54 protein-coding genes (2 of these 54 only partly in view) are annotated in these 57671 nt (G+C 72.6%); 32 read left to right on the top strand and 22 right to left on the bottom strand.

Translation table 11 applies throughout. The features are described 5' to 3' along the window. The 5 genes in view from QQX10_RS02620 to QQX10_RS02600 are tightly spaced (at most 40 nt apart) and all read right to left on the bottom strand, a layout consistent with a single transcriptional unit that may run on beyond the window. Positions 1-688 carry the 5' portion of an ABC transporter permease gene (locus tag QQX10_RS02620; protein WP_301120264.1) on the bottom strand. It extends 77 nt beyond the left edge of the window, so 688 of the gene's 765 nt are visible here — the first part of the coding sequence; its start codon is at positions 686-688; the stop codon falls past the left edge of the window. Continuing rightward, a complete protein-coding gene (gene modA / locus QQX10_RS02615; RefSeq protein WP_301120266.1) occupies positions 685-1455 on the bottom strand; it encodes a molybdate ABC transporter substrate-binding protein in 771 nt (256 codons plus the stop codon). Before modA ends, QQX10_RS02620 begins: the two co-directional genes overlap by 4 nt. Beyond that, on the bottom strand, positions 1452-1853 hold the full coding sequence (locus QQX10_RS02610; protein ID WP_301120268.1) for a TOBE domain-containing protein: 402 nt from the start codon (positions 1851-1853) through the stop codon (positions 1452-1454). The genes modA and QQX10_RS02610 overlap by 4 nt, the downstream gene beginning before the upstream one ends. A 40-nt stretch (positions 1854-1893) precedes the next feature. Beyond that, positions 1894-3486: a helicase HerA-like domain-containing protein gene (locus QQX10_RS02605; RefSeq protein ID WP_301120270.1), complete on the bottom strand. Its 1593-nt coding sequence runs from the start codon at positions 3484-3486 to the stop codon at positions 1894-1896. A 38-nt stretch (positions 3487-3524) separates the two neighbouring features. Beyond that, the gene (locus QQX10_RS02600; protein ID WP_301120272.1) at positions 3525-4145 is read right to left on the bottom strand and encodes a PH domain-containing protein; all 621 of its coding nucleotides are present in this window, start codon (positions 4143-4145) and stop codon (positions 3525-3527) included. Between the two features lie 112 nt (positions 4146-4257). Here QQX10_RS02600 and QQX10_RS02595 point away from each other — a divergent pair, with 112 nt between their 5' ends. From QQX10_RS02595 to QQX10_RS02580, 4 genes are read left to right on the top strand one after another with little or no spacing between them, the layout of a single operon-like run. After that, positions 4258-5874 (top strand): circularly permuted type 2 ATP-grasp protein, encoded by a 1617-nt coding sequence (locus QQX10_RS02595; protein ID WP_439710118.1) that lies wholly within the window; start codon positions 4258-4260, stop codon positions 5872-5874. Beyond that, positions 5868-6791 (top strand): alpha-E domain-containing protein, encoded by a 924-nt coding sequence (locus QQX10_RS02590; RefSeq protein ID WP_301120274.1) that lies wholly within the window; start codon positions 5868-5870, stop codon positions 6789-6791. Before QQX10_RS02595 ends, QQX10_RS02590 begins: the two co-directional genes overlap by 7 nt. Then, a complete protein-coding gene (locus QQX10_RS02585; protein WP_301120276.1) occupies positions 6788-7624 on the top strand; it encodes a transglutaminase family protein in 837 nt (278 codons plus the stop codon). The genes QQX10_RS02590 and QQX10_RS02585 overlap by 4 nt, the downstream gene beginning before the upstream one ends. A 35-nt stretch (positions 7625-7659) precedes the next feature. Continuing rightward, complete coding sequence (locus tag QQX10_RS02580) at positions 7660-11085, top strand: glycosyltransferase (protein ID WP_301120278.1); 3426 nt, start codon at positions 7660-7662, stop codon at positions 11083-11085. A 28-nt stretch (positions 11086-11113) separates the two neighbouring features. Here the strand turns inward: QQX10_RS02580 and QQX10_RS02575 are convergent, their stop codons facing one another. Both QQX10_RS02575 and QQX10_RS02570 read right to left on the bottom strand, forming a co-directional pair. Next, positions 11114-12820, bottom strand: coding sequence for an S-layer homology domain-containing protein (locus QQX10_RS02575; protein ID WP_301120280.1), 1707 nt, complete (start codon positions 12818-12820; stop codon positions 11114-11116). Positions 12821-12900: 80 nt separating this feature from the next. After that, entirely contained in the window at positions 12901-14292 is a 1392-nt protein-coding gene (locus tag QQX10_RS02570; protein ID WP_301120282.1) for an S-layer homology domain-containing protein, read from the bottom strand. A gap of 218 nt (positions 14293-14510) precedes the next feature. On the opposite strand from QQX10_RS02570, the gene leuS reads away from it, so the two are divergent. From leuS to holA, 5 genes are all read left to right on the top strand, one after another. Further along, positions 14511-17012 (top strand): leucine--tRNA ligase, encoded by a 2502-nt coding sequence (leuS, locus tag QQX10_RS02565; protein WP_301120284.1) that lies wholly within the window; start codon positions 14511-14513, stop codon positions 17010-17012. Positions 17013-17015: 3 nt separating this feature from the next. Next, entirely contained in the window at positions 17016-17876 is an 861-nt protein-coding gene (locus tag QQX10_RS02560) for a DegV family protein (protein ID WP_301120286.1), read from the top strand. 135 nt (positions 17877-18011) lie between these two features. Beyond that, positions 18012-18692 (top strand): ComEA family DNA-binding protein, encoded by a 681-nt coding sequence (locus QQX10_RS02555; RefSeq protein WP_301120288.1) that lies wholly within the window; start codon positions 18012-18014, stop codon positions 18690-18692. Continuing rightward, positions 18689-21013, top strand: coding sequence for a ComEC/Rec2 family competence protein (locus QQX10_RS02550; RefSeq protein ID WP_301120290.1), 2325 nt, complete (start codon positions 18689-18691; stop codon positions 21011-21013). Before QQX10_RS02555 ends, QQX10_RS02550 begins: the two co-directional genes overlap by 4 nt. 5 nt (positions 21014-21018) lie before the next feature. Continuing rightward, entirely contained in the window at positions 21019-22008 is a 990-nt protein-coding gene (gene holA / locus QQX10_RS02545) for a DNA polymerase III subunit delta (RefSeq protein ID WP_301120292.1), read from the top strand. Positions 22009-22029: 21 nt separating this feature from the next. Here the strand turns inward: holA and QQX10_RS02540 are convergent, their stop codons facing one another. The 4 genes from QQX10_RS02540 to QQX10_RS02525 all read right to left on the bottom strand — a co-directional run bounded on the left by QQX10_RS02540 (position 22030) and on the right by QQX10_RS02525 (position 25391). Further along, on the bottom strand, positions 22030-22710 hold the full coding sequence (locus QQX10_RS02540; RefSeq protein WP_301120294.1) for an EAL and HDOD domain-containing protein: 681 nt from the start codon (positions 22708-22710) through the stop codon (positions 22030-22032). A gap of 123 nt (positions 22711-22833) precedes the next feature. Next, on the bottom strand, positions 22834-23094 hold the full coding sequence (gene rpsT, locus QQX10_RS02535; protein WP_062299184.1) for a 30S ribosomal protein S20: 261 nt from the start codon (positions 23092-23094) through the stop codon (positions 22834-22836). Positions 23095-23169: 75 nt separating this feature from the next. After that, positions 23170-23694, bottom strand: coding sequence for a type II toxin-antitoxin system PemK/MazF family toxin (locus QQX10_RS02530; RefSeq protein WP_301120299.1), 525 nt, complete (start codon positions 23692-23694; stop codon positions 23170-23172). Continuing rightward, a complete protein-coding gene (locus tag QQX10_RS02525; protein ID WP_301120301.1) occupies positions 23691-25391 on the bottom strand; it encodes a putative bifunctional diguanylate cyclase/phosphodiesterase in 1701 nt (566 codons plus the stop codon). The genes QQX10_RS02530 and QQX10_RS02525 overlap by 4 nt, the downstream gene beginning before the upstream one ends. A 160-nt stretch (positions 25392-25551) precedes the next feature. Here QQX10_RS02525 and lepA point away from each other — a divergent pair, with 160 nt between their 5' ends. The 3 genes from lepA to QQX10_RS02510 all read left to right on the top strand — a co-directional run bounded on the left by lepA (position 25552) and on the right by QQX10_RS02510 (position 30785). Continuing rightward, entirely contained in the window at positions 25552-27405 is a 1854-nt protein-coding gene (gene lepA / locus QQX10_RS02520; protein ID WP_301120303.1) for a translation elongation factor 4, read from the top strand. A 40-nt stretch (positions 27406-27445) separates the two neighbouring features. After that, complete coding sequence (gene hemW / locus QQX10_RS02515) at positions 27446-28633, top strand: radical SAM family heme chaperone HemW (RefSeq protein ID WP_301120305.1); 1188 nt, start codon at positions 27446-27448, stop codon at positions 28631-28633. 133 nt (positions 28634-28766) lie between these two features. Next, a complete protein-coding gene (locus tag QQX10_RS02510; RefSeq protein WP_301120307.1) occupies positions 28767-30785 on the top strand; it encodes an acyltransferase family protein in 2019 nt (672 codons plus the stop codon). A gap of 73 nt (positions 30786-30858) precedes the next feature. Here QQX10_RS02510 and QQX10_RS02505 read toward each other — a convergent pair whose 3' ends face one another. Both QQX10_RS02505 and QQX10_RS02500 read right to left on the bottom strand, forming a co-directional pair. Beyond that, positions 30859-31314 (bottom strand): DUF4870 domain-containing protein, encoded by a 456-nt coding sequence (locus QQX10_RS02505; protein WP_301120309.1) that lies wholly within the window; start codon positions 31312-31314, stop codon positions 30859-30861. Positions 31315-31397: 83 nt separating this feature from the next. Beyond that, entirely contained in the window at positions 31398-31775 is a 378-nt protein-coding gene (locus QQX10_RS02500; protein WP_301120311.1) for a DUF4870 domain-containing protein, read from the bottom strand. Positions 31776-31981: 206 nt separating this feature from the next. Between QQX10_RS02500 and hrcA the strand changes: the two genes are divergently transcribed. Genes hrcA through era form a run of 8 tightly spaced genes read left to right on the top strand, consistent with a single transcriptional unit; the run spans position 31982 to position 38926 of the window. Then, the gene (hrcA, locus tag QQX10_RS02495; protein ID WP_301120313.1) at positions 31982-32989 is read left to right on the top strand and encodes a heat-inducible transcriptional repressor HrcA; all 1008 of its coding nucleotides are present in this window, start codon (positions 31982-31984) and stop codon (positions 32987-32989) included. Further along, positions 32990-34126 (top strand): molecular chaperone DnaJ, encoded by a 1137-nt coding sequence (gene dnaJ / locus QQX10_RS02490; protein ID WP_301120315.1) that lies wholly within the window; start codon positions 32990-32992, stop codon positions 34124-34126. A 3-nt stretch (positions 34127-34129) separates the two neighbouring features. After that, positions 34130-34891 (top strand): 16S rRNA (uracil(1498)-N(3))-methyltransferase, encoded by a 762-nt coding sequence (locus tag QQX10_RS02485; protein WP_301120317.1) that lies wholly within the window; start codon positions 34130-34132, stop codon positions 34889-34891. Then, positions 34888-35223 (top strand): HIT domain-containing protein, encoded by a 336-nt coding sequence (locus tag QQX10_RS02480; protein ID WP_301120319.1) that lies wholly within the window; start codon positions 34888-34890, stop codon positions 35221-35223. The genes QQX10_RS02485 and QQX10_RS02480 overlap by 4 nt, the downstream gene beginning before the upstream one ends. Positions 35224-35261: 38 nt before the next feature. Next, entirely contained in the window at positions 35262-36257 is a 996-nt protein-coding gene (locus tag QQX10_RS02475; protein ID WP_301120549.1) for a PhoH family protein, read from the top strand. Further along, positions 36258-36713, top strand: a complete 456-nt coding sequence (gene ybeY / locus QQX10_RS02470; RefSeq protein WP_301120321.1) for an rRNA maturation RNase YbeY — start codon at positions 36258-36260, stop codon at positions 36711-36713. 4 nt (positions 36714-36717) lie between these two features. Further along, positions 36718-38034, top strand: a complete 1317-nt coding sequence (locus QQX10_RS02465; RefSeq protein ID WP_301120323.1) for a hemolysin family protein — start codon at positions 36718-36720, stop codon at positions 38032-38034. Continuing rightward, positions 38027-38926, top strand: a complete 900-nt coding sequence (era, locus tag QQX10_RS02460; protein WP_301120325.1) for a GTPase Era — start codon at positions 38027-38029, stop codon at positions 38924-38926. The genes QQX10_RS02465 and era overlap by 8 nt, the downstream gene beginning before the upstream one ends. An 80-nt stretch (positions 38927-39006) precedes the next feature. Here the strand turns inward: era and QQX10_RS02455 are convergent, their stop codons facing one another. After that, on the bottom strand, positions 39007-39162 hold the full coding sequence (locus QQX10_RS02455; protein WP_301120327.1) for a hypothetical protein: 156 nt from the start codon (positions 39160-39162) through the stop codon (positions 39007-39009). A gap of 256 nt (positions 39163-39418) precedes the next feature. On the opposite strand from QQX10_RS02455, the gene leuA reads away from it, so the two are divergent. Together leuA and QQX10_RS02445 are read left to right on the top strand one after the other, a co-directional pair. Then, positions 39419-41182: a 2-isopropylmalate synthase gene (gene leuA / locus QQX10_RS02450; protein ID WP_301120329.1), complete on the top strand. Its 1764-nt coding sequence runs from the start codon at positions 39419-39421 to the stop codon at positions 41180-41182. After that, entirely contained in the window at positions 41179-41709 is a 531-nt protein-coding gene (locus tag QQX10_RS02445; RefSeq protein ID WP_301120331.1) for a hypothetical protein, read from the top strand. Before leuA ends, QQX10_RS02445 begins: the two co-directional genes overlap by 4 nt. Positions 41710-41764: 55 nt before the next feature. Here the strand turns inward: QQX10_RS02445 and QQX10_RS02440 are convergent, their stop codons facing one another. Continuing rightward, positions 41765-42508 (bottom strand): DUF4386 domain-containing protein, encoded by a 744-nt coding sequence (locus tag QQX10_RS02440; protein WP_301120333.1) that lies wholly within the window; start codon positions 42506-42508, stop codon positions 41765-41767. A 40-nt stretch (positions 42509-42548) separates the two neighbouring features. After that, positions 42549-43637: an NAD(P)-dependent alcohol dehydrogenase gene (locus QQX10_RS02435; protein WP_301120339.1), complete on the bottom strand. Its 1089-nt coding sequence runs from the start codon at positions 43635-43637 to the stop codon at positions 42549-42551. A gap of 111 nt (positions 43638-43748) precedes the next feature. Here QQX10_RS02435 and QQX10_RS02430 point away from each other — a divergent pair, with 111 nt between their 5' ends. The 5 genes from QQX10_RS02430 (at position 43749) to QQX10_RS02410 (ending at position 47726) form a co-directional block, all read left to right on the top strand. Next, positions 43749-44420, top strand: coding sequence for a TetR/AcrR family transcriptional regulator (locus QQX10_RS02430; RefSeq protein WP_301120341.1), 672 nt, complete (start codon positions 43749-43751; stop codon positions 44418-44420). Positions 44421-44471: 51 nt separating this feature from the next. Next, entirely contained in the window at positions 44472-45218 is a 747-nt protein-coding gene (gene recO, locus QQX10_RS02425; RefSeq protein ID WP_301120343.1) for a DNA repair protein RecO, read from the top strand. Positions 45219-45289: 71 nt separating this feature from the next. After that, on the top strand, positions 45290-45964 hold the full coding sequence (locus tag QQX10_RS02420) for an HAD family hydrolase (RefSeq protein WP_301120345.1): 675 nt from the start codon (positions 45290-45292) through the stop codon (positions 45962-45964). A gap of 10 nt (positions 45965-45974) precedes the next feature. After that, the gene (locus QQX10_RS02415; protein WP_436968547.1) at positions 45975-46733 is read left to right on the top strand and encodes an isoprenyl transferase; all 759 of its coding nucleotides are present in this window, start codon (positions 45975-45977) and stop codon (positions 46731-46733) included. Between the two features lie 105 nt (positions 46734-46838). Then, entirely contained in the window at positions 46839-47726 is an 888-nt protein-coding gene (locus tag QQX10_RS02410; protein ID WP_301120347.1) for a fructose bisphosphate aldolase, read from the top strand. Between the two features lie 154 nt (positions 47727-47880). Here the strand turns inward: QQX10_RS02410 and QQX10_RS02405 are convergent, their stop codons facing one another. The 5 genes from QQX10_RS02405 to QQX10_RS02385 are packed head-to-tail and all read right to left on the bottom strand — an operon-like array spanning position 47881 to position 51415. After that, positions 47881-48417: a DedA family protein gene (locus tag QQX10_RS02405; RefSeq protein WP_301120349.1), complete on the bottom strand. Its 537-nt coding sequence runs from the start codon at positions 48415-48417 to the stop codon at positions 47881-47883. Then, positions 48417-48833, bottom strand: coding sequence for a Fur family transcriptional regulator (locus tag QQX10_RS02400; RefSeq protein ID WP_301120351.1), 417 nt, complete (start codon positions 48831-48833; stop codon positions 48417-48419). Before QQX10_RS02400 ends, QQX10_RS02405 begins: the two co-directional genes overlap by 1 nt. Continuing rightward, positions 48830-49666 carry a metal ABC transporter permease gene (locus tag QQX10_RS02395; protein WP_301120353.1) on the bottom strand — a complete coding sequence of 279 codons (837 nt, stop codon included), beginning with the start codon at positions 49664-49666 and terminating at the stop codon, positions 48830-48832. Before QQX10_RS02395 ends, QQX10_RS02400 begins: the two co-directional genes overlap by 4 nt. Further along, positions 49663-50490: a metal ABC transporter ATP-binding protein gene (locus QQX10_RS02390; protein WP_301120355.1), complete on the bottom strand. Its 828-nt coding sequence runs from the start codon at positions 50488-50490 to the stop codon at positions 49663-49665. The genes QQX10_RS02395 and QQX10_RS02390 overlap by 4 nt, the downstream gene beginning before the upstream one ends. Further along, positions 50483-51415, bottom strand: a complete 933-nt coding sequence (locus QQX10_RS02385; protein WP_301120357.1) for a metal ABC transporter substrate-binding protein — start codon at positions 51413-51415, stop codon at positions 50483-50485. Before QQX10_RS02385 ends, QQX10_RS02390 begins: the two co-directional genes overlap by 8 nt. A 158-nt stretch (positions 51416-51573) precedes the next feature. On the opposite strand from QQX10_RS02385, the gene QQX10_RS02380 reads away from it, so the two are divergent. The 5 genes from QQX10_RS02380 to QQX10_RS02360 all read left to right on the top strand — a co-directional run bounded on the left by QQX10_RS02380 (position 51574) and on the right by QQX10_RS02360 (position 57599). Next, positions 51574-52959 carry a glycine--tRNA ligase gene (locus QQX10_RS02380; protein WP_301120359.1) on the top strand — a complete coding sequence of 462 codons (1386 nt, stop codon included), beginning with the start codon at positions 51574-51576 and terminating at the stop codon, positions 52957-52959. Between the two features lie 13 nt (positions 52960-52972). Continuing rightward, positions 52973-54160: a YibE/F family protein gene (locus QQX10_RS02375; RefSeq protein ID WP_301120365.1), complete on the top strand. Its 1188-nt coding sequence runs from the start codon at positions 52973-52975 to the stop codon at positions 54158-54160. Positions 54161-54421: 261 nt separating this feature from the next. Next, positions 54422-55585 carry a tRNA dihydrouridine synthase DusB gene (dusB, locus tag QQX10_RS02370; protein ID WP_439710119.1) on the top strand — a complete coding sequence of 388 codons (1164 nt, stop codon included), beginning with the start codon at positions 54422-54424 and terminating at the stop codon, positions 55583-55585. 160 nt (positions 55586-55745) lie between these two features. Next, a complete protein-coding gene (locus QQX10_RS02365) occupies positions 55746-56312 on the top strand; it encodes a dihydrofolate reductase family protein (RefSeq protein ID WP_301120369.1) in 567 nt (188 codons plus the stop codon). 9 nt (positions 56313-56321) lie between these two features. Then, the gene (locus QQX10_RS02360; protein ID WP_301120371.1) at positions 56322-57599 is read left to right on the top strand and encodes a deoxyguanosinetriphosphate triphosphohydrolase; all 1278 of its coding nucleotides are present in this window, start codon (positions 56322-56324) and stop codon (positions 57597-57599) included. Here QQX10_RS02360 and QQX10_RS02355 read toward each other — a convergent pair. After that, positions 57596-57671, bottom strand: the end of a protein-coding gene (locus QQX10_RS02355) for a DUF368 domain-containing protein (RefSeq protein ID WP_301120373.1). The gene runs 896 nt beyond the window's last position; the window shows 76 of its 972 coding nt (coding positions 897-972); its start codon lies beyond the right edge, outside the window — the gene reads right to left on this strand; its stop codon occupies positions 57596-57598. The genes QQX10_RS02360 and QQX10_RS02355 overlap by 4 nt on opposite strands.

The following is a 57671-nucleotide window of genomic DNA, read 5'->3' as shown; positions in this document are numbered from 1 at the left end:
CCGCGGCCGCGGCCGGGTCGGTCTCCCGCGCGAGGTAGATCTCGAGCGGCGCGGTGCGGGTCACGCCGGCGAGCGAGCCGGCGAAGGTCAGCGTGGCGCCGAACTCCCCGAGCGCCCGGGCGAAGGCCAGCACCGCGCCCGTCGCGAGCGCCGGCCCCAAAGCGGGCAGCGTGACCGCCAGCAGCGTCCGGGTGCGTGAGGCCCCGAGCGTGGCGGCCATCGCCTCGTGACGCCCCGACCGCGCATCGAGCGCCGACTCCACGCTCACGACCATGAAGGGCATCGCCACGAACGTCTGCGCGATCACCACTGCGACCGTCGAGAACGCGATCGCCCCGCCGAGCTGCTCGCCCAGAAGGCCGCGACGCCCGAACGCGTACAGCAGCGCGAGGCCGCCGACCACGGGGGGCAGCACCAGGGGCGCGAGCACCACCGCACGCACCAGTCCACGCACGGGCCCTCGCAGGCGGTGCAGCGCGAATCCGAGCGGCACCCCGAGCGCGACCACGAGCGCGGTCGCGACCGCGGCGGTGCGCAGCGAGAGCCCGAGCGCGGTCAGGGACGCGTCCGACGCCACCAGCGACCAGAAGTCCTCCCAGGGCACCCGCGAGGCGAGACCCACGAGGGGCAGCAGCACCAGCAGCCCGCCGAGCACGGCGAGGGGCGCGAGCCAGCGCGGACCCGTCACGGCAGCCCGAACCCGGCGTCCGCGAGGATCGCCCGCCCGGGGGCGCCCACGAGGTCGTCCCAGAACCGCGCGGCGAGGGAGGGATCGTGGTCGCCGGGGATCGCGACCGCGACGTACGTGTTCACCACGCGCTCCGCTCCCGCGATCGGCACCTCCTCCACGCCCGACGCCCGCGCGACGTCGGTCACGTACACCACCCCCGCATCGGCCTGGCCTGCGGCGACCTTGCTCAGCACGTCCGTGACCGACTGCTCGTCGGACGCGGGGGAGAGCGTCAGGCCCTCGAGGGACGCGAGCTCCGCCGTCGCGGCTCCGCACGGGACCTGCGGCGCGCAGATCACGCTCGTGACGTCCCCGCGCTCGAGGTCCGCGAGACCGTCCACCGCGGCCGGGTTGCCCTCCGGGACCACGATGGTGAGCGTGTTGGTCGCGAACGCGGCGGGTTCGTCCAGGCCCAAGCCGTCGGCGACGGCGTCTCCCTGGGCCTCGTCGGCGGACAGGAAGATGGTGGCCGGCGCGCCCTCGAGGATCTGCGCTGCCAGATCCGACGAGCCCCCGTAGGCCACGGTGATGTCGGCCCACGGCAGATCGGCGTGGATCTCATCGACCACCTGCTCGACCACGTCCGTGAGCGACGCCGCCGCGAACACCGTGATGCCGTCGTGCGCCGGCCCCACCTCGCCGCGGTCGATGAACGAGCCCGCCAGCACCGCACCGATGGTCGCGACGAGCAGCACCAGGACGACGATCCCGGCGACCCGCCTCACGCCTTCGCCGCCGGCGTCTCGACGATGACGGTGGTCGCCTTCACCACCGCGGTCGCCACGGAGCCGGGCTCGAGCCCCAGCTCGCGGACCGCCTCCGCGCTCATGAGGGACACCACGCGGTGCGGCCCGCACTGCATCTCCACCTGCGCCATCACGGTGTCGACCGTCACGGCGGTGACGATGCCGACGAACTGGTTGCGCGCGGACCGGCGCACTCCGGCGTCCTCGGCCACCCGCCGCGACTCGCGGGCGAGCTGGGCGACCGCGAGGCTCGGGATCACCGTCCGGTTCGACTCGTCCTTCCACGTGGGAATGCCCTGCGCCTGCACCCAGCGGCGCACCGTGTCGTCGCTCACTCCAAGCAGCTCGGCCGCCTCGGAGATCCTCATATCCGGCATGATGCGGACGTTACTGCCGCATCTGCGGCGCGGGCAAGGGTCAGCGCTTGAGGACTCCGAGGATGGACCGCATCACCGACCGCCCGATCTCCCGGCCGGCGGTGCGCGCGAAGTCGCGCACGGGCGCAGACTCGAGCACCTTCTCGACGCCCGACCTCTCCGCACGCGAGCCGGAGCGCGACCGGGACGGCGATCCCGACCCGGCCCGCGCATCGTCTCGCTGCCCGCCCTGCCCGGCGGCCTCCTCCTTCTCGGCCGCCGCGGCGGCCGCCTTCTCCGCGCGGGCGGCCAGCAGCTCGTGCGCGCTCTCGCGATCGACGTCCTGGCCGTACCGTGCGGACAGCGTGCTCGCCTTCACCGTGTCCGCGATCACCCCCGCGGGAGCCGGATCCATCAGCCCGCGCGGCGCGCACAGCCGCGTCCACGCCACGGGGGTCGGCGCGCCCCTGTCGGAGAGCACCGTCACCACGGCCTCGCCGATGCCCATGGTGGTGAGCACCTCCTCGAGGTCGTACGGGGAGTTCGGGAATGTGCGCGCGGTCGCCTTCATGGCCTTCGCGTCGTCGGGGGTGAACGCGCGCAGGGCGTGCTGGACGCGGGATCCGAGCTGCCCGAGCACGTCGGCCGGCACGTCCTTCGGGGTCTGCGTGCAGAAGAAGATGCCCACCCCCTTCGACCGGATCAGCCGCACCGTCTGGACCACCTGCTGGAGGAACTCCTTGGAGGCGTCCGCGAACAGCAGGTGCGCCTCGTCGAAGAAGAACACCAGCCGCGGGCGGTCCGCGTCGCCCACCTCCGGCAGATCCGCGAACAGGTCCGCGAGCAGCCACATGAGGAACGTCGAGAACAGCTGCGGCCTGCTGATCAGATCCGGCAGCTCGAGCGCCGAGATCACGCCGCGGCCCTCCGGCGTGGTGCGCAGCAGGTCCATGGTGTCGAAGGCGGGCTCGCCGAAGAACTCGTCGCCGCCCTGCGCCTGCAGGTTGGCGATCTCGCGCAGCAGCACGCCGGCCGTCTGCGAGGACACCCCGCCGATCCCCTTCAGCTCCGCCTTGCCCTCGTCGGAGGTGAGGTGCTGGATGACGGCGCGCAGGTCCTTGAGGTCGAGCAGCGCCAGACCGTTGGTGTCGGCCCAGTGGAACACCAGCCCGAGCGCGGACTCCTGGATGTCCGTGAGCCCCAGCACCTTCGCCATCAGCAGCGGCCCGAAGTCCGTCACCGTGGTGCGGAGCGGGATCCCCGCGCTCAGGTCGGGCGCGCCGAGCGCGTAGAACTCCATCGGGTACGCCCGCGGCTCCCACTCCTGGCCGATGTCGGCGGCGCGCGTCGCGATGAAGTCCTTCGGCTCGCCCTCGCGGGCCATGCCGGACAGGTCGCCCTTGATGTCGGTGACGAACACGGGCACGCCGGCGTCCGACAGCGCCTCCGCCATGCCCTGCAGCGTCCGGGTCTTGCCGGTGCCGGTGGCGCCCGCGATGAGCCCGTGCCGGTTCATCATCGCGAGCGGCAGACGCACCTGGGCGCTCTCGATCGCGTCCTCGCCCTGGACCAGCGCGCCCAGCGTGATCGCGGGACCGTCGAACGTGTAGCCCTCCGCGACAAGCGCGGCGTACTCGGGGGAGGAGGCGTCCATGCGCCTCAGGCTAACCAGGGACGATGCGCGGCGCGCGGTCAGGCGGTCGGGCCCGGCTCCTGCGGCGGTGCCGGCGGTGTCGCCGGCCGTTGAGGCGCCGCCGGCGGCGCGACCGGCGGGGCGGTCGGCGTCTCGCGCGAGCCGCGCCGGTCGTCGTCGGACTCGATCGTGTCGATGATGATCTCGTACAGGCGCGCGTGGACCTTCTCGACGTCGGGGATGTCGTCGAACTCCAGCGGGTCGTCCGAGGCCGACTCGACGATCAGCTTCCCGGTGCGGAACATCCGGTCGATCATCCCGTGGCGGAACTGCACCGTAGCGATGCGCGCGATCGGGATGTCGATGCCGCTCTTGGTGAAGACGCCCGACCGGTAGATCACGCGGCGGTCCGTGACCACGAAGTGGGTGGTGAACCAGCGGATGAACGGGGACAGCGCCCACCAGATGACGATGATCCCGAGCACCACCGCCACCACGATCAGGATCGTGGTGCGGGCGGTGTCGCTCATCGCGGCGTTCCCGGTCCACACGACCGTGGTGATCATCGCGGCCACCGCCAGCAGCGCGATGATCACGGGCCCGAGCAGCGCCTTCCAATGGGGGTGGCTGTCGATGACGACGGTCTCGCCGGGGGAGAGCAGGTTGCGCGGGTAGGCCATGGTCCGAGCGTATCGGCGCGTGCGGCCCGCGGCATAGGGGGGCGATGAGGGGCGTGCGACGGTGAAACGCCGCGCACATGGACACGAAACATGCCGCGGATAGGGTGGGGCCATGAGCGGCAAGGAATCGCCAACTCCGTGGACCGGATACGCCCCTGTCCAGGCCTGGGACGAGGCCATGGACATCGAGGGCAAGGTCAGAGAGCCCTACGCCCGTGTGTACGACGAGATCGATCGCCTCTCGGGCGACGATCTCTACTCGCGGGCCGAGGCGCTCGCGTCGACGTACCTCGCGCAGGGCGTGACCTTCGACCATGCGGGCGAGGAGCGGCCGTTCCCGCTCGACATCGTGCCCCGCGTGGTCGGGGCCGACGAGTGGGACATCATCTCGCCCGGCGTCGCGCAGCGCGTCAAGACCCTGGAGGCGTTCCTCGCGGACGTGTACGGGTCGCAGCACTGCGTGAACGAGGGCCTGGTGCCGCGCCGTCTGATCGCGACCTCGCAGTACTTCTACCGCGCCGCATCGGGCATCGACCCGGCCAACGGCGTGCGCGTGCACGTGTCGGGCATCGACCTGGTGCGCGACCAGCACGGCATCTGGCGCGTGCTCGAGGACAACGTGCGCGTCCCGTCCGGCGTGAGCTACGTGCTGTCGAACCGGCGCGCGATGTCGCAGATGTTCCCCGACATGTTCGGCGCGATGGGCGTGCGCCCCGTGCTCGAGTACTCGCAGCGGCTGCGCGCGGCGCTCGCGAAGTCGGCGCCCGACGGGGTCGACGACCCGACGATCGTGGTGCTGACGCCCGGCGTCTTCAACTCGGCCTACTACGAGCACTCCCTGCTCGCGCGCACCATGGGCGTCGAGCTGGTCGAGGGGCGCGACCTCGAGACCCACAACGGCCGCGTGTACATGCGCACCACCGCGGGGCGCAAGCGCGTCGACGTCATCTACCGCCGCGTCGACGACGACTACCTGGACCCCGTGGCCTTCCGGCCGGACTCCGCCCTCGGCGCCCCCGGCATCGTCCACGCCGCCCGCATGGGCAACGTCACCATCGCCAACGCGATCGGCAACGGCGTCGCCGACGACAAGCTGATCTACACGTACATGCCTGAGCTGACCCGCTACTACCTGGGCGAGGAGCCGATCCTGCCCAACGTGGACACCTGGCGGCTCGAGGAGCCGGACGCGCGCGAGGAGGTCATGGACCGCCTCGACGAGCTGGTGGTGAAGCCCGTCGACGGCGCCGGCGGCAAGGGGGTGATCATCGGCCCCAAGGCCTCGAAGGAGGAGCTCGACCAGGTCCGCTCCCAGATCCGCGAGGACCCGCGCGGGTGGATCGCCCAGCCGGTCATCCAGCTCTCCACCGTGCCGACGCTCACGGACGACGGCCTCGAGCCCCGTCACGTCGACCTCCGGCCGTTCGCGATCAACGACGGCGACGACGTCTGGGTGCTCCCGGGCGGCCTGACCCGCGTGGCGCTCGCGCGTGGCCAGCTGATCGTCAACTCGTCGCAGGGCGGCGGCTCGAAGGACACGTGGGTGCTCGGCGGGGTGCGCCAGCGCGGCAAGGCGTCGCCGCCGCCCGAGTCCCGCGTCGAGCTCGCCGGGATCGGCGCCGTCCCGCAGGCGGCCCACCCCGACGACATCGAGCACGGCCAGCAGCAACAGCAGCAGCAACAGCAGCAGCAACAGCAGCAGGCGGAGGACGGGGGCGCATCATGCTGAGCCGCATCGCCGAGTCGCTCTTCTGGATCGGGCGCTACGTCGAGCGCGCCGACAACACCGCGCGCCTGCTCGACGTCCATCTCAACGTGCTGCTCGAGGACCCGTGGGTCGACGAGCCCAGCGCCAACGCGTCGCTGCTGTCGGTGATGAACTGCGTGTTCGAGACGCCCGTGTCGCGCCCCGACGTGCTGGCGACCCTCGCGTTCGACCCCGAGCAGTCGTCGTCCATCGCGTGGACGCTCGCGGCGGCGCGCGAGAACGCGCGCCGGGCGCGCGAGGTCATCAGCACCGAGGTGTGGGAGTCGCTCAACACCACGCGCAACCAGCTGCCCCGCTGGACGGCCGCGGCCCGTCCGCACGAGTACTTCGTGTGGGCGCGCGAGCGGGCCGCGGTGGTGTGGGGGCTCCACTCTGCGACCACGTCGCGCGACGACGCCTGGCACTTCATGGAGCTGGGCCGCTCGCTCGAGCGTGCCGACATGATCGCGCGCCTCCTCATGACCCGTCACTTCGAGGGCACCACCGGCCCCAACTGGACCACGCTCCTGAGGTCGTGCTCCGCGCACGAGGCCTACCTGCGCACCGTGCGCGCGCTGGTGACCGAGGAGCGCGCCGCGGAGTTCCTGCTGGTGGACCACCTGTTCCCGCGCTCGATCGCCTACAGCCTCCAGAAGGCGGAGGACACGCTGGGGCTGATCGAGGGCGCGTCGAACTCGCGCGCGCTGTCGGACCGGGCCCGCCTCGCCCTGGGCCGCGCCCGCACCAACCTCGAGTACCGCGACGTGCGCGAGGTCCTCGACGACCTTCCCGCGCAGATGCAGGAGGTGCAGCGCGCCTGCGCCACCGCCTCCGACCTGATCCGAGACCGCTACTTCCTGCCGGCGTCGACCGTGCTGTGGAGCCAGGAGGCGCTGTGAGCACGCTGAAGATCGAGCACCGGACCCGTTTCCGCTACGCCACTCCCATCGTGTCCTCGTACAACGAGGCCCGGCTGACGCCGGCGTGGCTGCCGCGTCAGCGCGTCCTCGACTCCAAGATCGAGATCTCCCCGCTCACGTGGCGGTCGACGTACCGCGACTACTGGGAGGCGGAGGTCGCGGTGTTCGAGGTGCTCCAGCCCCACGACAGCCTGACGGTGTCCAGCTCGAGCATCGTCGAGGTGACCGGGCAGCCGGCGCGCGAGGACCGCGCGTCGTGGGACACGCTCGCCGGACCGCGGTTCCAGGACCTGCTCAGCGAGTACCTCGGCCTGAGCCCCACCGTCGAGCCCACCGAGGAGCTCGCGGCGTTCGCGAAGGACGCGGCCGGGCGCCTCGACCCCGACGGCGCGGCGCACGCGATCTGCGACTTCCTCCACGAGGAGATGAAGTACGTGCCCGGCGCGACCACCGTGCACACCCCGGCCTTCGAGGCCTGGGACGCGCGCTCGGGGGTCTGCCAGGACTTCGCCCACCTGGCCATCGGCGCGCTGCGGTCCATCGGGATCCCGGCGCGCTACGTGTCGGGCTACCTGCACCCGAAGCGCGACGCCGACATCGGCGAGACGGTGGTCGGGGAGTCGCATGCCTGGGTCGAGTGGTGGACCGGGGACTGGTACGGCTTCGACCCGACCAACGATCGCGAGGTGGGGGACCACCACGTGATCGTCGCGCGCGCCCGGGAGTACACGGACATCCCGCCGCTGACCGGCGTGGTGGCGGGCAGCACCACCGAGCTCGACGTGAAGGTCGCGATCACCCAGACCGCCTGAGGCGACGTCGACGGGCTCGCCGGTAGCATTCTTCGGTGACCTCCCCCGTGCCCGCCGCAGCCGTCGTCGTGACCACCCATCGCGAGGGGCGGCTCATGATCCCGACGGTGCGGGGTCTCGCGCGCGCGATCGCGCATGCCCATGAGCACGGCATCGGCGTCGAGGTGGTGATCGTGCGCGACCGCGCCGACCGCCGCACCGTCGAGCAGGTGGACTCGCTGGTGGCGGAGGGGGCTCTGGAGCTCGCGACCGCCACGCTGGTGGTCGACGTCGATCACGGCGACCTGGGGCTGTCCCGCAACTCCGGCATCGCGGCGTCGAGCGCCCCGGTGGTGGGCGTGCTCGACGCGGACAACCTCCCGTCCGCCGCGTGGATCACGGAGGGCCTCGCGCGCCTCGCGGCGGCGGGTGAGCCCGCGATCGTGCATCCCGAGCGCATCATCCGGTTCGGTGAGCGGCTCGAGGTGTGGCCCCTCACCGGGACCGACTCGCCCGCCTTCCAGCCGGGCACGCTCGCCTGGAGCAACGCGTGGGACGCCTTCGCGCTCATGGACCGCGAGGTATGGGAGGCTCATCCGTACCGCGAGTGCCGCCCCTGGGAGGGGTTCGGCCCGGAGGACTGGGCCTGGAACTGCGAGACCGTCGCGGCGGGCGTCCCGCACCTCACCGTTCCGGGGACGTCCCTCTACTACTGGTCGCGGACGTCCGCCTCGCTGGCCGAGGCGCATCGCGGATCGCTGCTGCCGCGCAACGACCTGCTCCGGTCGAAGGAGCTGGCCGCGGTCGAGGCACCCCGGCTCGCCGCGCGGCTCGTCGGCGCATCGCCGGCCGGGCGCGGAGCCCGCTCGGTGATCGGCGCGGTGCGCGGCGCATCGCCCGTCGTGGATCGCGCGGTCGGCCTCGCCGGCCGGGCCGCACGCGCGGCCGCGAGGGTGGTGCGGCCGGCGGACGATGCGGCGGTGCCGGCGCCCTTGGCCGCCCTGGCGCCCGAGGAGGTCGCCGACTGGCAGGACGCGCATCGTCTTCAGCCGCTGCTGCGCACCCCCGTCGAGCGCCATCTCGCCTCCTACGTCGTGGACGGCGCCGACCACGACGAGCGATCCGTGCCCGACCGGGCCGCGTACTGGACCGCGATCGACGAGCTGCCCGAGCGCGTCGACGTGCTCTTCGTGGGGCTGTGGGTGCGGGCGAGCGGCGGCGACCGGATGCTCCTCGAGCACATCCACGCGGTGCGACGGCTGCGGCCCGACGCCTCCATCGCGCTCATCACCACGGAGGAGGAGCTCTCCGAGCACCTCCACCTGCTGCCCGAGGGCGTGACCGTGGTCGAGCTCGGCCGCTTCCGGTTGTGGCCCGAGTTCCTCGAGCAGGTGCTCGCGATGGTCTGCGCGCAGCTCCGGCCGGAGACCATCCACATCAACAATGCCGAGCGCGGCTTCTGGATGATGGAGCGCTGGGGCGTCCAGATCGCCCGGCACAGCCGCGTCTACGCCCAGACCTTCGTGGTCGACCGCTTCGACGACGGCTCGGAGTGGTCCTTCCTCTACAACCGCTCCCGCGACTACTTCGACCGCTTCACCGGGATCCTCACGGACAGCGAGGCCTTCGTCGACCACGTCGTCGAGACCCAGGGGATCCCGCGGGAGCTGTTCACCGTGCACACGGTGGTCGACACGGTGGCGCTCGCGCCCTCGGCGGAGGCCCGCGCGGGCATGGCCGCCCCGGCGGGACGCACCCTGCGCCTCCTGTGGGTCGGCCGCTTCGACCTCCAGAAGCGACTCGACCGGCTCGCGGACATCTCCGAGGCGCTCGCCGCGGAAGGCGCGGACGTCGAGATCACCATCATCGGCGAGCCCCTGGTGGGCTCGGATCCCGACTGGCAGGACCACCTCGACCGCGCGCTCGCCGGCGTCGCGGTGCGGGGAGAGGCCTACCGGGACGGCTTCCCGAGCGCCCACCCGGAGCGCTACGACGCGCTCCTGATGACCTCCGACTACGAGGGTGTGCCCATGGTCATGCTGGAGGCCATGGCGTCGGGCCTGCCGGTGATCGCGCCGCTGGTCGGCGGCGTGGGGGAGGCGCTCGACGCGAACACCGGGCTCCCGGTCGATCCCGAGGAGGGCATCGCCGGCTACCTCGACCGCGTCCACCTGCTCCGCGACGCGCCCGACGAGGTCGCCGCGCGCGTCGCGGCGGCACGCTCCCGCCTGGAGCAGACCTCGTCGCGCGCCGCCTTCGACCGGACGCTCGAGCGGCTGCCGGGCTACCTCCCGCGCGTGACCGGGCCCGGTGCGTGGGCGCGGCTCGGCGTGCGCTGGTTCGCGTCGCCCGAGGCGGCGGAGCGGCTGGCGGCGCGCGACGCCGATGTCGTCGTGTACACGGGGTCCAACGGCCATTCGAACTTCGGCGACATCCTCCAGACCAAGAACATCCTCGCGTACTGGGCGGGTCGCGCGGGCCGCCGCACCACGTTGGTGATGCCCGCGTACGCGGCGCTTCCCGCCGGGCGCTCCGCGGAGCTCGAGGCCTGGTACCCGGCCGACGACGTCGTCTTCGTCTCGACCACCGCGGTCGACGTCCGCGGCGCTGGCCTCGTCGAGATCCCCGCGCCTGCCGGTGGCACGCTCGTGCACGTGGTCGGCGGCGGCTATCTCAACGCCCGCTGGGGCGGCGAGCACTTCCCGGTCATCGACGCGGTCGCGTCGGGCTGCGGCGCCCCGATCCTGTTCTCGGGCCTGCAGGTGGACGAGCCGGCGCTCGCCGGCTTCACGGAGCTCGCCCGCCACCACCGCATCGTCAGCGTCGGGCTGCGCGACCACGTCTCGCATGCTCTCGCGACGGAGGCGCTCGACGTGCCGGTGCGCTTCACCTTCGACGACCTGACCGAGACCTTCCAGGACTGGGCGCGCGCCCGTGACGGTCACGTGCGCCTCGACGGCCCCACGCGCGTCGCCGTCCACATGAACACCTCGGACTACGCCGGGGGAGACGTGGCGCTCGACCTGTGGCGCGACGTCCTGCGCCAGGTCGCGGAGGAGCTGCCCGGCTGCGAGCTCCTGCTCCTGCATGCCTACGACGACCCGCGCCTCGACGTCCGGGACACGCTGGACACGGTCGCGGCGCTGGCGGAGGACATGCCCTTCTCCCGCTTCGAGGTGATCGACATCGCGAAGGCGTCGCTGGAGTACCGGTTCGGCGCGGGGCTTCCCGACGCGCTGCGACCCGTGCTCGACGTGGATCTCGCGCTGTCCTCCTCGTACCACACGGCGCTCTTCGCCAGCTTCATGGGGGTGCCCGCCTACCTGATGGGCGCCAGCGCGTACTTCCGCCAGAAGGCGCAGCTGTTCGAGCTGCCGGAGCTGGGCGACTTCCTCAGGGATCCCGGTGCCTACCGCCTGGAGATCCCCGCCGAGCTCGGGGCCCGGAGAGCCTGGCTCGAGGTGCTCGCCGAGCTCCCCTGACCGGCCCGCGGAGGGCGATCCGGCCCCGTCAGCCGGTGTACTCGAAGTGCCAGGCCTCGGGCTTGGTCCCCGTCGGGCGCGCCCACGCCGGCAGGACCCAGTTGTAGACGCCGACGTGCTGGGTGAGCCAGGCGTACGCCGCGCCGCCCGTGCCGCCGGGGAGCCGCGAGGTCGACACGTCGATCGCCATGCCCCACCCGTGGTTGGAGGTGCCGGGCTTGGCCGCGAGATCGCCGTACACGGCCTTGAACAGGACCTGCGTGTCGTAGTCGCGGTAGGAGTCGTTGAGCGGCAGGTCGAACCCGAACTGGTTCCTGAACTCGATGTTGAGCATCTCCAGGTCGAAGGCCGCGTCGCACTCGAGCGACTCCACGGCGTCCCAGGACAGCGTGCACAGCTCCTCCTCGGGAAGCCGGCCGTTCTCGTACAGGGAGGTGATCCGCGTGACCGCGGCGCCCTGACGGCCCACGAGGTAGTAGCTCGAGGCCCACAGCAGCTCGCCGTCCACGGTGACCTGGATCCATCCGTCCTGGGTGGTGCCGGTCGGCACGAGGGCGGTCCCCTCCGCGACCTGTCGCGCGACGTCGAATGTCGTCGCCGGACCGGTGCGGAGGTTCAGCGTCGTGGCCACGTACACGTACACCGTGGTGTGCCGCAGCGTGGTCCCGAGCGCCGCCGACAGGTCGATGATCCCCGCCGCGTCCAGCCGGTACAGGTACGCCGCCATCGCATCGCGGGTGATCGAGGCGAGGGGCCGGTACTGCGCCCCGCTCGACGTCGACCAGCCCGTGGTCACGCCGGCCGAGGCGAGCCACGCGATCTCCTTGGCGAACGGCGTGCTCGCCGTGACGTCGACGAACGGCGAGGTCGTCGGGAAGGTGAAGTCGGGCGAGCCCGCGAGCCGGTACAGGAACGCCGCCATCGCGTCGCGCGTGATGGACTTCGTCGGCCGGTACTCCACGCCGGTCGCCGTCGTCCAGCCCGTCGACACGCCGGCCGAGCGCAGCCAGGTGATCTCGCGGTAGAACTGCCGGGAGGTGGGGACGTCCACGAACGGCGACACCGACGGCTGAGCGAACGCGGGGGAGCCGGCGAAGCGGTTGAGGAACGCGGCCATCGCGTCGCGGCTGACCGGTTCCGTCGGCCGGTACTGGGCGCTTCCGTCGGCCGTGACCCAGCCCGTCGAGATCCCGGTCTCGGCCATCCACGCGATCTCGGTCGCGAACTGGGAGTACGTCGTGGCGCCCTGGATCGCGGACACGTCGGTGAACACGGCGGACGTCGCGGAGAGCACGCCGACCAGCGGCGAGTCGTCGGCCGGCTCCGGCTCGGGCTCGACCTGCTCGGCCGGGGCGTCCTCGGTCGGCGCCTCCGTCGGATCAGGGGAGGCGGATGCGGAGGGCTCGGGCGACGGCGTCGGGGATGCGGTCGCAGCCGGCTCCGGTGTCGAGGTGAGGCCCATGTCCGGCTCGGTCGAGGCGGAGGGCGCGGGGGTGGACGAGGCCTGGGGCTCCGCCGCGGGGGAGGCGCTCGCGGCGGCATCCGGGTCGAGAGGTCCGTCGGAGGCCTCGGCGCCGCTCGGCAACGTGCCGATCAGAAGCGCGCAGGAGGCCGCCAGCACGGTGAGGGTCCGCGCCCAGGCGCGGACCCATCGCCACTGCGGCTGCGCCGGCTTCACGTTCGCGGAGCTCCCTTCCTGGTCGGCGCCAGCGGTCGCGTGGCGCATCCTTGTCATCGGCACGTTCCCCGTGCGGCACGAGGCCGGTCGATCAGCATCGCGTCACCGCGGCCTCGGGCGGAGGCGGGTCGCGATGCTCAGAGGCCCTTGGCGTCGAAGCGGCTGAGGAACGCGGCCATCGCGTCACGGGTGATCGACGAGGACGGGCGGTACTCCTTCTTGCCGTTCGACAGGCTCCAGCCCGTGCTGATCCCGGTCGAGGCGAGCCAGCAGATCTCCTTGTAGAACATCGAGGAGGGCTTCACATCGACGAAGGGCGAGGTCGAGGGTGCGGTGTACGACGGGGACCCCGCGTAGCGGTAGAGGAACGCCGCCATCGCCTCGCGCGAGATCTTCGACTTCGGCTGGAAGTCCGCGGTGCCGTCGCCGTTGCTCCAGCCGTTGGTGATGCCCTGGCCGGCGAGCCAGGTGATCTCGTCCTCGAACGCGGTGCCGGAGATGTCGACGAAGTTGTCGGAGCCGGTGATCTTCGGGGAGCCCGCCAGGCGGTACATGAAGGCGGCCATCGCCTCGCGGGTCACGCTCGACAGGGGCTTGTAGACCTTCGCGCCGTAGCCGTTGTCCCAACCGGTGGTCACGCCCTCGTCGGCCAGCCACTGGATCTCGTCGGCGAAGGCGGAGTAGTACGTCGACGACTTGTCGGCCGCGATGTCGCAGATCAGCACCTCGCCGTCGACCGTCGGCGCGGACGAGCTCGAGAGCTTCGTGGTCAGCCCGACCTTGTCCTTGGACAGCGAGATCCGGGAGGCGCAGGCCTTGGCCGTGGCATCGGTGTAGAACTCGCCCCGCTGCGAGGTGGACGCGGGGGAGAACTGGAGGGTGTAGGTGCCCTTGGGCAGCCCCGTCAGCGAGTAGCTGCCGGTCGAGTCGGTGGTGGCCGTGTAGGTCGACGTGCCCTTGCGCGCGTACACCTTCACGTTCGCGGCGGCGCCGCCGGAGCTGTTCTTCACGGTGCCGAAGATCGAGTAGGTCGACGGGGTGCCGGAGTACTTGGCGAAGTCCTGCGTCGTGTACGCGCATCGGGTCGACGAGTCCCAGGCGAAGCCGATGCCGATGTCGGTGTACGAGCCACGCAGGTTCTTCTCGTGCCCGGACGACGCGATCCAGGCCTTCATGATCGCCTTGGCCGCGGCGGCGGCGGAGGAGTAGCCGCACGCGAAGCCGACGTTCTCCGCCGCGCCCGTCCAGCCCGACGGGATCTGCGAGAACACGTTCGGGTTGTGATACATCCGACCCTCGGCGAGCATCTTCTCGCTCCACGTCTGCGCCACCTTGGCCGCGCCCGTGTTCCAGTGCAGCGCCGAGAGGCCCTTCGAGGCCCGGTAGTCGTTCGTGAGGTCCAGCAGGAGGCTCGAGGGGGTGAGCGCCTGCGCCGCGGGCGCCGTGGCCACGGGGATGGTCACCGCGAGGGCGAGCGCGCCGAAGGCGGCCAGGAGCCGCGTCGAACGCGTGCGGAACGTGTGCTGCATGGTGCCTCCTTCACGCCCGGTTGAAGAGTGATTGGGCGATCTGTCCGGCACCATTAACGGCACAATGGGGCTGGTATGTAAGCCGATAACGGTGTGACTTTGGCCACGTCGGGCCCGAACTGTGCGACACGTGTGAGGAATGTCACGCGGCGCGGGCGCTCCGGAGGCCTCCGACGGGGTCATATCGAGGGGTCCCGAGCGCTCGCTAGAATCCTGGGGTGACCGAGACGCCCCAGACCGACGAGCACCGCTACGACTTCCGCGCCATCGAGGACCGCTGGCTCCCCGTGTGGGAGGAGCGCCAGCCCTTCCGCTCGGGCCGCGAGGACGATGCGCGTCCCACCAAGTACGTGCTGGACATGTTCCCGTACCCCTCGGGCGACCTTCACATGGGCCACGCGGAGGCCTACGCCCTCGGCGACGTGATCTCGCGCCACTGGGTGCAGAAGGGCTACAACGTCCTCCACCCCATCGGCTGGGACTCCTTCGGCCTGCCCGCGGAGAACGCGGCGATCAAGCGCGGGGTCGACCCCGCCGGCTGGACCGAGGACAACATCGCGCAGCAGAAGGCGTCGATGAAGCGCTACGCGTGCTCCTTCGACTGGGACCGCGTCCTGATGACGCATCGTCCCGACTACTACCGCTGGAACCAGTGGATCTTCACGCGGCTGTTCGAGCGCGGCCTCGCCTACCGCAAGCCCAGCCAGGTCAACTGGTGCCCGAACGACCAGACGGTGCTCGCGAACGAGCAGGTCGTGAACGGGCTGTGCGAGCGATGCGACACCGCGGTCACCAAGAAGAAGCTCACCCAGTGGTACTTCAAGGTCACCGAGTACGCCGACGAGCTGCTCGACGAGCTGGAGAACCTGCGCGGCTCGTGGCCGTCCAAGGTGATCGCGATGCAGCGCAACTGGATCGGCCGCTCCGCGGGAGCCGACGTGTCGTTCACGATCGAGGGCCGCGACGAGCCGATCGCCATCTACACGACGCGCCCCGACACCCTGTACGGCGCGACGTTCATGGTGGTCGCGGCGGACTCCGACCTCGCGGCCGAGCTGGCCGAGGGCGCGGACGACGCGACCCGGGCCGAGTTCGCGGCGTACGTCGAGCGCGTCAAGGGTGAGAACGAGATCGACCGCCTCTCCACCGACCGGCCGAAGACCGGCGTGTTCCTGCAGCGCTACGGCATCAACCCGGTCAACGGCGAGCGCCTGCCCATCTGGGCATCGGACTACGTCCTCGCGGACTACGGTCACGGCGCGATCATGGCGGTGCCGGCTCACGACCAGCGCGACCTCGACTTCGCTCGCGCGATGGACCTGCCGGTCCGGGTGGTCCTCGACTGCCGGGACGATGCGGGCGAGCCGTTCGGCGACCCCGTCGAGACGGGCGTCGCCGCGACGGGCGACGGCGTGCTGGTCAACTCGGAGGCGCTGAACGGCCTCGCGAAGGCTGAGGCGATCGCCGCGATCACGGCCGAGCTCGAGGCGGCCGGCACCGGCCACGCCTCCACGAACTACCGCCTGCGCGACTGGCTCATCTCGCGCCAGCGCTACTGGGGCACGCCCATCCCGATCGTCCACTGCGAGACCTGCGGCGAGGTCCCGGTCCCCGACGACCAGCTCCCCGTGACGCTGCCGCCGGCCGAGGGCCTCGACCTCAAGCCCAAGGGGCAGTCGCCGCTGGCGGCCGCCACGGACTGGGTGAACACCACCTGCCCGACCTGCGGCGGTGCCGCCCTGCGCGACACCGACACCATGGACACCTTCGTCGACTCGTCCTGGTACTTCCTGCGGTTCCTGTCTCCCCAGAAGACCGACGGGCCGTTCGACCCGGTCCAGGCGAAGCGCTGGGCGCCCATCGACCAGTACGTCGGCGGTGTGACCCACGCGATCCTCCACCTGCTGTACGCGCGCTTCTTCACCAAGGCGCTCAGGGACATGGGGATGATCGACTTCGGCGAGCCCTTCTCCGCGCTCCTCAACCAGGGCATGGTCCAGATGGACGGCTCCGCGATGTCGAAGTCCCGCGGCAACCTGGTGCGCCTGTCCGAGCAGCTCGACGAGTTCGGCGTCGACTCGATCCGCCTCACCATGGCGTTCGCCGGGCCGCCGGAGGACGACATCGACTGGGCTGACGTCTCGCCGGCCGGGTCCGCGAAGTTCCTCGCCCGCGCGTGGCGCCTCGCCCGCGATGTGACCTCCGAGCCGGGCGTCGACCCGGCGAGCGGGGACGCCGCGCTGCGGGCCGTCACGCACCGGACCCTGGCCGAGTCGCAGGAGCTGGTCGAGGGCTTCAAGTTCAACGTCGTGGTCGCGCGCGTCATGGAGCTGGTCAACGCCACCCGCAAGGCCATCGACGGCGGCGCCGGGCCCGCGGACCCGGCGGTCCGCGAGGCCTCCGAGGTGGTCACCATCCTCCTCAGCCTCTTCGCGCCGTACTGCGCCGAGGACATGTGGAGCATGCTCGGCCACCAGGACGTGGCGCTGGCGACCTACCCGGCCGTCGACGAGTCGCTGCTGGTCGAGGAGACCGTCACCTGCATCGTCCAGGTAATGGGCAAGGTGAGGGACCGCCTCGAGGTTCCCCCGGGCATCAGCCAGGACGAGCTCCGTGAGCTCGCGCTCGCGGCACCGGGCGCGGTGCGGGCGATCGGCGACGCGGGCATCCGCACGGTCATCGTGCGCGCGCCCAAGCTGGTCAACATCGTCACGGCCTGACCCATGGCTGGCATCGGCGTCGTCACGGACTCGGCGGCCTCGCTGCCCGCCGAGGTCGCGGCACGCCATGGCATCCGGGTGGTGCCGATGCAGATCATCGTGGACGGCGAGCCCTTCCTCGAGGGCGTCGACATCACGCCTGACCAGGTGATCGCGCACCTGGAGGCCGGGTGCGACGTCACCACGTCGCAGCCGTCGTCCGAGGCGTTCCTGGAGGCCATCCGCTCCGAGGCGGCCGCCGGGGCGAGCGGCGTGGTGGTCGTGACGCTCTCGTCCGAGCTGTCCGGGACCTACGCCTCGGCGGTCGCGGCGTCGACCGCCGGCGGCCTCGCCGTCGAGGTCGTCGACTCGCGCACGGTGGCGATGGCGCAGGGGCTCGCGGCGATCGCCGCGGCTCGCGCGTCATCCGCGGGCGGCACGCTCGCCCAGGTCGCCGCCGCCGCGAGGTGGACCGCCGAGCGGTCGACCTGCCTGTTCACCGTCGAGACCCTCGACCATCTGCGCCGCGGGGGACGCATCGGCCCCGCGGTGGCCGCCGCCGGCAGGGTGCTGGGGATCCGCCCGGTGCTCGCGGTGGAGGACGGCCGGATCGCGCCGCGGTCGCGAGCCCGCTCCGGCGCGCGCGCCAGGTCGGCGATCGCCCAGGAGATCGGGGCGGCGCTCGCATCGGCGCGCGGCCTCGGGGCGCCGGTGGGGCTCGCGGTCCTGCACGCGGGTGCGCACTGGGAGCTCGATGTCGACGGCTCGGCCGCGGATCTGGCGGTCGACGGACCCGTCAGCGCGGTGCTCGCGGCGCACACCGGCCCGGGGACGGTGGCCGCGATGGTGGCGCCGCTGGCGACGCTCGACGCGCCGCCCGGCTGACCGCTCGTTCGCGCGGCGTGGCTGAGCGCCGCGCGCGACCGGGTGAGATGTCCCCGGCCGTCGCGCTGCACCGAGCGATCCCCGTGTCGGGTGCCGCAGGGCCCGGCGACGGGGACGCCGCCCTAGCGTCGCCGCATGGACGATGCGGACGCCGTCGAGGCGCGATGGGCACGAGGGCTCGAGCAGGCGGCGCAGCGTGCCTACGCGCGCACGCATGGGGTCGAGCCCGAGTCGCGCGGCGCGGCGGCCGGTCGCGCCCGCTGGCGCATCGAGCCGCGTGCCGCGGCCACCGCCGTCGTCGTGATCGTGCTCGTCGGCGCGGTGGCGTGGTGGGGCCTGCGCGATCCCGGGGCCGTCCCCCTCCCTGACGCCTCGGTCTCCTCGCCGGCGCTCGTGCCGTCCTCCTCCGCCGGCGCCGACGCGCGGGTGCTGGTCCATGTGAGCGGGTCGGTCGCCGCGCCCGGGCTCGTCGAGCTCGCGGCAGGCGCACGGGTGGCGGACGCGGTCGAGGCCGCGGGCGGGATGCTGGCGGCGGCGGACGAGTCGAGCGTGAACCTCGCCCGGCCCGTCCAGGACGGCGAGCACGTCGTGGTCGCCGTCGAGGGTGAGGCGGTCGCCGACGGGAGGATCGATCTCAACCGTGCCGACCCTGCCGCGCTCGAGGGGCTGCCGGGGGTCGGCCCGGTGCTGGCCGCGCGGATCACCGCCGATCGGGAGGCCAACGGGCCGTTCACGACGGTCGAGGACCTGGGACGGGTGCCCGGGGTCGGGCCCGCGATCCTCGCGGGCATCGCCGACGTCGCGACCGTCGGGTGAACGGCCACGATGCGCGCCTGGTGCCCGCCGCGGTCGCGGCCTGGTCGGGCTCGCTGCTCGCTGTGGCGGGGCCCGCGCCCCGGCGGTGGGCGATCGTCGGCCTGGCCGTCGTCCTGGTGATCGGCGCGGCGGGTCTGCGGAGACGGCGGCCGGGAGAGCCGGCCGGCCGCACCCGCGCGGCCGCCGCGGCGGCGGTCGTGGCGGCGGTCGCCGGATCTGCCGCCATGGCCACGGCGGTGGCCGCGGCCGATGCGCGCGCATGGGCGCCGGTGGGCGACCGCATCGTCCTCGAGGGACGCGTCCTCGAGGTGCGCGGAGGAGCGGGCTCGACGTGGGTCGAGCTCTCCGCCGCGTCGTGGGGTCGCGAGGCGGAGGGATCGCGGGCGGCCGCGTCGGGCGCGGTGGGCGTGGCGCTCGACGACGCCGCGGGCGGCGTGCCGGGCGAGGCGGTGGTGGAGGCCGCGGTGGGCGACACCCTCGTCGTGGCCGGCAGGGTCGTCTCCGGCGCCACGCCGCGTCGTGCCGCGCTGGTGCGCGACGCGGTGGTGCTCGCGCGGGACCCGCCCGCGGGGTGGTCCGCCGCGGTGATCCGGGCGCGGTCCGGCTTCGCGCTCGCCGCCTCGGGTCTCCCGCAGCCGACCCGCGGGCTCGTGCACGGCATGGTCACGGGCGACGACGCCGCGGTGCCGGCCGCGCAGCTCGCCGAGCTCCGGGTGAGCGGCCTCGCCCACCTGACGGCGGTCTCCGGCGCGCACTTCGCCATCGTGGCGGGCGCGGTGGTGGCCGTCGCACGGCGGGCACGCGCGGCCCGCGCCGTCATCGCCGTGGCGGTGGTCGGCAGCGCCCTCGCGCTGGCCTCCGTGGTCGACGGAGGCGGGTCGGTGGCGCGCGCGGTCGGGACCGCCGCGGTCGCCGCCGCGGCGCTGGCCGTCGGCCGCCCGTCGCGGGCGGTTCCCGCGCTCGCCGCCGTGGTCACAGTGCTGGTGGTGGTCTCGCCCCGGCTCGCCTCGGACCTGGGCTTCGCCCTGTCCGTGGCCGCGGTCCTCGCGATCGGGGTCGTGGCGCCCGCGCTCGCCGTGCCGCTGTCGCGGCGGCTCCACGGGTGGCTGGCGCACGCGATCGCGATGACGGTCGCCGCGCAGGCGGCCTGCCTCCCGCTGCTCGCGTCGATCGGTGCGGATGTGGGCCCGTGGGCGGTCGCCGCCAACGCTGTCGCCGCGCCGTTCGCCGCCCCGGTCACGCTCGCCGGCCTGGCCGCGCTCGTGGTTGCTCCGGCCGCTCCGGTCGCGGCAGCCGCGTGTGCACAGCTCGCCTCCTGGGCGGCATGGCCGATCGCGCTCGCCGCGCGGGCGTTCGCCGCGGCCCCGGGAGGCGACCTGCGATGGCCCGGCGGCGTCGCCGGCGCCGTGCTGGCGCTGGTCGCCGCCGCGCCTCTTGCCCTCGCGGGCGTCGCGCCGCGCCTGGCGCTCGGAGCGCACCTCGGGCTGATCGCCCTGGTCGTGGCGCCCGGCCTGCTCCCGCCCGCGCTCGGAGGCGCCGCGCGCGGGTGGATGGTCGCCGCCTGCGACGTCGGCCAGGGTGACGCGCTGGTGGTGAGCGCCGGGGGCGCCGTGGTGATGGTGGATGCGGGGCCGCCGGGCGACGGGTCGGGGGACTGCCTGCGGCGGCTCGGCGTGCGCGCGGTGGACCTCCTGATCCTCACCCATGATCACGACGACCACGTCGGCGGAGTCGAGGAGCTGACCAGGCGGGTGGCGGTGCGGGACGTCTGGCTCCCTCCCGGGGCGAGCGCCGCCACGGTGGCCGACGCACGTGGCGCGGCACACGCGAGGCCGGCGCCGGACGCCGGCACGAGGACCGTGCTCGGCGGCGTCGCCGTGACGGTGCTGCAGGCGGGCCCCGTGCCCGCGAGCCGCGATGGGACCGCGCTCAACGACTCGAGCATCGTGACCCTGATCGAGGCCTCCTCCGGCGCGGGCGGGCTCGCCACGCTCGCGCTGGGCGACCTCGAGCTCGACGGGCAGGCGCGGCTGCTGTCGGGCCTCGCGACCACCTCCGCGGCGCTGTCGGTCGACGTGCTGAAGGTCGCCCACCATGGCTCGGCGGTGCAGGACCCGAGGCTCGTCGCGGCGGTCGCGTCACGCGTCGCCGTGATCTCCGCGGGGGAGGGCAACCGCCATGGCCATCCCGCGCCCGCGACCCTGGCGCTGCTCGCCGGCACTCCGGTGCTGCGCACCGACCTCTGCGGCGACATCCTGCTCGCGCCGGTCGGCGGGGGAGTCGGGCTGGTCCGGCCGTGTCCGAGCGGCGTGGCAGGCTAGTCCCCGTGGCGGCGAGACAGGCGGTGGAGGCGACGTGGCATCGTGCGGCGCCCGCTCCCGTGGTGCTGGTGTCCGGCCCCGAGGCGGTGCTCGCCTCGCGTGCGGTCGAGCGCATCGTCGCGGCGATGCGCAAGCGAGGGGAGATCGAGATCACCCGGCTCGATGCCGCGGGGTACTCGCGAGGCCAGCTTCAGGCGGCCACCAGCCCCTCCCTGTTCGCCGAGCCGGGCCTCGTGATCGTCGAGGCGGTCGAGGCGATGAGCGACGACTTCCTGCAGGACTCGCTCGCGTACGTGGCGGGACCGGATCCCGAGTGCGTGGTCGTCCTGCTGCACGGCGGCGGGGTGCGGGGGAAGAAGCTGCTCGACACGCTGCGCAAGGGGAACGCGCCCGAGTACACGTGCCCGGCGATCAAGAAGGACGCGGACCTGGTCGACTTCGCGGCCGGCGAGTTCGAGCGCGCGGGCAGGCCCACGGGCGCGCGCGCGGTGCGTGCGCTGGTCGACGCGATCGGCTCGGACGTCGCGGAGATCGCGGCGGCGTGCGCCCAGCTGATCAGCGACGTGTCGGGGCCGATCGACGAGCAGGTGGTCGCCCGCTACTACGGCACGCGGGTCAACGCCACCGGCTTCGCCGTCGCGGACGCGGCCATCGCCGGCAAGGGCGGTGAGGCGATCGCCCTCGTGCGTCACGCCCTGTCGACCGGCACCGACCCCGTGCCCCTGGTCGCGGCGCTCGCGAGCAAGCTGCGCACGCTGATCAAGGTCGGCGCCGCGCGCGGACGGCGCCTCGACCCGACCAAGGACCTCGGGATCCAGCCGTGGCAGGTGGATCGGGCCCGTCGCGAGCTGCAGCGCTGGGACGCCGAGTCCCTGGCGCTCGCCGTCCAGGCCGTGGCGCAGGCGGACGCGGAGATCAAAGGGGCGTCGCGCGCGCCCGGCTTCGCGCTCGAGCGGGCGGTCCGCACCGTGGCCTCGCTCGCGTCGGGGCGCTGACGCCCCGGTCGGGACGGGGCGCTACGCCGCCCCCTCGTCGGCCACGCCGGCACGCTCGATGACCTCGACCTCGCCGAACAGGAACCCTTGGAACAGGTCGAAGCCCGAGCGCGCGCACAGCTCGAGCATCGGCTGGTCCTCGACCCGCTCGGCGATCAGCGTAGCGCCGTGGAGGCGTGCCGAGTCGGCCAGGCGCGTCCCTTGGCGGGTGAGGTCGCGCACGTCGATCTTGACGAAGTCGACCAGCCCCAGCAGCGTCAGCTGCGACTCGGTGCCGACGAAGTCGTCGAGGGCGAGGCGGAACCCCAGGTCCCGGAGCGCCATCAGCCGGCGCACGAGCGTCGCGTCGGCGTGGGCCGACTCGACCACCTCGATCACCACGCGCGCGGGATCGCATCCCATGGTGCCGGGCTCGTTCAGCAGGTAGGAGCGCGAGAAGTTGATGAAGGACGGGTGCGGTGCCGCGACGGCGCGCCCGTCCCGGGCGTCGAACGCGATCACGTGCTCCGTCGCGCGGTCCTGGAACCGTGCCGGCCACCGGTCGACGGGAAGCCCGTCGTGGCCGGGGGCTCGGTAGAGCAGCTCGTAGCCGCGGACGGCGCGGCCGGCCGTGACGATCGGCTGGCGGCCGATCGCGCTGCCGGTGCCGTGGCGCGGCAGGTGCGGGGGGTGCCAGAGGCGGAGACCGTGGGGGGAGGTCACACCTTGACACTAGTCCACGAAAGTCGAGGATGAAAGCATCTGCCTCGGACGATGCTCCTCAGCCCGAACGCACGAACGCCCCGGCGCGCCAGGGGCGCATCGGGGCGTCGGGTGCTCGAACCGTCAGAGCGCGGCGACCTGCTTCGCCAGCGCGGACTTGCGGTTCGCGGCCTGGTTCTTGTGGATGACGCCCTTCGACACGGCCTTGTCGAGCTTGACGGAGGCGGTCTTAAGGGCGGTCTCGGCGGAGGCCTTGTCGCCGGCGGCGATGGCCTCGCGCACCTTGCGGACGTTGGTCTTCAGCTCGGACTTGACGGCGACGTTGCGCAGGCGCGCCTTCTCGTTGGTGCCGATGCGCTTGATCTTCGACTTGATGTTTGCCACAGCGTTCCTTCTGCGTTTCTGGGAAAGTTTCGGGGTGGAGCGCGAGCAGGCGCTCACACACGAACGGAAATCATATCAGGGATGGTGCCTCTTGAGCGAGTCCGCGACCCGATCGAAGGTCGCGCGATCGAGCACCGCGCCCTCGCGCCGCACGGCCCCAGGGTCGACCCGGATGATCCGGTCGAGCCGGACCTCGCTCGGGCGCCCCCGACTGTCCCATGGACCCGACCCGATGTCCATCCAGTACCGGCCCCAGCGCGCCTCGTCGCGGGCGTCGGCGTCATGGTCCTTGCTCGACAGCATGAGCGCGAGCAGCCACGGGCCGTCGTGCCCGATCAGGAGGACGGGGCGATCCTTGCCCTGCGCGTGGTCCTCCTCGAACGGGACCCAGGTCCACACGACCTCGCCGGGGTCGGGATCGCCGTCGAGCTGCGGTCGGTACGCGACGCGCGGTCGACCGGTGAAGTCGCCGGGGTAGGCCGCGGTGCGTGCGGCACGCGCCGCAGGGGTCTGCGCCCCGGCGCGCCTCCCCGGCGCCGGTGTGGTGCGGATCGCGGCGACGATGCGCCGGAGCAGGTCGGTCCAGGAGGTGCGGCTCACCCGGCCGACGGTATCGTGCCGTGCTCGTCGTCGGTGAGGGACACGTGGCCGTCGGGGGAGAACGCCAGTCGCTCCGCGGGCACACCGTGCCCGAAGAGGAAGCCCTGGCCGTGGGTCCACCCGTGCTCGATCGCCATCGCCCGCTGCGCCTCGGACTCGATCCCCTCGATCACGCCGTAGAGGTCGAGGTTCGACGTGAGCTGGGCGACGGTCCCCGAGATGCGATCGCCGGTCGAGCGGTCGCCGAGCCGGAGCGTGAACTCGCGGGCCAGCTTGAGCCCCGCCACGGGGTTGAGCAGCACGGAGCTCAGCGACGAGTAGCCGGTCCCGAAGTCGTCGATCACCAGGTCGACGCCGAGCCGGGTCAGGCCGTCGAGGTCCGTGCGCGCGGCCTGGGTGGCGATGAGCATCCCGGACTCGGTGATCTCGAGCCCGAGCCGGGACGGGTCGACGCCGGTGGTCTCGAGCGCGTGCATCACCACGCGCGTCAGGTCGGCGGAGCCGATCTGACGCGTCGAGACGTTGACGTAGATCCGTCCGGGGAACTCCGGGTGGGCGGCGAGCAGCTCGCACGTCTCCATGATGACGAAGGCGCCCAGGGGCACCACGAGGTTCGCCTCCTCGCAGACCTCGATGAACTCCTCGGGCATGAGCAGCCCTCGGTTCGGGTGCTGCCAGCGCACGAGCGCCTCGAACGCCACGGTCTCGCGGGTGTCGAGCCGGACGATCGGCTGGTAGTGCACCACGAGCTCGCCCTCGCGGATCGCGGTGCGCAGCTCCGACTCGATCGACAGCTTGGTGAGGGCGTGATGGCGCAGGTCGGGGGAGAACACCTCGACCCGCGCCCGGCCGCGGCGCTTCGCCGCGTGCATCGCCGTGTCGGCGTTGCGCACCAGGGTCTCGGGCGTGACGCCCGGCTCGGCGAAGGCGAGGCCCGCGCTCACGGTCGGCACCACCTCGTGGCCGGAGACCACCACCGGCGCCTGCACCTCGGCCGCGATCACGGTGACCAGCGCCTCGGCGGCGGCGACGCTGGCGGCCGCCTCGAGCACCACCACGAACTCGTCGCCGCCGAACCGGGCGACCAGGTCGCCCGGGCGGACCGCGACCCGGATCCGGCGGGCGATCTCCTGGAGCAGGGTGTCGCCTGCCTCGTGCCCGAGCGAGTCGTTCACCAGCTTGAAGTGGTCCACGTCGAGGAAGATGCACGCCACGGTCGTGGTGTCGCCGCCACGCAACTCGAGCGCGGCGCCGAGCTGCTCGAGCAGCAGGGTGCGGTTCGCGAGGCCCGTGAGGTGGTCGTAGAGCGCGCGACGCTCGAGCAGGTCCTTGGCACGGCGGACCTCGGTGACGTCCTCGATGTGCGCGACGAACCGCGCGGGACCGCCGGGCTCGGCGACCGGTGAGACCGACAGCCGGGTCCACACGGCGTCGCCGGTGCGGTGCACCAGCCGCGTCTGCGCCTGGAAGTAGGGGAGCCCGCCGTCGGCGAGCTGAGCGAGCAGCTCCTCGTCGCGGGAGACGTCGTCGGGATGCGTGAGGTCCCGCAGCCGGTAGGTCCGCAGGCTCATGGGCGAGCGCCCGAGGAGGCGCGCGAAGGCGGGGTTGGCCTCGATGATGGCGCCGTCGGCGCCCAGCACGGCCACGCCGATGGGCGAGCCGTCGAAGACGGGTCCGTACAGCGGGGTCTCGGACATGACATCCCTCTCTGCCGTGGCGCCACGGTGACGCCCCCTCCGCCCCTATGTATCGGCAGTGATGTGCGTCACATGAATCCCGGGGCGGCGCTCGGCCCGCAGTTCGTGGGACCATGGAGGTCTTGTCCGCCCACCGTCCGAGCCGAGGAACACCATCACCGTGTCTGGAGACCCCCGCATCGAGCCTGCCTCGACGACGCCGGCGCTCATCCGCAACTTTTGCATCATCGCGCACATCGACCACGGCAAGTCGACCCTCGCGGACCGCATGCTGCAGCTCACGGGCGTGGTCGAGCCGCGGCAGATGAAGGCGCAGTACCTCGACCGCATGGACATCGAGCGAGAGCGCGGCATCACCATCAAGTCGCAGGCCGTCCGCATGCCGTGGGAGGTCGAGGGCGAGCCCTACGCGCTCAACATGATCGACACCCCGGGGCACGTCGACTTCACCTACGAGGTGTCGCGCTCGCTCGCGGCGTGCGAGGGCGCGATCCTGCTGGTCGACGCCGCCCAGGGCATCGAGGCGCAGACCCTGGCGAACCTGTACCTGGCGATGGAGAACGACCTCACGATCATCCCGGTGCTGAACAAGATCGACCTGCCGTCCGCCGACCCCGAGCGCTACGCCGCCGAGCTCGCGCAGCTGATCGGCTGCGACGTCGACGACGTGCTGCGGGTGTCGGGCAAGACCGGCGCGGGCGTGCCCGAGCTGCTCGACCGCGTGGTCCGCGACATCCCGGCGCCGGTCGGCGACGCCGAGGCGCCGACCCGCGCGATGATCTTCGACTCGGTCTACGACACCTACCGCGGCGTGGTGACCTACGTGCGCGTGGTCGACGGCTCGCTCAAGCCGCGCGAGAAGATCGCGATGATGTCGACGCTCGCGACCCACGACCTGCTCGAGATCGGGGTCATCAGCCCCGAGCCGATCCCCACCAAGGGCCTGGGCGTGGGCGAGGTGGGCTACCTCATCACCGGCGTGAAGGACGTGCGCCAGTCCAAGGTGGGCGACACCGTCACCCTCGCGGGCCGTCGCGCCCAGCAGTCGCTCGGCGGCTACCGCGACCCGAGGCCGATGGTGTACTCCGGCCTGTTCCCGGTGGACGGCTCCGACTTCCCCGTGCTGCGCGACGCGCTCGACAAGCTCCAGCTCAACGACGCCTCGCTGGTCTACGAGCCGGAGAGCTCCGTGGCGCTCGGCTTCGGCTTCCGCTGCGGGTACCTGGGGCTGCTCCACCTCGAGATCGTCCGCGACCGCCTCGAGCGGGAGTTCGGGCTCGACCTCATCTCGACCGCGCCCAACGTGGTCTACGAGGTCGAGATGGAGGACGGCAAGGTCCACGTCGTCACCAACCCGTCCGAGTTCCCCGGCGGCAAGATCGCCCAGGTGCGCGAGCCCGTGGTGAAGGCGTCGATCCTGGTGCCGAGCGAGTTCATCGGCACCGTGATGGAGCTGTGCCAGGAGCGCCGCGGGATCATGGGCACCATGAACTACCTGAGCGAGACGCGGGTGGAGATGCACTACACCCTGCCGCTCGCCGAGGTGGTCTTCGACTTCTTCGACCAGTTGAAGTCGCGCACGCGCGGCTACGGGTCGCTCGACTACGAGCCCGCCGGCGACCAGTCCGCCGATCTGGTGAAGGTGGACATCCTGCTCCAGGGCGAGCAGGTCGACGCGTTCTCCGCCGTGGTCCACAAGGACAAGGCGTACAGCTACGGCGTCATGATGGTGGGCAAGCTCAAGGGCCTCATCGACCGCCAGCAGTTCGAGATCCCGATCCAGGCCGCGATCGGCTCCCGCGTGATCGCGCGCGAGACCATCCGTGCGATCCGCAAGGATGTGCTCGCCAAGTGCTACGGCGGTGACATCTCGCGCAAGCGCAAGCTGCTCGAGAAGCAGAAGGCGGGCAAGAAGCGGATGAAGAACATCGGCTCGGTCGAGGTGCCCCCGGAGGCGTTCATCGCGGCGCTGTCGACCGCCGACGACGGCTCCGACAAGGGCAAGAAGAAGTGACGGCGGGCGCCTCGGCGCTGGTAGACCCTAGTCTGGCCGTGTGACCACCCTCGTCGGCGCGCGCCGGGACCTCGGCATCTACATCCACGTCCCGTTCTGCGCCGTCCGCTGCGGCTACTGCGACTTCAACACGTACGCCCCGGGTGAGGTCGAGGGTGCCACCCGAGAGGGCTACGTCGAGGCGGCGCTCGAGGAGATGGCGCTGGCCCGCCGGACGATGCAGGGCGACGACCGCACGGTTCGCACGGTGTTCTTCGGCGGCGGCACCCCGACGATGCTCGACTCCGCCGCGCTCACCACGCTGCTCGAGGCGGTGCGCGGCACCTGGGGGCTGGCCGCCGACGCGGAGGTGACCACCGAGGCGAACCCCGACTCGGTGTCGCGGGAGTCCCTGCAGGCGCTCGCGCGCGCCGGGTTCACGCGGGTGAGCCTCGGCATGCAGTCCGCCGTGCCGCACGTGCTGGCGACGCTCGACCGCACCCACAACCCCGCGAACGTCGCGCGGGCGGTGGCGATGGCCCGCGAGGCGGGGCTGGCCGTCAGCCTCGACCTCATCTACGGCACCCCGGGGGAGAGCCTGTCCGACTGGCGCGCGAGCCTCGAGGCGGCGATCGCGCTCGAGCCCGACCACGTGAGCGCGTACGCGCTGGTCATCGAGCCGGGCACCCGTATGGGCGGGCAGCTGCGCCGCGGCGAGGTCCAGCCGACGGACCCCGACACCCAGGCCGAGATGTACGAGCTCGCCGACACGCTGCTGTCGCGGGCGGGCTACGCCTGGTACGAGGTCTCGAACTGGGCCCGGAGCCCGGACCAGCGGTGCCGCCACAACGTCGCGTACTGGCGCAGCCAGGACTGGTGGGGCGTCGGCCCGGGCGCGCACTCCTACCTGGGTCCGCGCATCGGCGCCGACGGGGCGGAGGTCCCGGCGAGGCGCTGGTGGAACGTCAAGCACCCGCGGGCGTACGCCGCCAGGCTGGGCGCGGGCGAGAGCCCCGAGGCCGACGGCGAGGAGCTGGGCGCGGACGACCTCCGCCTCGAGAGGGTGATGCTGCGGCTGCGCCTGTCCGAGGGGGTCGACGCCGCCGAGGTCGCCGACCGTCCGGAGGCCGTCGCGCGGCTCGTCGCCGACGGCCTGCTCGACGGCGCGGCGGCCGTCGCCGGCACCCTCCGGCTGACCCGCCGCGGGCGCCTCCTCGCGGACCTCGCCGTCCGCGCGCTCGCCTTCTGAGCGGGGCGGACGCCGCCGCCACCATGCGTGGGGGCGATTTGTCCGGAACGACTCGCCGACGGGACGTCGCGGTTCGCCAGCCTCCCCGGGACGCGCCGCGCTCCTGCCTATCCTGACCGCCAGGGAAGGAGCGGTGGCCGCCCGGGCCGCCGGGGATCGCATCACCAGTCAGCCGGCCACGCGGGACCTGCCGCGCACCTCGGAGACCCGCATCGCCCGGACGGGGCGGATCGCGGGTCTCGACGGCCTGCGCGCGATCGCCGTGCTGCTGGTGGTCCTGTACCACTTCGCACCGGTGCCGCTGCCGGGCGGCTACCTCGGCGTCGACGTCTTCTTCGTCCTCTCGGGCTTCCTCATCACGACCATCCTCCTGGCGGAGCGCGACGCGACCGGCGGCGTCTCGCTGCGCAGGTTCTGGCGTCATCGTGCCCGCCGGCTGCTGCCGGCGCTCGCCGCCGTCGTGGTCGTGTGCGTCGCGGCGGTGGCGGTCGCTCTCGGGATCGATCGCATCGGAGGCGCCTCCGCGCAGGGGTCGCTGTGGAGCGATCTGCTCGTGGGCGTCGGGGCGCAGATCGCCGCCGCCGCCACCTTCACCAGCAACTGGCTGACGGTGCTCACGGAGCAGAGCTACGCCGCCGCCAGCTCGCCGCACCTGTTCGGCAACCTGTGGTCGCTCGCGGTCGAGGAGCAGTTCTACCTGGTGTGGCCGCTGGTCGTGGTCGGCGTGATCGGTGCCGGTCTCGCCGTGCGCAAGGCGGCCTACGGCGCGGCGGCCCTGGCGCTCGGGTCGGCGGGCGCGATGGCGCTGCTCCTCGACCTCGGCAGCGATCCGACGCGCGTCTACGTGGGCACGGACACCCACGCGTTCGGCCTCATGATCGGCGCGGCGCTGGCGTTCTGGTGGAACGCGAGCCGGCAGGGCACGCGGCCGGCGTGGTGGCCCGGTCGCCGGCCGGCGCTCGCGGCCGGGTTCGGCGGGGCGCTGGCGATCGCCGCCCTCGCGGCGCTGATGCCGTGGGACACGGCGCTGCCGTACCGCGGCGGGCTGCTGCTCGCCTCGGTCGCGACCGCCGCCGTGATCGTCGCGCTCGTCACGGTGCCGGCGACCGGACGTGCCCTCGACGCCGGCCCGCTGCGGTGGATCGGCGAGCGTTCGTACGGCATCTACCTCTGGCACTGGCCGGTCTTCGTGATCCTGGCGACCGGCATCGACGGCGGTCGCCTCCGCGACGCCACGTGGCCGACGCTCGTGCTCGCGAGCGTCATCACCGTCGCCGTCTCGGCCGCCTGCTACCGCTGGCTCGAGGTGCCCGTGCGCAGGCGCGGGTTCCGCGCCGCGCTCCGCGGGCTCGTCGACTGGCTCTACCCCGTCGAGCACGACCGGTCGAGCCTCCAGGCCGCGCGCAGGCGCCGCGCCGCCGTGTTCGGCGGCACGGTGGCGGCGGTCCTCGCGCTCGCCGCGTCAGCCGTCGCCGAGGCACCCGAGCAGACCACCCTCGAGACGCAGCTCGACGAGGGCGCGAAGGTGGCGGCGGAGACCTCAGCGTCCGCGGCGCCGGCGACCACGCCGTCCGCCGCGGCGACGGCCGTTGCCGCCCCGTCCCCCTCGAGCGGCGCATCGTCTCCCGCGAGCGGCGCATCGTCCCCCACGCCGGCCCCCGTCGTGGAGGTGCCGGACGGCGCCCGCGTCCAGGTGATCGGCGACTCGGTCACGGTCGGGTCGGCGGGAGCGCTCGCGGAGGCGCTGCCCGGCATCCGCATCACCGCGGAGGTGGGCAAGCAGTTCGCCACGGGCGTCGACCAGGTCGCGCGGCTCGCGGGTGAGGACCGGCTCCGCGACTACCTCGTGGTGGCGCTGGGCACCAACGGGAGGGTCGGCGCGGAGAACCTCGAGCGGCTCCTCGCGGCGGCCGGCGAACGGCCGGTCGTGCTCGTCACGCCGTACGGCGACCGGTCATGGATCCCCGGCGCTGTGGCGGACCTGCGCGCCGCGGCGGAGGCGCACCCCACGGTGGTGCTTGCGGACTGGAACGCGGCCGTCGCGCGGGACACATCGGTCCTGGGTCCGGACGGCATCCACCCGCGCGCCGACGGCGTCGAGCTCTTCGTGAGCGTCATCGAGGACGCGCTCGAGCGCGCCGCCGCGCTCTGAGCCACCCGAGTCGGGACCGGGACGCGACGGTGCCCCGCCACCCGAGCGGGGGCGGGGCACCGAGCGGCGGACGTCAGCGCACGAACGGGATCACCAGCGGGATCCGCGAGTACTCGCCGTTGTTCGCCTGGACTCCCGCGATGATCGACATCACCAGCGCGTAGATGCCGTAGACGATCATGAGCGGGATGGTGACGATGAAGCCGAGCCCGATGGTCACGAGCCCGAGGATCACGCCGCCCACGATCACGGCGAGCATGGTGAGCTGGAGGTTCAGGTTGAGCCGGCCGTGGTGGTCGATCAGGGCGCTGCGCTCGCGGTACACGAGCCACATCACCAGCGGCACCAGGAAGGCGAGCGTGCCGGCCGAGAGGACCATCGCCGCGGCGGCGATGATGTGCACCAGCATGGCCATGGTGCGGGCGTCGCGCTCGAGCATCGGGGCCGGGGCGGCGTAGGGAGGGACGGCGCCCGCGGCGGGCGCGGGCTCGGGCTGCGGGGAGCCCGGGGTCTGGTCGGTGTCGTTCATGCTCCCAGCGTCCCAACAGACGCCAGGGCCCCGCATCCACCCGGAGGGGGAGCGGGGCCCTGATCTTCGTCGGGGTGCGACCCCTACTTCACGATGCGCCAGTTGAGCGGATAGCGGTAGTGCTCACCCGAGCTGACCTTGACGGCGGCCATGATGCCGAAGACGAGCACGGCGATGCCGACCACGGCGAGGATCAGGAAGCCGATGAGCAGGAACGTGGTGATGAAGCCGACGACGTACCCGATGGTCGCGAGGATCGACCAGTTCAGCGCCTCCTTGGCCTCCTCGTTCACGAACGCGGACCGGTCGCGGAAGACCAGCCAGACCACCAGCGGCGGGATGATCCCGAACAGGATCACGCCGACGTGCGCGATGATCGACCAGAGCTTCTCGTCGGACTCGGACAGGGGCTGCGCGGCGGGCGGCTGAGGCGCCTGAGGCGGCGGCGGGTAGTCGGTCATGGTTCCTCCAAGGTGAGTGCGGAACGGACGCTCGCAATCTACACAGAAGCCGCCCGTACGTCAGCACCTGCCCACGTTTCGCGCGCCGCGTGGCGTGCCCGGCGACCGCCCCCCGAGCGCGCGTTACTATTGGCACTCGACCACGGAGAGTGCCAGCCGCGGGGCTGGTCCCACGGGATGGTGGGGAGAGCGCGGAGGAGGCGAGCGTGAGCGAGGAACGTCGGCAGGCCGTGCTCCGCGCGATCGTCGAGGACTACGTCGCCACGCACGAGCCCGTGGGCTCCAAGGCGCTCGCGGACTCCAAGGGCCTGGGCGTCTCCTCCGCGACCATCCGCAACGACATGGCGATCCTCGAGGAGGAGGGGCTGATCGCCCAGCCTCATACGTCGGCGGGCCGCATCCCGACCGATGCCGGCTACCGGTCCTTCGTCGACCACCTCGCCGCCTCCGCGATCCCCGACCCGCACAAGCGCGCGATCGCCACCTTCCTGTCCGACGCGGTCGACCTCAACGACGTGGTCGAGCGCTCGGTGCGCCTGCTCAGCCAGCTGACCCGCCAGGTCGCGGTCGTCCAGTACCCGTCGCTGCGGGAGTCGGCCGTGCGCCGGGTCGAGCTCGTGCGGCTCGGCCTCGAGCGGGCGCTCGTGGTGGTGGTCTCGGCCGACGCGCGCGTCGAGCAGCAGACCATCCCGCTCGGCGAGGCGACCGCGGACGAGGCGTTCGAGAGGGCCGTGCGCGAGGTCAACGAGGTCGGTCAGGGCCTCAGCGGCGCGACGCTCGCGACCGCGCTCGGCGCCTGGGCGGCGCAGCCGGGCCAGGTCCCGTGGGCGGCCACGCTTGCGGACGTGGTCGTCGGAGCGACCCGTGCCGGCACCGTCGAGCGCGTGATGTTCGCGGGCACCTCGAACCTGGCGCGAGCGGGCTCGGGCCTCGAGGCGGACACCATCGCCCCGGTCCTCGACGCGCTCGAGGAGCAGGTGCTGCTGCTGCGGCTGTTGCACGAGATGGCCGACCAGGGGGACGATGTCTCGGTCCGCATCGGCGCCGAGACTCACCACGAGGCGCTGCGCAGCACGTCGATCGTCGCCGCGAACTACGGGCGCGACACGCTCTCCCTGGTGGGAGCGCTCGGGCCGACACGAATGGACTACCCAGGGACGATGGCCGCGGTCCGCGCCGTCGCCCGCTATCTGTCGAGAGTGGTGGAGCTCTAGGTGAAGGACTACTACGGCGTCCTCGGCGTCCCACGGGACGCATCCGAGGCGGAGATCAAGAAGGCGTACCGGAAGCTTGCGCGCGAGCTGCACCCCGACGTCGCCGGCGCGGAGGGCGAGGAGCGCTTCAAGGAGGTCGCCGCGGCCTACGACGTGCTGGGCAACGCCGACAAGCGGGCGCAGTACGACCGCGGCGTGGACCCCCGGTCCGCGTCCGGCGCCGCAGGCGGCGCCCAGGGCTTCGGCTTCGAGGACATCTTCGAGACGTTCTTCGGCGGCGGCGCGAGCCCGTTCGGCCAGCAGCAGCGCGGGCCCGCGTCCCGCACGCAGCGCGGCGGCGACACCCTGGTGCACGCGGATGTCACGCTCGAGGAGGCCGTCTTCGGCGTCACCCGCGAGATCCAGGTGGACCTCGCCGACGTGTGCGGCACGTGCCACGGCAGCTGCTGCGCGCCCGGCACCCAGCCGCAGACCTGCCGCCAGTGCAACGGCACCGGCTCGGTGCAGCGCATCGCGCGGTCCCTGCTGGGCCAGGTCATGACCACCGCGCCCTGCCCGACCTGCGGCGGCTACGGCTCGACCATCGAGTCGCCCTGCGCGGACTGCTCGGGGCAGGGGCGCACCCACTCGCGCCACACCGTCAAGGTCGACATCCCGGCGGGCGTCGAGACGGGCACGCGGATCCGCATGACCAGCCGTGGCGACGCCGGCGTGGCGGGCGGCCCCAAGGGCGACCTGTACATCGAGATCCGCGAGCGCGCGGACAAGGTGTTCGAGCGCCGCGGGGACGACCTGCACTGCACGCTCGAGGTCCCGATGACCGCGGCGGCGCTGGGCACCGTGCTGACGGTGGACACGTTCGACGGGCCGCAGGAGGTCGACGTCAAGGCCGGCACGCATGCGGGCTCGACCGTGCGGCTCCGCGGCCTGGGCGTCGGGCGCCTCCAGCGCCAGGGCCGCGGCGACCTGTTCGTGCACCTCGACGTCACCACGCCCACCGAGCTGACCGACGAGCAGGCGGAGCTGCTGCGCCAGCTCGCGGCCCTGCGCGGCGAGGAGGCTCCCGAGGCGCGCCTCGCGCCGATCGGCGGCGGCGTGTTCTCCCGCCTCAAGGACGCGTTCATGGGGCGCGGCTAGGACGTGAGCGCGCCGGTCTTCCTCGCGCCCGCCGCGGCCTTCGCGGCGGTCGGGGACGTGCTGGAGCTCGACGGCGACGAGGCGCGGCACGCGGTCACGGTCCAGCGCAGACGCGTCGGCGAGGTGGTCGACCTGGTCGACGGCGCCGGCCTTCGCGCCCGGGGGCCCATCGTGTCCACGGGCGACCGCAGCCTCGCCATCCGGGTCGAGGCCGTCTCGCGCGACGACGACCCGCCGCTGACCCTGGTCCAGGCGCTCGCCAAGGGAGGCCGCGACGAGCAGGCGCTCGAGGCCGCCACCGAGCTCGGCGCGACCCGGATCGTGCCCTGGGCCGCCGACCGCAGCATCGTCCAGTGGCGCGGGGCCAAGGCGGACAAGGCGCGCGGGCAGTGGGAGTCCCTGGCCCGCGCCGCCGCGAAGCAGAGCCGCCGTGCGACCGTGCCCGCGGTGGCGCCGGTGGCCACCACGCGGCAGCTCGCGGGCCTGGTGCGCGACGCCGTCGCGGCGGGGGAGCGGGTGCTGGTGCTCCACGAGGAGTCCGCGGCCCCCCTCACGGCCCTCACCTGGGACGACGCGGGCCAGGGCGTGTGGTGCATCGTCGGCCCGGAGGGCGGGATCTCCGACGCCGAGGTCGCCGCGCTGACCGAGGCGGGCGCCGAGCCGGTCCTGCTCGGCCCGCACGTGCTGCGCGCCTCGTCGGCCGGCCCGGCCGCGTTCGCCGCGCTCGCGGCGTGCCGCGGCACGTGGAATACGCTGGGAGCATGAGCGACTGCATCTTCTGCACCATCGTGGCCGGCGGCATCCCCGCGGACGTGGTGGTCGAGACCGACAACGTGGTCGCGTTCCGCGACATCGCGCCCAAGGCGCCGCTGCACGTGCTGGTCGCCCCGAAGACGCACGTCCCGAACGTGGCGGCCGCCGCCCGGGAGATCCCCGAGATCCTCGCGGAGATGGCGATCGTGGCGCAGCAGGTGGCGGACGCGGAGAGCGGCGGCGAGTTCCGCTGGATCTTCAACACCGGCCCGTCCGCCGGTCAGACGGTCTTCCACGTGCACGGGCACGTGATGAACGGCGGCTCGCTCGGGTGGAGCGAGTGAGCGTCACCCGGGTGGTCGAGGTCGAGGACGCGGCACGCATGCCGGAGCTCCTCGGCTCGGGGGACGGCGTGCTGCGCGAGGTCGAGCGCGCCTACCCGGACGTCGACTTCGCCGTGCGCGGCAACCGCATCACGCTGACCGGCGATCCCGACGCCGTCGACGCCGCCGCGGGCGCCGTCGCGGAGCTGCGGGACGTGCTGGGTGCGGGCGTGCCCCTGACCGCCGACGTCGCGCGCGAGTCCGTGCGCATGCTCCAGGGCACGGCGGCGTCGCCCGCCGCACCGCCTCAGGAGCGGCCCGCCGGCGTGCTGTCCCGCTCGATCCTGTCGACCCGCGGGCGGACCATCCGGCCCAAGACCCGGGGCCAGGCGGACTATGTCGAGGCGATCGAGCGTCACACCATCACGTTCGGCATCGGTCCCGCCGGCACGGGCAAGACCTACCTCGCGATGGCGCAGGCCGTCGCGGCGCTGCAGGGCAAGCGGGTCAACCGCATCGTCCTGACCCGGCCCGCCGTCGAGGCGGGGGAGCGGCTCGGCTTCCTGCCGGGATCCCTCTCCGACAAGATCGACCCGTACCTGCGGCCGCTCTACGACGCGCTGCACGACATGGTCGACCCGGAGTCGATCCCGAAGCTCATGGAGTCCGGCACCATCGAGGTCGCGCCGCTCGCGTACATGCGCGGCCGCACGCTCAACGACGCCTTCATCATCCTCGACGAGGCGCAGAACACCACGCGCGAGCAGATGAAGATGTTCCTCACCCGCCTGGGCTTCGGCGCGACGATGGTGGTCACCGGCGACATCACGCAGGTGGACCTGCCGGGCGGCACCCGGTCGGGGCTGCGGGCCGCCTCGGAGATCCTGCGCGGCGTCGAGGACATCGCCTTCTGCCACCTGGGCGCCGAGGACGTGGTCCGGCACCGCCTGGTGAGCGACATCATCACCGCGTACGCGCAGGACGACGAGTCCCGCGGCGACCGCCCGTCGCGGCCGACCGGCCAGCGTCGCCGCTTCGACCGGGAGGAGTCCTAGGTGATCGAGGTCAACAACGAGACCGACGCCGCGATCGACGAGGTCGAGTTCGCGGAGCTCGCCCGCTACGTGCTCGCGAAGATGCACGTCGCCGAGGGTGCGGAGCTCGCGATCCTGTTCGTCGACGAGCCGGCCATGGAGCAGCTCCACGTGCAGTGGATGGACGAGCCCGGCCCGACCGACGTGCTGAGCTTCCCGATGGACGAGCTGCGGCCGGGCACCGCCGAGAGCCCGACCCCGCCGGGCCTGCTCGGGGACATCGTCGTGTGCCCGTCGGTCGCGGCGCGGCAGGCGACCACCGCGGGCCATACGGCGGAGGAGGAGATGCTGCTCCTCACCACCCACGGCCTGCTGCACCTGCTGGGCTACGACCACGTCGAGCCGGAGGAGGAGAAGGAGATGTTCGCGCTCCAGCGCAACCTGCTCCTCACCTTCCTCGCCAGCCGCGCGTCCTGACCGTATGGAGGCGTTCCCCTGGGCCACGCTGATCGGCATCGTGGTGATCGCGGCGCTGGCCGCGGCGGTGATGCACGCGGTGGTCGCGGCGTTCGAGCAGCTGCCCTACGCCCGTGAGCGCGAGATCGAGGCCGCGCGCCGCCCCGACGGACGTCCCACCGCGGCGGCACGGCTCGCGGCCCTGCCGGATCAGGCCGACAACGCCTCGTCGGTCGTGTACGCGATCGCCGAGGCGGTCGCCCTGGTGAGCTGGGCCTTCGTCGCGTGGGAGCTGGCGGAGGACGTGGACTGGGGCTGGATCCCGACCGTGACCGCCGCCGCGGGCGTCGGGGCGGCGGTGTCGCTGCTCGTGGTCCGCGCGGTGCCGCGCGGGATCGCGCGCGCCCACCCCGAGAACACGCTCCGCGCGCTCGCGCCGCTCGCGTGGTTCCTCATCTGGGTGACCACCCCGATCCGCGCGGTGGTGCCGGCGCTGCAGTACCCCGAGCTGCGCGAGGCCGAGGACCTCATGGACCAGGCCGAGGACGCGCTCGAGGAGGAGGACGCAGAGCTGCTGCGCTCGGTCGTCGGGCTGGGCGACACGCTCACGCGCGAGGTGATGGTGCCGCGCACGGACATGATCACCATCCACGCGGGCACCACGGCGCGCAAGGCGATGATCCTGTTCATGCGGTCGGGCTTCTCCCGGGTGCCGGTCATCGGCGACGGCGTGGACGACACGGTGGGCGTGCTGTACCTCAAGGACGTGGTGCGGTGGACCTGGGACCACGCCGCGAGGCTCGAGGAGCCGATCGACGCGCTGGTGCGCGAGCCGGTGTTCGTGCCGGAGTCCGTGCCCGCGGACGACCTCCTGCGCCGCATGCAGGACGAGGTGTTCCACATGGCGATCGTCGTCGACGAGTACGGCGGCGTGGCCGGGCTGGTGACCATCGAGGACGCGCTCGAGGAGATCGTCGGCGAGGTGGTGGACGAGCACGACCGCTCCGCTCCGGACGTCGAGGACCTGGGCGACGGCCGCTACCGCGTGCCGGCGCGCTACGACCTGGACTCGCTGGGTGAGCTGTTCGACGTCGAGATCGACGACGAGGACGTCGAGACCGCCGCGGGGCTGCTGGCGAAGGCGCTGGGGAAGGTCCCGATCCCCGGCTCGGAGGCGACAGCCCACGGCCTGGTGCTGATCGCGGAGCGCGCCGAGGGGCGCCGGCGCCGCCTGGTGTCGCTCGTCGTCGAGCGCGAGCGCCCCGCCGAGGGCGAGGATGAGACGCAGGAGGCGGAGCCCGTGCCCCGCCGCCGAGGCAGGAGGAACGACAACGATGACTGAGCACCGGAGCGGCTTCGCCGCGTTCGTCGGACGCCCCAACGCGGGCAAGTCGACGCTGATGAACGCGCTGGTGGGGGACAAGGTGGCGATCATGTCCTCCCGGCCGCAGACCACGCGCCGCGCGATCCGAGGGATCGTCCACCGGGACGACGCCCAGCTGGTGATCGTCGACACGCCCGGCCTGCATCGGCCCCGGACGCTGCTGGGGGAGCGGCTCAACGACCTGGTGCGCGAGACGCTCTTCGAGGTCGACGTGATCGGCTTCTGCCTGCCGGCGGACGAGAAGATCGGGCCGGGCGACAAGTGGATCGCGCGCGAGCTGGCGGAGGCCAAGGCGCCCGTGGTCGCGATCGTCACCAAGGTCGACAAGGTCCCGCGGGAGCGGGTCGCCGAGCACCTGCTCGCGGTGTCGGAGCTCGCGGAGTGGGCCGAGATCGTGCCGGTCAGCTCCGTCACGGACATCCAGATGGACGTGCTGACCGACGTGCTGGTGCGGCATCTGCCGGAGGGGCCCCCGCTCTACCCCGGCGGCGAGATCACGGATGAGCCCGAGGACGTCCGCATCGCCGAGCTGATCCGCGAGGCCGCGCTCGAGGGGGTGCGGGACGAGCTGCCGCACTCGATCGCCGTCGTGATCGAGGAGATCGTCGAGCCCGACTCGGAGGACGCGCGACGCGACGTGCTGGAGATCCGCGCCCACGTCTTCGTCGAGCGGGAGAGCCAGAAGGGCATCATCATCGGCAAGGGCGGATCGCGGCTCAAGGAGGTGGGGGCGACCGCGCGGCAGGGGATCGAGCATCTGCTGGGCCGTCGCGTGTTCCTCGACCTCCACGTCAAGGTGGCCAAGGACTGGCAGCGCGATCCCAAGCAGCTGGGCCGGCTCGGCTTCTGAGGCGGTCCCGGAGGGGGACGACGCGCGACGCCCCGGCCACCGCGAGGGTGACCGGGGCGTCGGTGTCGGCGCGGCGGGCGTCAGCCGATCGACGACAGGATCTTGAGGCTCTGGGCGAGCAGCAGGAGGAACCCGCCGCTGCTGAGCATGAGGGTGGCGAGCACCGCCGGCACGGCCCAGAAGGGCAGCTCCTTCTTCGCGGCGGCGGGCTGGGTGGTGGTCTCGATGGTGGTCATGGTGTCCTCCCCTGACGTTCTTCGTGCTTAGTACCGATGGGTGGACATCACCATATTCGTACTAAGTACGAAAGTCAACGGGTGCGATCCGTCCGCGCGCGACCGCCGCATCGTCCCCGGTCGGCTATGGTGGACGCATGCGTGCACGCTCGCTGCTCCTTCTGTGCCGCGACGAGGCCTGATCCAGGCCGGATCCTCGTCGCGGCGGTTGGTGTGCCGGCCTTCAGGACAGCGACCGACCTAAGGAACAGCCCTCATGACCAGCGAGCACACCGCGCAGAGCGCGCACTACACCGGCGGGGAGCAGACCGCGTCCCCCATGCCCCTGCACAAGTACGTGCCGTTCAGCGAGCAGATCCGGGTGGACCTCCCGGACCGCACGTGGCCCGGCGCGACCATCACGAAGGCCCCGCGCTGGTGCGCGGTCGACCTGCGCGACGGCAACCAGGCCCTCATCGAGCCCATGAACGCGGAGCGCAAGCTGCGGATGTTCGACCTCCTGGTCCGCATGGGCTACAAGGAGATCGAGGTGGGCTTCCCGAGCGCGAGCCAGACCGACTTCGACTTCGTCCGCCAGCTCATCGACGAGGACCGCATCCCCGACGACGTCACCATCCAGGTGCTGACCCAGGCGCGCGAGCACCTGATCGAGCGCACGTACGAGTCGCTGCGCGGCGCCAAGCAGGCGATCGTGCACCTGTACAACTCGACCTCGATCCTGCAGCGCGAGGTGGTGTTCCGGGCGACCGAGGACGAGATCGTCGACATCGCGACCCACGGCGCGATGCTGTGCCAGAAGTTCGAGGAGACCATCCCCGACACCAAGGTCTTCTACGAGTACAGCCCCGAGTCCTACACGGGCACCGAGCTCGAGTACGCCGTCCGCGTCTGCAACGCGGTGCTGGACGTGTTCAAGCCCACGCCCGATCGCAAGGTCATCATCAACCTGCCGGCGACGGTCGAGATGGCGACCCCGAACGTGTACGCCGACTCGATCGAGTGGATGAACCGCCACCTGGACTACCGCGACTCCGTGGTGCTGAGCCTGCACCCGCACAACGACCGCGGCACCGCGGTCGCCGCGGCCGAGCTGGGCTATCTGGCGGGCGCCGACCGCATCGAGGGCTGCCTGTTCGGCAACGGCGAGCGCACGGGCAACGTCGACCTGGTGACGCTCGGCATGAACCTGTTCTCTCAGGGCATCGACCCCGAGATCGACTTCTCCGACATCGACGCGATCCGTCGCACGGTCGAGTACTGCAACCAGATCGACGTCCACCCGCGCCACCCGTGGGGCGGCGACCTGGTGTTCACCGCCTTCTCCGGCTCCCACCAGGACGCCATCAAGAAGGGTCTCGAGTCGATGGAGCGCAAGGCCGAGAAGCAGGGCGTCGCGGTCGACGACCTGGTCTGGGCGGTGCCGTACCTGCCGATCGACCCCAAGGACGTGGGCCGCTCGTACGAGGCTGTCATCCGCGTGAACTCGCAGTCCGGCAAGGGCGGCGTCGCGTACCTGCTCAAGACGGAGCGCAATCTCGACCTGCCGCGCCGGCTCCAGATCGAGTTCTCCCGCGTGGTCCAGCGCGAGGCCGACGCCACGGGCGAGGAGATGACCGCGGCGCGCCTGTGGACCATCTTCCAGGACGAGTACCTGCCGGCGACCGACCCGGAGCTCCAGTGGGGGCGCTTCTCCCTGGTGGGCACGCGCACCACGTCCTCGGACTCGGGCCCCGACACGCTCGCGGCGGACATCACCGACAGGGGAGCGCCGGTCACGGTCGAGGGCTCGGGCAACGGCCCCGTCGCGGCCTTCGTCGCCGCGCTCGGCACCCGCGGCGTGCGGGTCGAGGTGCTCGACTACCACGAGCACGCGATGAGCGGCGGCGGCGACGCCGTGGCCGCCGCGTACGTCGAGTGCCAGATCGGCGACGACATCCTGTGGGGCGTCGGCATCGACCCGTCGATCACCACCGCGACGCTCAAGGCGATCATCTCCGCGGTGAACCGCGAGGGTCGATGACGCTCGCACGTCACCTGATCGCGGCGGCGGGCGCGGGGGTCACGGCCCTCGCGCTCGCCGCGTGCTCGGGCGCGCCTGCGGTCGAGCTGCCGGACCTCACGTCGCTCGACCTGAGCGCCGTCGACTGCGCCGAGACCGCGCAGATGGCCGACGTGGTGGCCTCGCCGCCCGCGGGCTCCGAGACCGCGTGCTGGACGGGGGCCCCCGACGACGGGTTCGTCGCGACCGCGGACGCGATCCTCGCCCTCCTGATGGAGGACGCGGGCGAGGAGGGCACCGACGCGACCAGCGCACTGTGCTGGGACGATGCGCTCACCGAGACCGAGGGCAGCGCCTGCCGCGCGGTCGTGGTCGGCGACCTGACGGACGGCACGGTGGTGTCCGCGGTGATCGCCGTGACCGATCCCGCCTCGATGACGGCCGACCTCCCGGACGACGCGACGGACGAGCAGGTGGCGGAGGCGATCGCCGGCGCCCCGATCGAGGTGCTGCTGTTCTCCGAGCCGGCCTCGCTGGTCGACGCCTGACGCGCGGCCGCCCCGCCGCGCCCGGAGGGGCACGACGGGGCGGTGCGGACGCGGCTCAGGCCGCGACCAGGTCCGGCTCCCGGCCGGGGAGGGCCGCCACCGCGCGCGGGGCGCGCGTGAGGAGCCAGACGGTGAACCACACCTCGGTCACGATCGACGCCGTGGCGACGATCGCGAGGAACGCCCCGCCGAAGTCGGCGTAGTTGGCGAGCAGGAGGTGGGCGAAGGTGTCGGCGACGTACGCGACGCCGGCGATCCCGAGGCCGTAGCCGAGCACGCGCGGTCCGACGCGTGACGCGACCAGGATGCGGCCGAGGACCATCAGGTGCAGGCCGAACGCGACCAGCGCGAGCAGCCACGTCACGTCGAAGGCCTCCATCGCGAGCCCGGTCCAGGCCTCGCGCTGGCCGGCGTCGAGCCCGGCGACCAGGTCGCCGCCGGTCGCCAGCTGGAGCGCGAGGTGCATGAAGGTGATGGCGGGGATGAACGCCACGGTGTACGCCAGGCGGAGCCAGGCGGCGAGCAGCGAGCGCCGCTCCCCGGTGGAGCGCAGCAGGACGTGCAGCGCCCAGGCGATGCCGATGTCGATCATCGCGATCGCGGCGAAGCCCGCGATCCCGAGACGGAAGGTGGTCGCGTTCTCGGCGATGTTCGCCATGGTCGCGGCCGGGTCGTCGGGGACGACCAGCTGGTTGCGGACCAGGAAGTTCGCGCCCATGGCGAGGAGCACGATCGCGATGTAGCCGAGGCCTGCGAGGCGTGCGGCGGATCGGGGCGAGAGGTCGGTGCGGATGGTCATGTCGGATTCTCCTGTCGGGACGATGCGGTGTCGGGCGCGCTCAGCGGGCGTCACGGACGATGACGACGGCCTTGCCGGCGACGCGGCCAGCGGCCAGGTCGGTGACGGCGTCGGCGGCGCGGTCGAGCGGGTAGGCGCGGCTGACCGCGGCGCGGATGGCACCGTCGTCGACCAGGTCCCTCACGCGCTCGAGGCGCTCCGTGGTGGTGGCGGACACGAATCCCATCAGCCGCTGCGAGGTGAAGAGCGAGACCAGCGGCGCCCACAGGGTGCGGCCAGCGCCGCCCACGAGGGCGTCGCCGCCCTCCCCGCCGACCATGACCAGCGTGCCGGTGGGGGACAGGATGCGACGCAGGCGGCGCAGCGAGGTGAGGCTGCCGGCGTCGATGATCACGTCGAAGGACTCGTCGAGCGCGGTCACCTCGGTGGTCCGGTAGTCGATCACGCGCTCCGCTCCGAGCCCGCGGACCAGGTCCGCCTTGGCGGCGCTGGCGACGCCCGTCACGTGGGCGCCCGCTGCGACGGCGAGCTGCACCGCGAACGAGCCGACCCCGCCGGACGCGCCGAGGACCAGCACGCGCTGGCCGGCCTCGACCCCGGCGCAGTCCTCGACGGCCTGCAGCGCGGTGACGGCGGAGACGGGCATGGCGCCCGCCCCGGTGAAGTCCGCGGCGTCGGGCTTCACGGCCAGACGGTCGGCCTTGGCGATCGCGAACTGCGCGAACGAGCCGTCGGCGGTGCCGAACACCTCGTCGCCCACGGCGAACCGGGTGACCCCGGCGCCCACGGCGGTGACCACGCCCGCGACGTCGGAGCCCTGGACCGGCTGCTTGGGCCGGCGCAGGCCGAAGCCGATGGCGCGGATGACGAGCGGGCGGCCCGTGGCGAGGTGCCACACCCCGCGGTCGACGCCCGCGGCGTGAACCTCGATGAGGACCTCGCCGTCGCCGGGCTGCGGCACCGGGACGGTGTCGACGCAGATCTCCTCGGGGCCGGCGTAGCGGCGCTGAACGGCGGCCTGCATGGTGGCGGTCGCGGTGCTGGACGATGCGTCGCTCGCGGAAGCGGCGGCGGCGATGGTGGCGGCCGAGGCGGCGGCTGCGGCCTGGGCGGTGGTGCTGGCGGTCATGGTGTTCCTCCCCGTGTCGTGATCATTCGTACTTAGTACGAGTGATAGGCTCGACTGTAGACGTACTAAGTACGACGCGCAACCCCCGCGGGGGAGATTCGGAGCGGAACGGTGTCTGAGCAGGTGGTTCGCAAGGTCAGGCTCACTCCCGAGCGCATCGCGACGGCCGCGATCGAGCTCGCCGACCGCGACGGGATCGAGGCGCTCACCATCCGGGCGCTCGCCGACCATCTGGGCACGAAGCCCATGACGCTGTACCACCACGTCGCCGGCAAGGAGGCGCTGCTCGACCTCATGGTCGACCGGATCTTCGCGGAGATGGAGGCGCCGCCGGAGGACCTTCCGTGGCGCGAGGCGATCATCCGGCGCTGCCAGTCCACGCGCGAGGTCCTGGTGCGCCACCCGTGGTCGGTTCCGCTGCTCGAGTCCCGCAGCACGCCGGGTCCCGAGCTGCTCCGCCATCACGAGTCGATGCTCGCGACCCTCGACCGCGGCGGTCTGCCGCTGCCGTTGATGGCGCACGCGTACGCGATCCTCGACAGCTTCGTCTTCGGCTTCGCGCTCGAGGAGGCGACCCTGCCGGCGCAGGGCGGTGAGGGGATGGCGGACGTGGCCGAGGAGATCGCGGCCGCCTTCGACGCCGAGGCCTACCCGCAGCTGGTCCGCCTCACCGTCGACCACGTGATGCAGCCGGGCTACTCGTTCGGCTCGTCCTTCGAGGTCGGGCTCGGCATCATCCTCGACGGGCTCGAGGCGGCGCGGGGGCCCGGCGCCGACGCCTGACCGACGCCGCGCCTGCCCCTCCCGCGGTCCCGGCCGGGGGACAATGGCCCGGTGCCCCTGTACCGAGACGACGCGATCGTCCTCCGCACCCACAAGCTGGGGGAGGCGGACCGCATCGTCACGCTGCTGACGCGCCACCACGGCAAGGTGCGCGCGGTCGCCAAGGGGGTGCGGCGCACCACCAGCCGCATCGGCTCCCGCATGGAGCCGTTCATGCTGGTCGACGTCCAGCTGTACGAGGGCCGCAACCTCGACATCGTCAGCCAGGTCGAGACGCGCGAGCCGTACGCCCGCCGCATCGCCGTCGACTACGCCCTCTACACCGCCGCGACCGCGATGGTCGAGACCGCGGACAAGCTGGTCGACCACGAGAAGGAGCCCGCGCACCAGCAGTACCGGCTGCTGCACGGCGCGCTCGGTGCGCTCAGCCGCCGCGAGCATGACCCGGGCATGCTGCTCGACTCGTTCCTGCTGCGGTCCCTGGCGATCGCCGGTTACGCGCCCAGCTTCGACGAGTGCGCCAGCTGCGGCCGCCCCGGACCGCATCGCGCGTTCGCGATCGCGGAGGGCGGTGCCGCGTGCGAGGAGTGCCGTCCGTCGGGCTCCGCCGCACCCGCGGAGGAGACGATGCGGCTCCTCGCCTCCCTCCTCGAGGGCGACTGGGCGGTCGCGGACGCCTCCGACGGCCGCCACCGGCGCGAGGCCGCGGGCCTCACGGCGGCCTACTCACAGTTCCACCTGGAGCGCCGGATCCGGTCGCTGCCGCTGGTCGACCGGTCCGAGCCGCAGGTCGGCTGACCCACGCCCGACGCCTTCTGCCAGCCCGTACGCTTGACCCGTCGCCGCACCGGGCGACGGGAGAGGAACCGATGCGCCCCACCGTGATCTTCGACTTCGACGGCACCATCGCCCTCGGCGACGGCCCGCTGCACGCGTACGCCCAGGGCGTGGCGGACGCGGCGGGCGTGCCCGAGATCGCGGTCGAGTCGCGCGCCGCGCTCGCCCGCTTCGAGGCGGGGGACGCCACGGTGATCGACGGCTACGACGCGGTCCGCCGGGTCGCCCTCGCGCACGGTGCGGACGGCGCGGCGCTCGAGGCGGGCTATCGTGCGAGCCGCGAGCACCTGGCGACCGGGCGGGCGCCCATCGAGGCTCCCGCTGGTCTCGGCGCGTTCCTCGAAGGGCTCGCCGCCCATGCGGACCTCCTGCTGGTGACCAACTCGCCGGACATCCGGATCACGGAGGCGCTCGAGGTGCTCGAGGCGACCGCGATCACCCGCCGTGTCTGCTCGGCACGCAAGCCCGCGGGGCTCACGGCCGTCATCGCCGCCGAGCTCGAGGGCGGACCCGTGATGAGCGTGGGCGACGTCTACGTCAACGACCTCGAGCCGGCGATCGCGCTCGGCGCCGCGACCGCGATCGTGGGCACGACCTGGGAGTCCTGGGCGGACCGCGCGACGCTCGCGGCGGCGACGCTGCCCGAGCTGTACGATGGCATCGTCGCGTGGGCGGAGGCCGCCGGGGCGCCCGGGGCCGGCCACTAGGCTGGCAGTCGTGACGCCGCAGCCGCCCTTCGCCCACCCCTCGGGCGCGACCCCGCCCGATCTGCCCCGGGACGCGGTGCCGCGGCACGTGGCCGTGGTGATGGACGGCAACGGGCGCTGGGCCAAGGAGCGCGGGCTCCCGCGCACCGCGGGCCACGAGCGCGGCGAGGCCGCTCTGCTCGACGTCGTCGCGGGCGCGATCGAGGCCGGCGTCGGCCACATCAGCGCCTACGCGTTCAGCACCGAGAACTGGAAGCGCAGCCCCGAGGAGGTGCGCTTCCTCATGGGCTTCAACCGCGACGTCATCCGCCGCCGCCGCGACGAGATGCACTCGTGGGGCGTCCGCGTGCGCTGGGCCGGGCGCCGACCCAGGCTGTGGCGCTCCGTCATCACCGAGCTCGAGAAGGCCGAGGAGATGACGCAGGACAACACGGTCCTCACGCTCACGATGTGCGTCAACTACGGGGGTCGAGCCGAGATCGCGGACGCCGCGCGAGCCATCGCGGTGAAGGTGGCGGCGGGGGAGCTGGACCCGTCGAAGGTGACCGAGAAGACCCTCGCGGCCCACCTCGACGAGCCGGACATGCCGGACGTCGACCTGTTCTGGCGCTCGAGCGGCGAGCAGCGGTCGAGCAACTTCCTGCCGTGGCAGGCCGCCTACGCCGAGTACGTGTTCAGCGACGTGCTGTGGCCCGACGTGGACCGCACGCACCTGTGGGCGGCGATCGAGGAGTACGCCCGTCGCAACCGCCGCTTCGGCGCCGCCTGACGCGCCCCGCGCGCCCGCGCATCGTCCCTCCGGTCGCCGCGCGGGCCCGACCTTCCTAGGCTGGAGGTGGGTCCCCGCGCACGGTTGTCGAAGGAGATGATCGCCATGCCGGATGCAGAGAAGATGGCCCGCTTCGCGACGGGCCGCGGGTTCATCGCCGCGCTCGATCAGAGCGGCGGCAGCACGCCGCGGGCGCTGCGCGCCTACGGCATCGACGAGTCGCACTACGCCGACGAGGCGCAGATGTTCGACCTCATCCACACCGCGCGCACGCGCGTCATGACCAGCCCGGTCTTCGACTCGGACCGGATCCTCGGCGCGATCCTGTTCCAGGGCACCGTCGACAGGACGGTCGCCGGGATGCCCGTGGTCGACTACCTGTGGCGGGAGAAGGGGATCCTGTCCTTCCTCAAGATCGACAAGGGCCTCGAGGACGAGCAGGACGGCGTCCGGCTCATGAAGGACATCCCGGGTCTGGACGCGACGCTGGCCGACGCCGCGGCGCGGGGCGTGTTCGGCACCAAGGAGCGCTCGGTCATCGGCGCGGGCACCGACGACGGGGTCCGGAGCGTGGTCGCACAGCAGTTCGAGGTCGCGGAGCGTGTGCTCGCGGCGGGGCTGGTGCCGATCATCGAGCCGGAGATCGGCATCGACGCGCCGGATCGCCGACGGACCGAGGAGGTCCTGAAGGCCGCGCTGCGGCGCCACCTCGACGCGCTCGGCGACCGGAAGGTCGCGCTCAAGCTCACCATCCCGATCGTGGACGGTTACTACACGGAGCTGACCGAGCACCCGAGCATCGCGCGGGTGGTAGCGCTGTCCGGCGGGTACAGCCGGGCGGAGGCGGTCGAGAGGCTGGCGCGCAACCCCGGGCTGATCGCCAGCTTCAGCCGCGCGCTCCTGGAGGGGCTCAGCGTCGACCAGTCGGCGGAGGAGTTCGACGCGGCCCTCGATGCGTCGATCGAGGCGATCTACCGGGCGTCGATCACCTGAGGGCGCGGCCGCTCGCGCCGCGCCTCCCACGCCCCCATGCCCCCGCGCCTTCCCGCGCCCCAATGGCGGATCGGTGCACGAAACCGCGAGGTTTCGTGCACCGATCCGCCATTTCGCAGTGCGGCGCGGTGCGGCGCAGTGCGGTGCGGTGCGGTCAGGACGCGTAGGGCGACGTGGGGTCGGCGGGCGCGGCGGGGCGGCGGCTCCGCCGCCACCGGTTGAGCCCGAACGCGGCTGCCACGATCAGGAGCACCGCCGCTGCGAGCAGCCACGGGCTGCGCACCCACGCCTCCCACAGCCCGAGCAGGACGAGCGTGTACACGGTCGCCCACGCGATGCAGCCGGGGATCATCGCCAGCGTGTAGAGGTCCCAGCGCATGCGCGTGTAGCCGGCCGTCGCGTTGACCATGGTCTGGAACCCGACCGTGAGGAAGGACACGGGGATCGCGAGGAAGCCCCAGCGCTCGATGAACTCGCGCGCCCGCTCCATCCCGGGTCCCGAGAACCGGCGCGCGAGGCGCGCGCGGGGGCTGCTGTGCTCCTCCGCACGGTCCGCGACCGCGTCGGCCCCGGTGCGCGCCCAGCGGGCCACCCAGTACGTCGCCTGGGTGCGGAGGAAGACCACGCCGCAGAGGAACACGAACAGGCCCCACCAGGGGCCGTCGAGCACGAACGAGGGGACGCCGGCCATCAGCCCCGGCCCGCGGCGGCGCACTCCGGGCAGACGCCCGTCAGCTCGATCGTGTGCCGGATCTCCCCGTACCCGTGGTCGGCGCCGATCCGATGGGCGAACTCCTCGAACGCGGGCACGTCGATCTCGACGGCCTTGCCGCACACGCGGCAGCGGAGGTGATGGTGGTGCTCCTCGCCGGCCTCGCAGCGGCGGTACAGGATCTCGCCGGACTCGGACACGACGGAGTCGACGTCGCCCGTCTCGGCGAGCGCCTGCAGCGTCCGGTAGACCGTCGCGAGGCCCACGGTCGAGCCGTCGGCCCGCAGCCGCTCGTGCCACGCCTGGGCGGAGCGGAAGTCCCGCGTGTCGAGCGCGTCGAGGATCTCGACGCGCTGGCGGGTCATGCGGGGCCGTGGGGCCGCGTCGCCGCTCATCGTCGGGACCCCTTCAGCAGCGAGGTGATCAGCGCGACCACCACGTAGACGACCACCCCGATGACGACGATCAGCGAGCCCGGCTGGATGTCCTGGAAGACGGTGATCCAGATCCCGGTGAGGGTCAGGGCCGCGCCGAGGCCCATGGCGACGTGCATGGTGCGCGCGAAGGATCGCGTCAGCAGCTGCGCGATCGCGACCGGCACGATCATGAGCGCGCTGACCAGCAGCACGCCGACCACGCGCATCGCCACCGTGATGGTGACGGCCGCGAGCACCGCGACCACCATGTTCAGCGCGTCGACCGGCAGCCCCGTCGAGCGCGCGAACTCCTGGTCATGGGTGACCGTGAACAGCGCCGCGCGCAGCCCGAGGCCCACGACCAGGATCAGCGCCGCGAGGCCGGCGCTCATCCACACGTCGCCCCAGGTCACGGTCGAGATCGACCCGAACAGGTAGCCGAGCAGGTTGGCGTTGGATCCGCCGGCGAGCCCGATCAGCAGCACACCGCTCGCGATGCCGCCGTAGAACAGGATCGCCATGACGATGTCCGCGGCCGTTCCTCGCGAGCGCATGCGCTCGATGACCACGGCTCCGATGATCGCGAACACGACGGCGCCGGGGATGGCGAGCGCGTCCTGCCGCGCGAGGTCGAAGGCGGCGCCGGCGAGCCATCCCGCCGCGACGCCCGCGAGCGCCACGTGGCCGATGCCGTCGCCGAGCAGCGCCATGCGGCGCTGCACCAGGTAGGTGCCCATGACGGGTGCCGCCATGCCGACGAGCAGGCCGACGATGAGCATGCGCTGGATCAGCGGCTCCGCGAGAAGGTTCACGGCCCCTCCAATCCGAGCGAGCCGCCCTCGCGCACGGGCGGGTCGGTGTGCGGGTGCTCATGGTCGTGGCCGGGGAGCGCGTGCACGCCCAGGTCCTTGGGCGGGACGCCGTCGTAGGTCACGCAGCCCTGCTCGAGCACCACGGCGCGGTCGATGTGGCGGGCGAGCGCACCGAGCTCGTGGAGAACCACGAGGATCCCGACGCCGTCCTCCTTGAGGTGGCCCAGGGTGTGGGCGAAGGCGACCTGCGACTGCAGGTCGACGCCCGCCATCGGCTCGTCGAGGATCAGCAGGCGCGGCTCGCGCACCAGGGCTCGGGCGATCAGCACGCGCTGCTGCTGGCCGCCCGACAGGCGCGACACGTCGCGCTTCGCGAGGTCCTCGACGCCCATCGAGGCGAGGGCGGCGCGGGCGCGCGCTCGCGCGTCGTGAGGCGGCACCAGGCCACGGAGCCGCGACCCGGTGCGGCCGGCGGTCTCGCGCGCCCCGAGCAGGCCCGAGGTCACGACCTCGATCGCGGTGGCGGAGACACCGCCGGCGGCCGTGATGCGTTGCGGCACGTAGCCGAGCCGCGCGCGGGTCAGCGGGGCGGCGGGGCTGCCGAACAGATCGATCGCGCCCGACGCGATCGGCACGGCGCCGACGATGCCGCGCACGAACGTCGACTTCCCGGAGCCGTTGCCGCCCATGAGCGCGACGACCTCGCCCGCCGACGCGCGCAGCGAGACGCCATGGAGGATCTCCGTGCCCTGCAGGGAGACGCGCACGTCCCGCGCCTCGACCAGCGAGGGCGGGACGTCCGCGTGCAGGGAGGGATCACTCACAGCTCAGCGCGTCCTCCAGCGCCGCGAGGTTCCTGGTCATGACAGCAATGTAGTGGTCGCCGTCGGCCACCGTCTCCACGGGGCTGAGCACGGTGGTCTCGACGCCGACGTCCGAGGCGAGGGCCTCCGCGACGGAGGCGCTGACAGCGTCCTCGGTGAAGATGGTGGTCGCGCCCGTCTCGACGATGATGTCCTTCAGCTCGAGGATGCGGGCGGGCGAGGGCTCGTTCTCCGGGTCGAGCCCGGCGATGCCCTCCTGGTGGAGCCCGTACGCCTCGGCCAGGTACCCGAACGCCTCGTGGCTCGTGACGATCGTGTCGCGCTCGCACTGGGCGAGGCCGCTCGAGAACTGGCCGTCGAGCTCGTCGAGGGCGGCGTGCAACGCGGCGGCGTTCGCCGTGTAGGTCTCGGCGTTGTCGGGATCGGCGGCTGCGAAGGCCTCGCCCACCGAGTCGCCGTAGGCCGCGAGAAGCGTCGGGTCGAGCCAGAAGTGCGGGTCCTCGGAGCCGTGGTCGTGCTCGTCCTCGCCCTCCTCCTCGTGGTCGTGCTCCTCGGCCTCGTGCAGCTCGACCACGGCGGCCGCATCGAGCGCCTCGACGCCGGTGGTCGAGATCGCGTCGTCGACGGCGGGTTGGAACTCGGACAGGTACAGCGCGAGGTCCGCGGTGCCCAGCTGGCGGACGGTCGCGGGGGACAGCTCCACGTCGTGAGGCTCCACGCCCGCGGGCGTCATGGACACGAGCGACACCAGGTCGCCGCCCACCTGCTCGGCCACGAACTCCAGCGGGTAGAACGCGGTCGCGACCGTGAGCGACGCCGACGAGGCGTCGGACGATGCGGAGGTGCCCGAGGTGCCCGCGGAGCAGGCGGTCAGGGCGAGGGAGGAGGCTGCGGCGGCGGCGATCAGCGCGGACGTCTTGTTCATGAGCATCACTGTAGTGCAATTGATAATCGTTCGCAATAAGGACGATCGTCCCGACCGCCTGGCGGCGCCCGCACGCGGGCGCCGGGCCCGCATCGTCCCTCCTCGCGCACCGATAGACTGTCCCGAGCTATCCCGACCCCTCCACAAGGAGCATTCACGTGGCCGCACCCAGCCGTCTCGACAACGTCATCTCGCTCGCGAAGCGCCGCGGCTTCGTGTTCCCGTGCGGCGAGATCTACGGAGGGACGCGCTCCGCGTGGGACTACGGGCCGCTGGGCGTCGAGCTCAAGGAGAACATCAAGCGCCAGTGGTGGCGCGCGATGGTCACCTCGCGCGACGACATCGTCGGCCTCGACTCCTCCGTGATCCTCCCGCCGCAGGTCTGGGAGGCCTCCGGCCACATCGCCGCGTTCGTCGACCCGCTGGTGGAGTGCCTGTCCTGCCACAAGCGCTACCGCGAGGACCACCTCCTCGAGGAGTTCGAGGAGAAGAAGGGCCGCGCCCCCGAGGGCGGCCTCGCCGAGATCGCCTGCGCCGCCTGCGGCACGCGCGGCCAGTGGACCGAGCCCAAGATGTTCAACGGCCTGCTCCGCACCTACCTGGGCGCCGCGTCCGACGACTCGGGGCTGCATTACCTGCGCCCCGAGACCGCGCAGGGCATCTTCGTGAACTTCGAGAACGTCATGCGCACCTCGCGCCAGAAGCCTCCGTTCGGCATCGCGCAGGTGGGCAAGTCCTTCCGCAACGAGATCACGCCGGGCAACTTCATCTTCCGTACCCGCGAGTTCGAGCAGATGGAGATGGAGTTCTTCGTGGTGCCCGGCACCGACGAGGAGTGGCACCAGCACTGGATCGAGACGCGCAAGAACTGGTACACCGACCTCGGCATCGCCGAGGACAACCTGCGCCTGTACGAGCACCCGCTCGAGAAGCTCTCGCACTACTCCAAGGGCACCACGGACATCGAGTACCGCTTCGGCTTCCAGGGCTCCGAGTGGGGCGAGCTCGAGGGCATCGCGAACCGCACCGACTTCGACCTGAGCACCCACGCGAAGCACTCCGGCAAGGACCTGAGCTACCTGGACCCGGCCACGAACGAGCGCTACGTGCCGTACGTGATCGAGCCCGCGGCGGGCCTGTCGCGCTCGCTGATGGCCTTCCTGGTCGAGGCGTACACGGAGGAGGAGGTCCCGACAGCGAAGGGCGGCACCGAGACCCGCACCGTGCTGCGCCTGGACCCGCGCCTCGCGCCGGTCAAGGCCGCGGTCCTGCCGCTGTCGAAGTCCGCGGATCTGGTGCCGACGGCCGAGGCGCTCGCGAAGGAGCTGCGCGGGGCGTGGAACATCGACGTGGACGTGACCCAGTCCATCGGCAAGCGCTATCGCCGTCAGGACGAGGTCGGCACGCCCTTCTGCGTCACCATCGACTTCGACACGCTCGACGACCAGGCGGTGACCATCCGCGATCGCGACACCATGCAGCAGGAGCGCGTCGCGCTCTCGCAGGTGAGCGGCTACCTCGCCCAGCGCCTGATCGGCGCGTGACGGCCGCGGGCTCATGGGTGCCGGGCACTCGCATCTGACGGAGCGTCGGCCCGCGGCCACGCCCGGCACCACGCGCCTGCTGTGGGCGCTGGTCGGCGCGGTCCTCGCCGCCGTGGTGGTCGGCGCGGCGGTGACGTGGCCGTCCACGTTCGCGATGCTCGGCTCCCAGCCGATGCTCTACGAGGGCGCCTCGCGCGTCGACGCGACGGTGCTCGCGGTCGACGATGCGACGGGCGACATCACCGTCGAGGTCACCACCGAGGGGCATGAGCAGCAGACGGTGATGTCTCCCACCGGGATCCCGTCGCTCACCTTCGAGGAGGGCGACCGGATCCGTGCGATCGAGCTCGACGACGGCGCGGTGGTCTTCTCCGACTTCGAGCGCGGCGGGCCGCTGCTCGCCCTGCTGATCCTCTACGTGGTGCTGGTGCTCGCGGTGGCCTGGTGGCGCGGGCTCGGCGCCCTGCTCGGCCTGGTGGCCGCCTTCGGCATCGTCGGCTTCTACACGATCCCGGCCCTGCTCGACGGCGGATCGCCCGCGATCATCGGGCTCGTGACCAGCGCGGGCGCGCTGTTCGTGCTGCTGTACGTCGCCCACGGTCCCAACGCGCGCACCACCACGGCCTACCTGGGCACCATCGCGGGACTGCTCGTCACGGCCGTGCTCGGGACCTGGGCGGTGGACGCCGCGCGCATCCCCGGCGTGCCCGACGACGCGCAGATCAACATCGCGTTCGTCGAGGGTCGGCTGTCGCTGTCCGGCCTCGCGCTGTGCGGGCTGATGATCGCGGGGCTGGGCGTGCTGAACGACGTCACGATCACCCAGGCCTCGGCGGTCTGGGAGCTGGGCGCCGCCCGGCCGGACCTGGGCCCGTGGCAGCTGTTCGTGCGCGGCATGCGGATCGGTCGCGACCACATCGCGTCGACCGTCTACACCATCGCCTTCGCCTACGTGGGGGCCTCCCTTCCGCTGATCATGCTGATCGCGGTCTACGACAACCCCCTCAGCACCGCGGTGACGTCCTCGGAGCTCGCGGGCGAGGTGGTGCGGACCCTCGTCGGCTCGATCGGGCTGGTGCTCGCCGTGCCGCTCACCACGGGCATCGGTGCGCTGATCGTCGGGCTCGGCGGCGAGGCGCTCGCGGAACCGGCGGACGACGAGGAGCGCCCGCAGTCCGCGGCGCAGGATTCCCTCGAATAGCACCGCTTTTCAATGAAATGTCCGTTTTGCCCTTGACGGGCGCCTCACCAGGGACCACGCTGAGGTCAGGCGGGAAAACAGGAACGTCGGGGGGCGCTCCTGCTGAGGAGGGGAGTGTCCCGCCTTCACCAGAATCGTTGCGGCTGCGCGCTTGATCGCTGCGCCGCGGCGCCTCGCGCCCGGGCTTTCCCTCAGCGGCCCGGGCGCGAGTGTGTCCGGGGACGGGCGTCGGCGCGGTGGCGCTTTGAGAGAATGGACGCCATGACCTCGACCACCCGCCTGCTCCCGCCCCTGCGCATCGGCCCCCTCGAGGTCGACACCCCGGTGGTGCTCGCGCCGATGGCGGGTATCACGAACGCGGCGTTCCGCCGCCTGTGCCGCGAGCACGGCGGCGGCCTGTACGTCGCCGAGATGGTGACGTCCCGCGCGCTGGTCGAGCGCACGCCCGAGTCGCTGCGCATCATCGCGCACGACCCGGACGAGACCCCGCGCTCGGTGCAGGTCTACGGCGTGGACCCGGCGACCATCGGCGCCGCGGTGCGGATGATCTGCGAGGAGGACCGCGCCGACCACATCGACATGAACTTCGGCTGCCCCGTGCCCAAGGTGACCCGGAAGGGCGGGGGAGCGGTGCTGCCGTGGAAGCGCGACCTGTTCCGCGACATCGTCCGCGCCGCCGTGCGCGAGGCCTCGCGGTTCGACATCCCCGTGACGGTCAAGATGCGCAAGGGCGTCGACGACGACCACCTCACGTACCTCGACGCCGCGCGCACCGCCGAGCGCGAGGGGGTCTCGGCCGTCGGGCTGCACGCGCGCACCGCCGCCGAGTACTACTCGGGCGAGGCGGACTGGTCCTCGATCGCCCGGCTCAAGGACGCGATCCGCACCATCCCCGTGCTGGGCAACGGCGACATCTGGCAGGCCGAGGACGCGATCCGCATGGTCGAGGAGACCGGCTGCGACGGCGTGGTGGTCGGCCGCGGCTGCATGGGCCGGCCGTGGCTGTTCGCGGATCTCCAGGCGGCGTTCGAGGGACGGCCCGAGCGGGTCCGGCCCGGCCTCCGGACCGTCGCGGACACCATCTACCGCCACGGCGAGCTCATGGTCGCCCACTTCGGCGACGACGAGGACAAGGCGATGCGGGAGATCCGCAAGCACATGTCCTGGTATCTCAAGGGCTACCCGGTCGGTGGGGAGGTGCGGCGATCGCTCGGGCTCGTGTCGACGCTGGCCGAGCTGCGGTCGATCCTCGACACGCTCGACCTCGACTCGCCGTACCCGGGGGCCGAGGCCGAGGGCCCCCGCGGCCGGCAGGGATCGCCCCGCGTCCCCGCGTGCCCGGACGGCTGGCTCGACACCCAGGACATCACCCCGGATCTGGAGCTGCGGCTGCGCGAGGCCGAGCTCAGCGTGTCCGGCGGCTGACCCGCCGGCCACTCCCGCCCTCTCTCCCTCTCTCCCTCTCTCTCCCTCACCCCCTCCCTCCCGCCGGGACGCTGAGTTCTGCTCCGCAGCTCCCCGCGCGCCGCACGGGACGGCCACTCCTGCTCGGCACCGCCGCAGCCCGCCGGGATACGGTGATGCCGTGGGTCGGGTCCGCGCGTACCTCGCGATGTCGCTCGACGGCTTCGTGGCCGGCGAGCGCGACGACCTGTCCTGGCTCGAGCGGCGCACCGCGGGCGCCGCGCCGGTCGCCGTCGGACCGTGGTCGGAGGGGCCGGACGGCGACCCCCTGGGCTTCGACGACTTCCTCGCGGGGGTCGGGTGCATCCTCATGGGCCGGCGGACCTTCGACATCGTCACGTCCTTCGCCGACTGGCCGTACGGGGACACCCCGATGCTGGTCGCGACCCACCGCCCCCTGACGGGATCCCGCGCGGGCGTGAGCGCGGCCGCGGGAGGCATCGAGGCGCTGGTCGCGTCCGCCCAGGCGACGGCGGGTGACGCCGACGTCTACGTCGACGGCGCCGCGACAGTCCGCAGCGCGCTCGTCGCCGGGGTGCTCGATCACCTGGTCGCGACGATGGTGCCGACGGTGCTCGGCAGAGGAACGTCCCTGTTCGCGGGCCTGTCGGAGCGCCGCGAGCTCACGGTGGAGAAGGTCGCGAGGTTCGGGGAGGGGTTCATCCAGGTGCATCTGGCCGCCCGCTAGAGTCGGAGCGTGTGCGCGCTTCCGGACGGTTATGCCCAGGCTGATGCGCTGCGCTACGTCCAGGAGCCTCCGAAGCAGAAGAACCGCACGCCCTTCGAGCGGGACCGCGCCCGGATCGTCCACTCCTCGGCCCTGCGGCGCCTCGGGGCTAAGACCCAGGTGCTCGGCGCCGGCACGGGCGACTTCGTGCGCACGCGCCTCACTCACACGCTCGAGGTCGCGCAGGTGGGCCGCGGGCTCGCCAAGGTGCTGGGGTGCGACCCGGACGTGGTCGACGCGGCCTGCCTCGCGCACGACCTGGGACATCCGCCGTTCGGGCACAACGGCGAGCGCGCGCTCGACGCCGTCGCGAAGGACATCGGCGGCTTCGAGGGCAACGCGCAGACGCTGCGCATCCTGGCCCGGCTCGAGCCCAAGTCCTTCGACCCGGTGACGGGGGAGAGCGTCGGGCTCAACCTCACGCGCGCCACGCTGGACGCGAGCGTGAAGTACCCGTGGCGCGAGGACGCGACCCCCACCCGGCCCGACGGCCGGCCCACCCGCAAGTTCGGCGTCTACGACGACGACCTTCCGGTGTTCCGCTGGCTGCGTGAGGACGCCCCGGACCGCGGCCAGAGCTTCGAGGCCCAGGTGATGGACCTCGCCGACGACGTCGCCTACTCGGTGCACGACGTCGAGGACTCGGTGGTGCACCACACGGTGTCGCTCGGGGTGCTGCGGGATCCCGGGCGCGCGCGCGAGATCGTCGCCCACGCCCGTGAGTGGTACGGGCGAGGAGACCCGGACGCGCTGCTCGCCGCGCTCGCGAGGCTCCAGGCGGAGCCGTGGTGGATGGACGAGTACGACGGTTCGTTCCGTGCGCTCGCCACCCTCAAGGACATGACGAGCCAGCTGATCGGCCGCACCGTCGAGACCGTGGCCACGGCCACGCGCCAGCGCTACGGCGACGGTGCCCTCACGCGGCACCACGCCCAGCTGGTGATCCCGCAGGAGACGGCCGACGAGATCCTCATGCTCAAGGGCATCGCCGTGCACTTCCTCATGGCGCCGCGCGAGCGCAAGCCGGCGTACACGCAGCAGCGGCAGCGTCTCGCCGACCTGGTCGGCGCCCTCGTGGAGCTGGGGGAGGAGGCGCTCGAGCCGCACTTCGCCGTCATGCATCGCGAGGCGGCGGGCGATGCAGCGCGGCTGAGGGTGGCGATCGACCAGGTGGCGTCGCTCACCGACAAGTCCGCCTACGACTGGCACCACCGCTACGTGGTGCGCCGCCGGACCGCGATCTCCTAGGCGGCGTCCTGCTCGCGAGCCTCGCGGCGGGCGAGGAGCCGATGCTCGGCGATCAGCACGATCACCACGATC

Origin of the sequence: Demequina lignilytica, assembly GCF_030418305.1 — a bacterium.
GTDB lineage: Bacteria > Actinomycetota > Actinomycetes > Actinomycetales > Demequinaceae > Demequina > Demequina lignilytica.
This window is presented reverse-complemented; position numbering and strand designations above follow the sequence as displayed.

Coding starts and splice junctions, on each gene's coding strand:
- QQX10_RS02435 (WP_301120339.1), bottom strand. CDS start 43,637: ATGACCGCCAGCACCACCGCCCAGGCCGCAGCCGCCGCCTCGGCCGCC.
- QQX10_RS02525 (WP_301120301.1), bottom strand. CDS start 25,391: ATGTCCGAGACCCCGCTGTACGGACCCGTCTTCGACGGCTCGCCCATC.
- QQX10_RS02555 (WP_301120288.1), top strand. CDS start 18,012: ATGGACGATGCGGACGCCGTCGAGGCGCGATGGGCACGAGGGCTCGAG.
- QQX10_RS02480 (WP_301120319.1), top strand. CDS start 34,888: ATGAGCGACTGCATCTTCTGCACCATCGTGGCCGGCGGCATCCCCGCG.
- QQX10_RS02610 (WP_301120268.1), bottom strand. CDS start 1,853: ATGCCGGATATGAGGATCTCCGAGGCGGCCGAGCTGCTTGGAGTGAGC.
- QQX10_RS02400 (WP_301120351.1), bottom strand. CDS start 48,833: ATGAGCGGCGACGCGGCCCCACGGCCCCGCATGACCCGCCAGCGCGTC.
- QQX10_RS02405 (WP_301120349.1), bottom strand. CDS start 48,417: ATGGCCGGCGTCCCCTCGTTCGTGCTCGACGGCCCCTGGTGGGGCCTG.
- QQX10_RS02505 (WP_301120309.1), bottom strand. CDS start 31,314: ATGAACGACACCGACCAGACCCCGGGCTCCCCGCAGCCCGAGCCCGCG.
- QQX10_RS02595 (WP_439710118.1), top strand. CDS start 4,258: ATGAGCGGCAAGGAATCGCCAACTCCGTGGACCGGATACGCCCCTGTC.
- QQX10_RS02605 (WP_301120270.1), bottom strand. CDS start 3,486: ATGGACGCCTCCTCCCCCGAGTACGCCGCGCTTGTCGCGGAGGGCTAC.
- QQX10_RS02375 (WP_301120365.1), top strand. CDS start 52,973: ATGGGTGCCGGGCACTCGCATCTGACGGAGCGTCGGCCCGCGGCCACG.
- QQX10_RS02440 (WP_301120333.1), bottom strand. CDS start 42,508: ATGACCATCCGCACCGACCTCTCGCCCCGATCCGCCGCACGCCTCGCA.
- leuA (WP_301120329.1), top strand. CDS start 39,419: ATGACCAGCGAGCACACCGCGCAGAGCGCGCACTACACCGGCGGGGAG.
- QQX10_RS02465 (WP_301120323.1), top strand. CDS start 36,718: ATGGAGGCGTTCCCCTGGGCCACGCTGATCGGCATCGTGGTGATCGCG.
- era (WP_301120325.1), top strand. CDS start 38,027: ATGACTGAGCACCGGAGCGGCTTCGCCGCGTTCGTCGGACGCCCCAAC.
- QQX10_RS02455 (WP_301120327.1), bottom strand. CDS start 39,162: ATGACCACCATCGAGACCACCACCCAGCCCGCCGCCGCGAAGAAGGAG.
- QQX10_RS02500 (WP_301120311.1), bottom strand. CDS start 31,775: ATGACCGACTACCCGCCGCCGCCTCAGGCGCCTCAGCCGCCCGCCGCG.
- QQX10_RS02560 (WP_301120286.1), top strand. CDS start 17,016: ATGGCTGGCATCGGCGTCGTCACGGACTCGGCGGCCTCGCTGCCCGCC.
- dusB (WP_439710119.1), top strand. CDS start 54,422: ATGACCTCGACCACCCGCCTGCTCCCGCCCCTGCGCATCGGCCCCCTC.
- QQX10_RS02475 (WP_301120549.1), top strand. CDS start 35,262: ATGCCGGAGCTCCTCGGCTCGGGGGACGGCGTGCTGCGCGAGGTCGAG.
- QQX10_RS02600 (WP_301120272.1), bottom strand. CDS start 4,145: ATGGCCTACCCGCGCAACCTGCTCTCCCCCGGCGAGACCGTCGTCATC.
- QQX10_RS02385 (WP_301120357.1), bottom strand. CDS start 51,415: ATGAACAAGACGTCCGCGCTGATCGCCGCCGCCGCAGCCTCCTCCCTC.
- QQX10_RS02590 (WP_301120274.1), top strand. CDS start 5,868: ATGCTGAGCCGCATCGCCGAGTCGCTCTTCTGGATCGGGCGCTACGTC.
- QQX10_RS02575 (WP_301120280.1), bottom strand. CDS start 12,820: ATGACAAGGATGCGCCACGCGACCGCTGGCGCCGACCAGGAAGGGAGC.
- QQX10_RS02445 (WP_301120331.1), top strand. CDS start 41,179: ATGACGCTCGCACGTCACCTGATCGCGGCGGCGGGCGCGGGGGTCACG.
- QQX10_RS02420 (WP_301120345.1), top strand. CDS start 45,290: ATGCGCCCCACCGTGATCTTCGACTTCGACGGCACCATCGCCCTCGGC.
- QQX10_RS02410 (WP_301120347.1), top strand. CDS start 46,839: ATGCCGGATGCAGAGAAGATGGCCCGCTTCGCGACGGGCCGCGGGTTC.
- QQX10_RS02570 (WP_301120282.1), bottom strand. CDS start 14,292: ATGCAGCACACGTTCCGCACGCGTTCGACGCGGCTCCTGGCCGCCTTC.